At 72.9% G+C, this 55,781-nt stretch carries 52 protein-coding genes, 1 tRNA gene and 1 pseudogene (1 of these 54 only partly in view); 32 read left to right on the top strand and 22 right to left on the bottom strand.

Features of this window, described 5'->3' with window-relative positions:
• Positions 1-2,202: pseudogene (locus ACFWU6_RS07700) on the bottom strand (heterodisulfide reductase-related iron-sulfur binding cluster) (its annotated part extends 51 nt beyond the left edge of the window); the annotation flags it as partial.
• A gap of 111 nt (positions 2,203-2,313) precedes the next feature.
• Positions 2,314-2,844 (bottom strand): sugar transferase, encoded by a 531-nt coding sequence (locus ACFWU6_RS07695; protein WP_383799959.1) that lies wholly within the window; start codon positions 2,842-2,844, stop codon positions 2,314-2,316.
• Positions 2,845-3,096: 252 nt separating this feature from the next.
• On the opposite strand from ACFWU6_RS07695, the gene dnaK reads away from it, so the two are divergent.
• From dnaK to ACFWU6_RS07675, 4 genes are read left to right on the top strand one after another with little or no spacing between them, the layout of a single operon-like run.
• Entirely contained in the window at positions 3,097-4,944 is a 1,848-nt protein-coding gene (gene dnaK, locus ACFWU6_RS07690) for a molecular chaperone DnaK (protein WP_383799956.1), read from the top strand.
• Entirely contained in the window at positions 4,944-5,621 is a 678-nt protein-coding gene (gene grpE / locus ACFWU6_RS07685) for a nucleotide exchange factor GrpE (protein ID WP_383799953.1), read from the top strand. The genes dnaK and grpE overlap by 1 nt, the downstream gene beginning before the upstream one ends.
• A gap of 39 nt (positions 5,622-5,660) precedes the next feature.
• Complete coding sequence (gene dnaJ / locus ACFWU6_RS07680) at positions 5,661-6,848, top strand: molecular chaperone DnaJ (protein ID WP_383799950.1); 1,188 nt, start codon at positions 5,661-5,663, stop codon at positions 6,846-6,848.
• 1 nt (position 6,849) lies between these two features.
• Positions 6,850-7,320, top strand: coding sequence for a heat shock protein transcriptional repressor HspR (locus tag ACFWU6_RS07675; protein ID WP_383799947.1), 471 nt, complete (start codon positions 6,850-6,852; stop codon positions 7,318-7,320).
• A gap of 93 nt (positions 7,321-7,413) precedes the next feature.
• Here the strand turns inward: ACFWU6_RS07675 and ACFWU6_RS07670 are convergent, their stop codons facing one another.
• Positions 7,414-8,412, bottom strand: coding sequence for a helix-turn-helix transcriptional regulator (locus ACFWU6_RS07670; RefSeq protein ID WP_383799944.1), 999 nt, complete (start codon positions 8,410-8,412; stop codon positions 7,414-7,416).
• Between the two features lie 416 nt (positions 8,413-8,828).
• On the opposite strand from ACFWU6_RS07670, the gene ACFWU6_RS07665 reads away from it, so the two are divergent.
• The gene (locus tag ACFWU6_RS07665; RefSeq protein ID WP_351275361.1) at positions 8,829-9,143 is read left to right on the top strand and encodes a (2Fe-2S)-binding protein; all 315 of its coding nucleotides are present in this window, start codon (positions 8,829-8,831) and stop codon (positions 9,141-9,143) included.
• Between the two features lie 133 nt (positions 9,144-9,276).
• Here ACFWU6_RS07665 and ACFWU6_RS07660 read toward each other — a convergent pair whose 3' ends face one another.
• Positions 9,277-9,690 carry a pyridoxamine 5'-phosphate oxidase family protein gene (locus tag ACFWU6_RS07660; RefSeq protein WP_383979244.1) on the bottom strand — a complete coding sequence of 138 codons (414 nt, stop codon included), beginning with the start codon at positions 9,688-9,690 and terminating at the stop codon, positions 9,277-9,279.
• 192 nt (positions 9,691-9,882) lie between these two features.
• On the opposite strand from ACFWU6_RS07660, the gene clpB reads away from it, so the two are divergent.
• Positions 9,883-12,483 (top strand): ATP-dependent chaperone ClpB, encoded by a 2,601-nt coding sequence (gene clpB, locus ACFWU6_RS07655; protein WP_383979241.1) that lies wholly within the window; start codon positions 9,883-9,885, stop codon positions 12,481-12,483.
• Positions 12,484-12,605: 122 nt separating this feature from the next.
• Positions 12,606-13,148 (top strand): YbjN domain-containing protein, encoded by a 543-nt coding sequence (locus ACFWU6_RS07650; protein WP_383799935.1) that lies wholly within the window; start codon positions 12,606-12,608, stop codon positions 13,146-13,148.
• A 10-nt stretch (positions 13,149-13,158) separates the two neighbouring features.
• On the opposite strand, the gene ACFWU6_RS07645 is transcribed toward ACFWU6_RS07650, so the two are convergent.
• The 3 genes from ACFWU6_RS07645 to ACFWU6_RS07635 form a co-directional block, all read right to left on the bottom strand.
• On the bottom strand, positions 13,159-14,337 hold the full coding sequence (locus ACFWU6_RS07645) for a hypothetical protein (RefSeq protein ID WP_383979237.1): 1,179 nt from the start codon (positions 14,335-14,337) through the stop codon (positions 13,159-13,161).
• Between the two features lie 123 nt (positions 14,338-14,460).
• The gene (locus ACFWU6_RS07640) at positions 14,461-15,642 is read right to left on the bottom strand and encodes a pyridoxal phosphate-dependent aminotransferase (protein WP_383979234.1); all 1,182 of its coding nucleotides are present in this window, start codon (positions 15,640-15,642) and stop codon (positions 14,461-14,463) included.
• Between the two features lie 219 nt (positions 15,643-15,861).
• A complete protein-coding gene (locus ACFWU6_RS07635) occupies positions 15,862-16,065 on the bottom strand; it encodes a hypothetical protein (RefSeq protein WP_383799927.1) in 204 nt (67 codons plus the stop codon).
• A 303-nt stretch (positions 16,066-16,368) separates the two neighbouring features.
• Between ACFWU6_RS07635 and ACFWU6_RS07630 the strand changes: the two genes are divergently transcribed.
• The 10 genes from ACFWU6_RS07630 to ACFWU6_RS07585 all read left to right on the top strand — a co-directional run bounded on the left by ACFWU6_RS07630 (position 16,369) and on the right by ACFWU6_RS07585 (position 26,365).
• Positions 16,369-16,914, top strand: coding sequence for a DUF2617 family protein (locus ACFWU6_RS07630; protein WP_383979232.1), 546 nt, complete (start codon positions 16,369-16,371; stop codon positions 16,912-16,914).
• A gap of 113 nt (positions 16,915-17,027) precedes the next feature.
• Positions 17,028-18,671, top strand: coding sequence for a polyamine aminopropyltransferase (locus ACFWU6_RS07625; RefSeq protein ID WP_383979229.1), 1,644 nt, complete (start codon positions 17,028-17,030; stop codon positions 18,669-18,671).
• A gap of 32 nt (positions 18,672-18,703) precedes the next feature.
• Positions 18,704-19,699 (top strand): SRPBCC family protein, encoded by a 996-nt coding sequence (locus ACFWU6_RS07620; RefSeq protein ID WP_383979226.1) that lies wholly within the window; start codon positions 18,704-18,706, stop codon positions 19,697-19,699.
• Between the two features lie 30 nt (positions 19,700-19,729).
• Positions 19,730-20,515 (top strand): aldose 1-epimerase, encoded by a 786-nt coding sequence (locus tag ACFWU6_RS07615; protein WP_383979223.1) that lies wholly within the window; start codon positions 19,730-19,732, stop codon positions 20,513-20,515.
• Positions 20,516-20,536: 21 nt separating this feature from the next.
• Positions 20,537-21,076: an orotate phosphoribosyltransferase gene (gene pyrE / locus ACFWU6_RS07610; protein WP_383799913.1), complete on the top strand. Its 540-nt coding sequence runs from the start codon at positions 20,537-20,539 to the stop codon at positions 21,074-21,076.
• 334 nt (positions 21,077-21,410) lie between these two features.
• Positions 21,411-22,433 carry a class II fructose-bisphosphate aldolase gene (fbaA, locus tag ACFWU6_RS07605; protein WP_383799911.1) on the top strand — a complete coding sequence of 341 codons (1,023 nt, stop codon included), beginning with the start codon at positions 21,411-21,413 and terminating at the stop codon, positions 22,431-22,433.
• A 180-nt stretch (positions 22,434-22,613) separates the two neighbouring features.
• Entirely contained in the window at positions 22,614-23,027 is a 414-nt protein-coding gene (locus ACFWU6_RS07600) for a DUF3151 domain-containing protein (protein WP_383799908.1), read from the top strand.
• 178 nt (positions 23,028-23,205) lie between these two features.
• Positions 23,206-24,054 carry a tryptophan 2,3-dioxygenase gene (locus ACFWU6_RS07595; RefSeq protein ID WP_383799905.1) on the top strand — a complete coding sequence of 283 codons (849 nt, stop codon included), beginning with the start codon at positions 23,206-23,208 and terminating at the stop codon, positions 24,052-24,054.
• Entirely contained in the window at positions 24,047-25,315 is a 1,269-nt protein-coding gene (gene kynU, locus ACFWU6_RS07590) for a kynureninase (RefSeq protein ID WP_383979220.1), read from the top strand. Before ACFWU6_RS07595 ends, kynU begins: the two co-directional genes overlap by 8 nt.
• Positions 25,316-25,486: 171 nt before the next feature.
• Entirely contained in the window at positions 25,487-26,365 is an 879-nt protein-coding gene (locus ACFWU6_RS07585) for an alpha/beta hydrolase (protein WP_383979217.1), read from the top strand.
• An 86-nt stretch (positions 26,366-26,451) separates the two neighbouring features.
• Here the strand turns inward: ACFWU6_RS07585 and ACFWU6_RS07580 are convergent, their stop codons facing one another.
• Positions 26,452-27,648 carry a serine hydrolase domain-containing protein gene (locus tag ACFWU6_RS07580; RefSeq protein ID WP_383979214.1) on the bottom strand — a complete coding sequence of 399 codons (1,197 nt, stop codon included), beginning with the start codon at positions 27,646-27,648 and terminating at the stop codon, positions 26,452-26,454.
• A gap of 226 nt (positions 27,649-27,874) precedes the next feature.
• Entirely contained in the window at positions 27,875-29,158 is a 1,284-nt protein-coding gene (locus ACFWU6_RS07575) for an adenylosuccinate synthase (protein WP_383799894.1), read from the bottom strand.
• Positions 29,159-29,342: 184 nt separating this feature from the next.
• Between ACFWU6_RS07575 and ACFWU6_RS07570 the strand changes: the two genes are divergently transcribed.
• Positions 29,343-30,149 carry a diacylglycerol kinase gene (locus tag ACFWU6_RS07570; RefSeq protein ID WP_383799970.1) on the top strand — a complete coding sequence of 269 codons (807 nt, stop codon included), beginning with the start codon at positions 29,343-29,345 and terminating at the stop codon, positions 30,147-30,149.
• A 125-nt stretch (positions 30,150-30,274) separates the two neighbouring features.
• Here the strand turns inward: ACFWU6_RS07570 and ACFWU6_RS07565 are convergent, their stop codons facing one another.
• The 7 genes from ACFWU6_RS07565 to ACFWU6_RS07535 form a co-directional block, all read right to left on the bottom strand.
• Entirely contained in the window at positions 30,275-31,498 is a 1,224-nt protein-coding gene (locus tag ACFWU6_RS07565; RefSeq protein WP_383979211.1) for a cytochrome P450, read from the bottom strand.
• A 96-nt stretch (positions 31,499-31,594) separates the two neighbouring features.
• Positions 31,595-32,254 carry a response regulator gene (locus ACFWU6_RS07560; RefSeq protein ID WP_383979209.1) on the bottom strand — a complete coding sequence of 220 codons (660 nt, stop codon included), beginning with the start codon at positions 32,252-32,254 and terminating at the stop codon, positions 31,595-31,597.
• Positions 32,251-33,681, bottom strand: a complete 1,431-nt coding sequence (locus ACFWU6_RS07555; RefSeq protein ID WP_383979206.1) for a sensor histidine kinase — start codon at positions 33,679-33,681, stop codon at positions 32,251-32,253. The genes ACFWU6_RS07560 and ACFWU6_RS07555 overlap by 4 nt, the downstream gene beginning before the upstream one ends.
• Positions 33,682-33,772: 91 nt before the next feature.
• Positions 33,773-34,168 carry a nuclear transport factor 2 family protein gene (locus tag ACFWU6_RS07550; protein ID WP_383979203.1) on the bottom strand — a complete coding sequence of 132 codons (396 nt, stop codon included), beginning with the start codon at positions 34,166-34,168 and terminating at the stop codon, positions 33,773-33,775.
• A gap of 81 nt (positions 34,169-34,249) precedes the next feature.
• Complete coding sequence (locus ACFWU6_RS07545) at positions 34,250-35,947, bottom strand: serine/threonine-protein kinase (protein WP_383979200.1); 1,698 nt, start codon at positions 35,945-35,947, stop codon at positions 34,250-34,252.
• 489 nt (positions 35,948-36,436) lie between these two features.
• Positions 36,437-36,853 (bottom strand): MarR family winged helix-turn-helix transcriptional regulator, encoded by a 417-nt coding sequence (locus tag ACFWU6_RS07540; RefSeq protein ID WP_383979196.1) that lies wholly within the window; start codon positions 36,851-36,853, stop codon positions 36,437-36,439.
• A 133-nt stretch (positions 36,854-36,986) separates the two neighbouring features.
• On the bottom strand, positions 36,987-37,622 hold the full coding sequence (locus tag ACFWU6_RS07535) for a type 1 glutamine amidotransferase family protein (protein ID WP_383979193.1): 636 nt from the start codon (positions 37,620-37,622) through the stop codon (positions 36,987-36,989).
• A gap of 268 nt (positions 37,623-37,890) precedes the next feature.
• Here ACFWU6_RS07535 and ACFWU6_RS07530 point away from each other — a divergent pair, with 268 nt between their 5' ends.
• From ACFWU6_RS07530 to ACFWU6_RS07520, 3 genes are all read left to right on the top strand, one after another.
• Positions 37,891-39,252, top strand: coding sequence for an aspartate aminotransferase family protein (locus tag ACFWU6_RS07530; RefSeq protein ID WP_383979190.1), 1,362 nt, complete (start codon positions 37,891-37,893; stop codon positions 39,250-39,252).
• 95 nt (positions 39,253-39,347) lie between these two features.
• Entirely contained in the window at positions 39,348-40,013 is a 666-nt protein-coding gene (locus tag ACFWU6_RS07525) for a GntR family transcriptional regulator (protein WP_383799870.1), read from the top strand.
• Between the two features lie 117 nt (positions 40,014-40,130).
• Positions 40,131-40,781 (top strand): hypothetical protein, encoded by a 651-nt coding sequence (locus ACFWU6_RS07520; protein ID WP_383799867.1) that lies wholly within the window; start codon positions 40,131-40,133, stop codon positions 40,779-40,781.
• Between the two features lie 109 nt (positions 40,782-40,890).
• Here the strand turns inward: ACFWU6_RS07520 and ACFWU6_RS07515 are convergent, their stop codons facing one another.
• Positions 40,891-41,637 (bottom strand): SLATT domain-containing protein, encoded by a 747-nt coding sequence (locus ACFWU6_RS07515; protein ID WP_383799864.1) that lies wholly within the window; start codon positions 41,635-41,637, stop codon positions 40,891-40,893.
• Between the two features lie 254 nt (positions 41,638-41,891).
• On the opposite strand from ACFWU6_RS07515, the gene ACFWU6_RS07510 reads away from it, so the two are divergent.
• The 7 genes from ACFWU6_RS07510 (at position 41,892) to ACFWU6_RS07480 (ending at position 48,141) form a co-directional block, all read left to right on the top strand.
• Positions 41,892-42,236: a YbaB/EbfC family nucleoid-associated protein gene (locus ACFWU6_RS07510; protein WP_383799862.1), complete on the top strand. Its 345-nt coding sequence runs from the start codon at positions 41,892-41,894 to the stop codon at positions 42,234-42,236.
• A 143-nt stretch (positions 42,237-42,379) separates the two neighbouring features.
• Positions 42,380-42,979: a recombination mediator RecR gene (gene recR / locus ACFWU6_RS07505; RefSeq protein WP_383799859.1), complete on the top strand. Its 600-nt coding sequence runs from the start codon at positions 42,380-42,382 to the stop codon at positions 42,977-42,979.
• The gene (locus ACFWU6_RS07500) at positions 42,972-43,619 is read left to right on the top strand and encodes a DUF5063 domain-containing protein (protein ID WP_383799857.1); all 648 of its coding nucleotides are present in this window, start codon (positions 42,972-42,974) and stop codon (positions 43,617-43,619) included. Before recR ends, ACFWU6_RS07500 begins: the two co-directional genes overlap by 8 nt.
• 156 nt (positions 43,620-43,775) lie before the next feature.
• Entirely contained in the window at positions 43,776-45,050 is a 1,275-nt protein-coding gene (locus ACFWU6_RS07495) for an aspartate kinase (RefSeq protein ID WP_383799854.1), read from the top strand.
• Positions 45,047-46,132, top strand: coding sequence for an aspartate-semialdehyde dehydrogenase (locus ACFWU6_RS07490; protein ID WP_383979187.1), 1,086 nt, complete (start codon positions 45,047-45,049; stop codon positions 46,130-46,132). The genes ACFWU6_RS07495 and ACFWU6_RS07490 overlap by 4 nt, the downstream gene beginning before the upstream one ends.
• A 159-nt stretch (positions 46,133-46,291) precedes the next feature.
• A complete protein-coding gene (locus ACFWU6_RS07485) occupies positions 46,292-47,011 on the top strand; it encodes a SigE family RNA polymerase sigma factor (protein ID WP_383799848.1) in 720 nt (239 codons plus the stop codon).
• A complete protein-coding gene (locus ACFWU6_RS07480) occupies positions 47,008-48,141 on the top strand; it encodes a hypothetical protein (protein ID WP_383979184.1) in 1,134 nt (377 codons plus the stop codon). The genes ACFWU6_RS07485 and ACFWU6_RS07480 overlap by 4 nt, the downstream gene beginning before the upstream one ends.
• Before the next feature lie 23 nt (positions 48,142-48,164).
• On the opposite strand, the gene ACFWU6_RS07475 is transcribed toward ACFWU6_RS07480, so the two are convergent.
• Both ACFWU6_RS07475 and ACFWU6_RS07470 read right to left on the bottom strand, forming a co-directional pair.
• Positions 48,165-48,956: an SURF1 family protein gene (locus ACFWU6_RS07475; protein WP_383979182.1), complete on the bottom strand. Its 792-nt coding sequence runs from the start codon at positions 48,954-48,956 to the stop codon at positions 48,165-48,167.
• 143 nt (positions 48,957-49,099) lie between these two features.
• Positions 49,100-50,956 (bottom strand): S9 family peptidase, encoded by a 1,857-nt coding sequence (locus ACFWU6_RS07470; protein WP_383979178.1) that lies wholly within the window; start codon positions 50,954-50,956, stop codon positions 49,100-49,102.
• Between the two features lie 106 nt (positions 50,957-51,062).
• On the opposite strand from ACFWU6_RS07470, the gene codA reads away from it, so the two are divergent.
• From codA to ACFWU6_RS07455, 3 genes are read left to right on the top strand one after another with little or no spacing between them, the layout of a single operon-like run.
• Positions 51,063-52,385, top strand: coding sequence for a cytosine deaminase (gene codA, locus ACFWU6_RS07465; RefSeq protein WP_383979175.1), 1,323 nt, complete (start codon positions 51,063-51,065; stop codon positions 52,383-52,385).
• Between the two features lie 6 nt (positions 52,386-52,391).
• Positions 52,392-52,982 (top strand): HD domain-containing protein, encoded by a 591-nt coding sequence (locus tag ACFWU6_RS07460; protein WP_383799838.1) that lies wholly within the window; start codon positions 52,392-52,394, stop codon positions 52,980-52,982.
• A gap of 31 nt (positions 52,983-53,013) precedes the next feature.
• Positions 53,014-53,532 (top strand): DUF5956 family protein, encoded by a 519-nt coding sequence (locus ACFWU6_RS07455; RefSeq protein ID WP_383979172.1) that lies wholly within the window; start codon positions 53,014-53,016, stop codon positions 53,530-53,532.
• 79 nt (positions 53,533-53,611) lie between these two features.
• Here ACFWU6_RS07455 and ACFWU6_RS07450 read toward each other — a convergent pair.
• The 3 genes from ACFWU6_RS07450 to ACFWU6_RS07440 all read right to left on the bottom strand — a co-directional run bounded on the left by ACFWU6_RS07450 (position 53,612) and on the right by ACFWU6_RS07440 (position 55,154).
• Positions 53,612-53,685, bottom strand: a tRNA-Pro gene (locus ACFWU6_RS07450).
• A 40-nt stretch (positions 53,686-53,725) separates the two neighbouring features.
• Positions 53,726-53,977, bottom strand: a complete 252-nt coding sequence (locus ACFWU6_RS07445; protein ID WP_383979169.1) for a Pr6Pr family membrane protein — start codon at positions 53,975-53,977, stop codon at positions 53,726-53,728.
• Positions 53,978-54,215: 238 nt separating this feature from the next.
• On the bottom strand, positions 54,216-55,154 hold the full coding sequence (locus ACFWU6_RS07440) for a metallophosphoesterase (protein ID WP_383799782.1): 939 nt from the start codon (positions 55,152-55,154) through the stop codon (positions 54,216-54,218).
• A gap of 68 nt (positions 55,155-55,222) precedes the next feature.
• On the opposite strand from ACFWU6_RS07440, the gene ACFWU6_RS07435 reads away from it, so the two are divergent.
• Complete coding sequence (locus ACFWU6_RS07435) at positions 55,223-55,684, top strand: GatB/YqeY domain-containing protein (protein ID WP_383799779.1); 462 nt, start codon at positions 55,223-55,225, stop codon at positions 55,682-55,684.
• Positions 55,685-55,781: the final 97 nt, after the last annotated feature.

Here is a 55,781-nt window from a genome sequence, read left to right as displayed (position 1 = left end):
CTTCACCGACTCCAGCAGCAGCTGCGCCACGTCCACCACCTGGACGGACTCCTTGGCCTGGCCGTCGTTCTTCTTGCCGTTGACCGAGTCGGTAAGCATCACCAGGCAGAACGGGCACGCGGTCGAGACGATGTCCGGGTTCAGGGACAGGGCCTCGTCGACGCGCTCGTTGTTGATGCGCTTGCCGATCCGCTCCTCCATCCACATCCGCGCGCCGCCGGCGCCACAGCAGAAGCCCCGCTCCTTGTGGCGGTGCATCTCCTGCTGCCGCAGGCCCGGCACGGCCGACATGATCTCGCGCGGCGGCGTGTAGACCTTGTTGTGCCGGCCCAGGTAGCACGGGTCGTGGTACGTGATCAGGCCCTCGACCGGCGTCACCGGCGTCAGCCGGCCCTCGTCGATCAGGTGCTGGAGCAGCTGCGTGTGGTGGATGACCTCGTACTCGCCGCCCAGCTGCGGGTACTCGTTCGCGATGGTGTTGAAGCAGTGCGGGCAGGTCGAGACGATCCGCTTCGCCGACTTCGGCTTCTTCGTCTCCGGATCGTCGTCGTCCTCGCCGAAGGCCATGTTCAGCATGGCCACGTTCTCCTGGCCCAGCTGCTGGAACAGCGGCTCGTTGCCCAGGCGGCGCGGGGAGTCGCCGGTGCACTTCTCGTCGCCGCCCATGATCGCGAACTTGACGCCCGCGATGTTCAGCAGCTCGGCGAAGGCCTTCGTCGTCTTCTTGGCCCGGTCCTCCAGCGCGCCGGCGCAGCCCACCCAGTACAGGTAGTCGAACTCGGAGAGGTCCTCCGCGTCCTTCCCGATGATCGGGACCTCGAAGTCCACCTCCTTGGTCCACTCGACGCGCTGCTTCTTCGCCAGGCCCCAGGGGTTGCCCTTCTTCTCCAGGTTCTTGAGCATCGTGCCCGCCTCCGACGGGAACGCGCTCTCGATCATCACCTGGTAGCGCCGCATGTCGACGATGTGGTCGATGTGCTCGATGTCGACCGGGCACTGCTCCACGCACGCGCCGCACGTGGTGCACGACCACAGCACGTCCGGGTCGATGACGCCGTTCTCCTCGGCCGTCCCGATGAGCGGGCGCTCGGCCTCGGCGAGGGCGGAGGCGGGGACGTCCTTCAGCTGCTCCGCCGTGGCCTTCTCGTTGCCCTCCATGTCCTTGCCGCCGCCCGCGAGCAGGTACGGGGCCTTGGCGTGCGCGTGGTCGCGCAGGGACATGATCAGGAGCTTCGGGGACAGCGGCTTGCCGGTGTTCCAGGCGGGGCACTGCGACTGGCAGCGGCCGCACTCGGTGCAGGTGGAGAAGTCGAGGATGCCCTTCCAGGAGAACTGCTCGACCTGGGAGACGCCGAAGACGTCGTCCTCGCCCGGGTCCTCGAAGTCGATCTCCTTGCCGCCGGACGTCATCGGCTTGAGCTCGCCGAGCGCGACGGCGCCGTCCGCGTTCCGCTTGAACCAGATGTTCGGGAAGCCGAGGAAGCGGTGCCAGGCGACACCCATGTTGGTGTTGAGCGAGACCACGATCATCCAGATCAGCGAGGTGCCGATCTTGATCATCGCGGTGAAGTAGATGAGGTTCTGCAGCGTGCCGACCGAGAGGCCCTTGAAGGCCAGCACCAGCGGGTACGACAGGAAGTACGCCGGCTCGTAGTGGTCGACGTGGTGGATCGCGCCCTCGAGGCCGCGCAGCGTCAGGATCGCGAGGCCGATGGTCAGGATGATGTACTCGACGAAGTACGCCTGCCAGGCCTTTGAGCCGGTGAAGCGGGACTTGCGGCCGGCCCGGGAGGGCAGGTTCAGCAGCCGGATGGCGATCAGCACGAGGATGCCGAGGATCGTCATCACGCCGATGAACTCGATGTACAGCTCGAACGGCAGGAAGCCGCCGAGGACCGGCAGCGTCCAGTCGGCCTGGAAGAGCTGGCCGTACGCCTGCGCCAGCGTCGGCGGCAGCGTCAGGAAGCCGATCGCGACGAACCAGTGCGCGAAGCCGACGATGCCCCAGCGGTTCATCCGGCTGTGGCCGAGGAACTCCCGGGCGAGGGTGAGGGTTCGGGCCTTCGGGTCGTCCGTACGGCTGCCTGCCGGTACGGGTTGGCCGATCTTCACGAACCGGTAGATCTGCGCCACGGCTCGGGCGAGCAGCGCGACGCCGACCACGGTCAGGACCAGCGACACGATGATCGCGGCGAGTTGCATGGGGAGGGCTCCTCGGGCGGGGACTACTAAGCGGTAACTTATTGAGTCAAGGCTTGAGGTTACCCATTCCCCGCGCCGCAATGTAGGCGAGCGTGCGGTGATCTGTGTCGCTCAGGCGAGCCTCTGTCGGAAGGCCGCCCGAGGGGTCTGCGCGAGGATCGCGAGATCCATCCCCAGCCAATGGCTCTCCACATAGTGCCGGTCGAGCAGGGCCATCTCCTCCCAGGGGAGGTCGGAGCGTGCGCTCACTTGCCACAATCCGGTCATTCCCGGGCGTACCAGCAGCCGATCGGGGCGGTCGGTGCGGGCCTCCGGGCGCGGGCCGACCAGGGACATCTCCCCGCGGGCCACGTTGACCAGCTGCGGCAGCACGTCGAGGGCGCACCGCTCCACGGCCGCGCCGAGGCGGCCCGCGCCGTCCGTGCGCAGCCGCCAGGTCCGGAACGGCCGCCCCGCAAGCCCCGCGGCGGGCTCCCGTACGAGGACCCGGCGGCCGTGGGCGGGCGCGAGGGCCGCGGCGGCCAGGGCGAGCGGCACGGCGCAGACGAGCAGCAGCAGCGCCGCCCCGACCAGGTCGAGCACCCGTTTGGCCGGGGGTGCGGCCGGCCGCGGGAAGGGGAGGGCGGCGAGCGTCAGAGGCATGCCGGAACGGTCCCGCACGGGTGCGCCGCGCCCGGCGCGGCGCACCGGCGGGCGGATATCGACTGCACCCGTTCGGGTGTGGTTGCGGCCCACCGGGACCGGGTGCGGCCCGGGCGGCGGCGGGGCGGGGTCGCGCGGTTGCGCGTAAGGAGCGCCTAAAGGTTGAGCCTCCCCGACTCAGCTCTGTTGACGCAGGCGCGGGGATCGTGCATGGTTGAGTCTGTTCCACTCAAGTCAGCTGGAGGAATCGAAATGGCACGTGCGGTCGGCATCGACCTGGGCACCACTAACTCCGTCGTCAGCGTTCTGGAAGGCGGCGAGCCCACCGTCATCACCAACGCCGAGGGCGCCAGGACCACGCCGTCCGTCGTCGCCTTCGCCAAGAACGGCGAGGTGCTCGTCGGCGAGGTCGCGAAGCGCCAGGCGGTCACGAACGTGGACCGCACCATCCGCTCCGTCAAGCGCCACATGGGCACTGACTGGAAGATCAACCTGGATGGCAAGGACTTCAACCCGCAGCAGATGAGCGCCTTCATCCTGCAGAAGCTGAAGCGCGACGCCGAGGCCTACCTGGGCGAGAAGGTCACGGACGCGGTCATCACCGTCCCGGCCTACTTCAACGACTCCGAGCGCCAGGCGACGAAGGAGGCCGGTGAGATCGCGGGCCTGAACGTCCTGCGCATCGTCAACGAGCCGACGGCGGCCGCCCTGGCCTACGGCCTCGACAAGGACGACCAGACCATTCTCGTCTTCGACCTCGGTGGCGGCACCTTCGACGTCTCGCTCCTCGAGATCGGCGACGGCGTCGTCGAGGTCAAGGCCACCAACGGCGACAACCACCTCGGTGGCGACGACTGGGACCAGCGCGTCGTCGACTACCTGGTGAAGCAGTTCCAGAACGGCCACGGCGTCGACCTGTCCAAGGACAAGATGGCGCTCCAGCGCCTGCGCGAGGCCGCCGAGAAGGCGAAGATCGAGCTGTCCTCCTCCACGGAGACCTCGATCAACCTGCCCTACATCACGGCCTCCGCCGAGGGCCCGCTGCACCTGGACGAGAAGCTCACGCGCTCGCAGTTCCAGCAGCTGACCGCGGACCTGCTCGACCGCTGCAAGACCCCGTTCCACAACGTCATCAAGGACGCGGGCATCAACCTGTCCGAGATCGACCACGTGGTCCTGGTCGGCGGCTCCACCCGCATGCCGGCCGTCGCCGAGCTCGTCAAGGAGCTCACCGGCGGTCAGGACGCCAACAAGGGCGTCAACCCGGACGAGGTCGTCGCCATCGGCGCGACCCTCCAGGCGGGCGTGCTCAAGGGTGAGGTCAAGGACGTCCTGCTCCTCGACGTGACCCCGCTGTCCCTCGGCATCGAGACCAAGGGCGGCATCATGACCAAGCTCATCGAGCGCAACACCACGATCCCGACCAAGCGGTCCGAGATCTTCACGACGGCCGAGGACAACCAGCCGTCCGTGCAGATCCAGGTCTACCAGGGCGAGCGCGAGATCGCGGCGTACAACAAGAAGCTCGGCATGTTCGAGCTGACGGGCCTGCCGCCGGCCCCGCGCGGCGTCCCGCAGATCGAGGTCTCCTTCGACATCGACGCGAACGGCATCATGCACGTCACGGCCAAGGACCTCGGCACGGGCAAGGAGCAGAAGATGACCGTCACCGGCGGCTCTTCGCTCGGCAAGGACGAGGTCGACCGCATGCGCCAGGAGGCCGAGCAGTACGCGGACGAGGACCTGCGCCGCAAGGAGGCCGCCGAGTCCCGCAACCAGGGCGAGCAGCTCGTCTACCAGACGGAGAAGTTCGTCAAGGACAACGAGGACAAGGTCCCGGCCGACGTCAAGGCCGAGGTCGAGACGGCCGTCTCCGAGCTGAAGGAGAGCCTCAAGGGCGAGGACACGGCCGAGATCCGCACCGCGACGGAGAAGCTCGCCGCGGTCAGCCAGAAGCTGGGCCAGGCGATCTACGCCGACGCGCAGGCCGCCCAGGGTGCCGCCGGCGCCCCCGGTGACGCGGGCCAGGCCAAGGCCGACGACGACGTGGTCGACGCCGAGATCGTCGACGACGAGAAGCCGAAGGGTGGCGCTGCCTGATGTCGGAGGAGACCCCGGGATTCGACGAGAAGCCCGAAGTCCCCGCCGACGGCACGCCCGACGAGCCGGAGGCCGCCGACTCCGCCACGGAGGAGGAGGCGGCTCCGGCCGGGGGCGAGGCTGAGTCCGGCGGCCGGGAAACGGCGCTGCTGGCGCAGCTGGACCAGGCCCGTACGGCGCTCTCCGAGCGCACCGCGGACCTCCAGCGGCTCCAGGCCGAGTACCAGAACTACCGCCGCCGGGTGGACCGGGACCGGATCACCGTCAAGGAGGTCGCGGTCGCGTCCCTCCTGAGCGAGCTGCTCCCGACCCTGGACGACGTCGGCCGGGCGCGGGAGCACGGCGAGCTGGTCGGCGGCTTCAAGTCGGTGGCCGAATCGCTGGAGACGGTCGCCGCCAAGATGGGCCTGCAGCAGTTCGGCAAGGAGGGCGAGCCCTTCGACCCGACGATCCACGAGGCCCTGATGCACTCGTACGCGCCGGACGTCACCGAGACGACCTGCGTGGCGATCCTGCAGCCGGGGTACCGCATCGGCGAGCGTACGATCCGTCCCGCACGGGTCGCGGTGGCCGAGCCCCAGCCGGGGGCGGCCCCCAAGTCCGCGGGCTCCGACTCCGCGTCCGCGGAAGGCGAAGCACCGTCGGACAAGGACGCGGATGCCCCCGACGAGGGCTGATGCACCACACGTAGAGGCACGAGAGGAGGGACACCGGGGATGAGCACGAAGGACTTCGTCGAGAAGGACTACTACAAGGTCCTCGGTGTCCCGAAGGACGCCACCGAGGCCGAGATCAAGAAGGCGTACCGGAAGCTCGCCCGCGAGTTCCACCCGGACGCCAACAAGGGCGACGCCTCGGCGGAGGAGCGCTTCAAGGAGGTCTCCGAGGCGAACGACGTCCTCGGCGACCCCAAGAAGCGCAAGGAGTACGACGAGGCCCGCGCCCTGTTCGGCAACGGGGGCTTCCGCCCCGGTCCCGGCGGGGGCGGCGGCTTCTCCAACTTCGACCTCGGCGACCTCTTCGGCGGGCAGCAGCAGGGCGCTCCGGGCGGCTTCGGCGGCGGCCTCGGTGACGTCTTCGGCGGCTTGTTCAACCGCGGCGGCGCCGGCGCGGGCGCCGGTACGGGCACCCGTGCCCAGCCGCGCCGCGGCCAGGACATCGAGTCGGAGGTCACCCTCTCCTTCACGGAGGCGGTGGACGGGGCCACGGTCCCGCTCCGGATGTCCTCCCAGTCCCCCTGCAAGGCCTGTTCGGGCACCGGCGACAAGAACGGCACCCCCCGGGTGTGCCCGACCTGCGTCGGCACCGGCCAGGTCTCGCGGGGCAGCGGCGGCGGCTTCTCGCTGACCGACCCCTGTGCGGACTGCAAGGGCCGCGGCCTGATCGCGGAGACCCCCTGCGACATCTGCAAGGGCAGCGGGCGCGCCCGCTCCTCGCGCACCATGCAGGTCCGGATTCCGGCGGGCGTCTCCGACGGCCAGCGGATCCGGCTGCGCGGCAAGGGTGCGCCGGGCGAGCGCGGAGGTCCCGGGGGTGACCTCTACGTCGTCGTGCACGTCGACTCCCACCCGGTGTTCGGCCGCAAGGACGACAACCTGACGGTCACCGTCCCGGTGACCTTCGCCGAGGCGGCCCTGGGCGCCGAGATCAAGGTCCCGACCCTGAACGGCCCCTCGGTGACGCTGAAGCTGCCGGCGGGCACCCCCGGCGGCCGGACCATGCGGGCCCGCGGCAAGGGAGCGGTCCGCAAGGACGGCACCCGCGGCGACCTGCTGGTGACGGTGGAGATCGCCGTTCCGGCAGAGCTGTCGGACAAGGCGCGCGAGGCGCTGGAGACCTACCGCGAGGCGACGGAGTCGGAAGACCCGCGCTCCGCCCTGTTCGAGTCCGCGAAGGGAGCATGAGATGGACGGCCGCCGACGACAGTCCTCCCGTCTGGGTGGGGCGTACCAGCTCACCGACGAGACCCCGGTCTACGTGATCTCGGTGGCCGCCCAGCTCTCGGGTCTGCATCCGCAGACCCTGCGGCAGTACGACCGGCTCGGCCTCGTCTCCCCGGACCGTACGGCCGGCCGCGGCCGGCGGTACTCGGCCCGCGACATCGAGCTGCTCCGCACGGTGCAGGCGCTGTCCCAGGACGAGGGCATCAACCTCGCCGGCATCAAGCGGATCATCGAGCTGGAGAACCAGGTCGCCGCGCTCCAGCAGCGCGTGGCCGAGCTCTCCGCCGCGGTGGACGGCGCGGCGGCCACGCTCCAGGCCCGCGAGGCGCAGGTGCACGCCTCGTACCGGCGCGACCTGGTCCCGTACCAGCCGCCGCGGCCCGGCAGCGCCCTGGTCGTGTGGCGTCCCACGCCCAAGCGTCCGCTGGACTGAACGGACCGCCGGACCGAACCGTCCGCGCGCGATGTGTGCGAAGGCCCCGCCCGGTCCGCCGGCGGGGCCTTCGGCGTACGGGCGCGGGCGCCGTCAGAGCCGCGGCTCCCGGGCGGGGCCCGATACCCGGCCGAGGATGCCCGACTGGGCGATGAGGTAGCCCAGTTGGGCCCGGCTGCCGCTGCCCAGGGCGGTGGCGAGCTTGGCGATGTGCGCACGGCAGGTGCGGACGTTCATGCCCAGCCGACGGGCGATGGCCTCGTCCACGTGCCCTTCGACGAGGAGCTGGGCGATGGAGCGCTGCACGCCGGAGATGCCCGAGGGCGTGGGGTCGTAGGGGATCTGCTCGTTGAGCGGGGTCGCCCGGCGCCACAGCTGCTCGAAGACGCGCACCAGATAGCGCACGAGGGCCGGGTGGCGGAGCTCCAGGGCGATCTGCTGGTCGTCGCTGGCCGGTATGAAAGCGACCGATTCGTCACAGATGATGAGCCGCTCGACCAGCTCCTCCAACGTCCGGATCTCGACCTTCCCGCTGGCCATCCGGTCGACGTAGGCCATCGTGCCGCGGCTGTGCCGGACGGTGTGCTGGTAGAGGGTGCGCATGCTGACGCCGCGTCGGATGAGCGGCTGGTCCCGCTCGATCGCCTGGTTGAGAATGTGCTCGGAACGCCCGCCGCCCGGCTGGATGGTGAGCATTTCGCCCTGGCACTCGGCGGTCGCGACGTTCAGCGCCGCGTTGATCCTGTTGAATCCCTCCAGCACGGTGATCGCGTGCGTGGGTGCGGGGGTCAGCGCGCTGATGGCCATAAATGGCTCAAATGCTTCGGTAAGCTCGATGGAAGAGCGCCTGCGTTGCAGGATCTCCCTTTCCAGCGGGTGGAGGCGTTGAGCCAATGCCACCGAGGGTGGAACCGGGCGGAGCCAGTTGTCGTCGTCCGGATCAGGGTGCAGCAGCGCGAATTCCAGCAGGCAGGGCACCTGCTCGACCTCTTCGCGGGCGATTCGACCAGAGCTGAGCGCACTTGCGTACAGCTCGGCCCCGAGGTCGCACAGGGCCGTCACCGCATGGGGATGTGTCTGGTTTATGCGCATAGTCGGCAAATCTCCCACCCCCAGGGTCCTGCATGTACAGGAACATGATGCATCGCCACGGTGGCAATGGCGTGGCTCGATCAGTCATCGTCTGAGATGCGGGGGAGAGGAATCCATCAAGTGAGGACAACGTCGACCATGTACAAGAAATTGCTTCGCTCGGTGGCTGCCATTGCTCTCTCTTCGGCTGCTGCTGTCGGTGGAATCTCGCTCGCGGACAGCGACTGGGGCAGCGCGCCTGCCGACAGTGGCTGGGGGGCCGGTCCCACCGGCTCGAGCGACAGCGGCTGGGGGGCCGTCCAGGCCGACAGCGGGTGGGGACCGTCGTCGCCCAAGGACGACAGCGGCTGGGGGAACGCGCCGACCGGTGCGCAGACCGACAGCGGCTGGGGTGTGGGTGGGAAGTCGTCGGACGCATGACCCCCGACGACCGCGGCTTCCGCCGCGAAATGGCCTCTGCCTACCGCTCCGGCTGGCAGTTCATCGATCTCGCCACGGCGATCCCGTACTCCGGGGACTCGCTGATGGTCACCTTGTTCGGTCAGCCGATCGTCGTCGTGCGCGAGGAGGACGAGGACGTACGTGCCTATCGGTGCCTGCGCCGGCCTCGTGGCGCGCCGCAGCCCGTCCGCTGCGAGGTGCGCTACGGAATGGTCTTCGTCAACCTTGATCAGCGCGACCACCAGCTCTTCGAACCCGACATCACCACCGCCACCCCCCGCAGTGCCTGAAGCGATTCCCCCGTCGTTGCAGATCGCTCAGGCGCTTCCCCCACACAACGGCGCCATCGTGGACCTGACCACGATGGCGCCGTTGTGATGTCCGCGTCCAGTGCTCGACCGGACAAGTTGAATCCCGCGCGGCTCAGGCCCGCCCCATGGCCCTGTCCAGGGTGATCTCCACGACCACCCGGTCGGGATTGGGCGAGGGCACCCGCCCGTACCGCTGCGCGTAGCGCGCCACCGCGTCGGCGACCGACGCCTCGTCCGTACGGACCACCGCGCGCCCCTCCAGGGTGGCCCAGCGGCGCCCCTCCATCTGGCAGACCGCGACCCTCGCCCCCGCCGGCTCCGCGGCGCAGGCCACCAGGATGTTGCGGACCTTCCTGCTGTGCCTGTTGCTGATCACCCGGGCCAGCCCGACCCCGGGGTCGTACGTCACGCCCACCGGCACCACGTGGGGCGATCCGTCGGGCCGGTGCGTGGTCAGCGTGCAGACGTGCCGTTCCTGCCAGAAGGCGAGGTACTCGGGCGTCGGGTTGAGTACGTCGTGGGACATGGCCCGAAGGGTACGGGCACCGGCGGCTCCGGCCGGCCGCGGCCACCCCCGGGCAGGTCCGGCCGTATCGGGGCGCCGCCCGGCCGCATCGGGGCGCGCCGGGAGTACCGCTCTCTTGCTTGAGTGGAATAGACTCAACTTTGCATACGCTGTCTCTGTCATGGTTACCCCCTGGGGAGAGGAGAAGGCGCAGTGGACGCCGAGCTGACCAACAAGAGCCGGGACGCGCTGAACGCGGCCACCAGCCGGGCCGTCAAGGACGGCCATGCCGATCTGACCCCCGCGCACCTGCTGCTGGCGCTGCTCGCCGGCGAGGACAACGAGAACGTCATCGACCTGATCGCCGCGACCGACGCGGACCAGGCGGCCGTGCGCAACGGCGCCGAGCGGGTGCTCGCGGGCCTGCCCAGCGTCACCGGCTCCACGGTCGCGCCCCCGCAGCCCACCCGCGAGCTGCTCGCCGTACTGGCCGAGGCCGACGCCGAGGCGGGCAGGCTCGGCGACGAGTACCTCTCCACCGAACACCTCCTCATCGCCGTCGCCGCCAAGGGCGGCGCGGCCGGTGAGGCACTTTCCGGCCAGGGCGCGAGCGCGAAGAAGCTGCTGGCCGCATTCGAGGACGCACGAGGAGGACGCCGGGTGACCACCCCCGATCCCGAGGGCCAGTACAAGGCCCTGGAGAAGTTCGGCACCGACTTCACGGCCGCCGCGCGCGAGGGCAAGCTCGATCCGGTGATCGGCCGAGACCAGGAGATCCGCCGCGTCGTCCAGGTGCTCTCGCGCCGTACGAAGAACAACCCGGTGCTGATCGGCGACCCCGGCGTCGGCAAGACGGCCGTCGTCGAGGGCCTGGCCCAGCGCATCGTCAAGGGCGACGTCCCCGAGTCCCTGAAGAACAAGCGGCTCGTCTCCCTGGACCTCGGGGCGATGGTCGCCGGCGCCAAGTACCGCGGCGAGTTCGAGGAGCGGCTCAAGACCGTCCTCGGCGAGATCAAGTCGAGCGACGGCCAGATCATCACCTTCATCGACGAGCTGCACACCGTCGTCGGCGCGGGCGCCGGCGGGGACTCCGCCATGGACGCGGGCAACATGCTCAAGCCCATGCTGGCCCGCGGCGAGCTGCGCATGGTCGGCGCCACCACCCTCGACGAGTACCGCGAGCGCATCGAGAAGGACCCGGCGCTGGAGCGGCGCTTCCAGCAGGTGCTGGTCGCCGAGCCGTCCGTCGAGGACACGATCGCGATCCTGCGCGGGCTCAAGGGCCGCTACGAGGCCCACCACAAGGTGGTCATCAACGACAGCGCGCTGGTCGCCGCGGCCACCCTGTCCGACCGGTACATCACCTCCCGCTTCCTCCCCGACAAGGCCATCGACCTGGTGGACGAGGCCGCGTCCCGGCTGCGCATGGAGATCGACTCCTCCCCGCTGGAGATCGACGAGCTCCAGCGCTCCGTGGACCGCCTGCGGATGGAGGAGCTGGCGCTGAAGAACGAGTCCGACCCGGCCTCCCGCGAGCGCCTCGAGAAGATCCGCAAGGACCTCGCCGACAAGGAGGAGGACCTGCGGGGCCTCACCGCCCGCTGGGAGAAGGAGAAGCAGTCCCTCAACCGCGTCGGCGAGCTCAAGGAGCGCCTGGACGACCTGCGCGGCCAGGCCGAGCGCGCCCAGCGCGACGGCGACTTCGACTCCGCCTCGAAGCTGCTCTACGGGGAGATCCCCGGCCTGGAGCGCGAGCTGGCCGAGGCCACCGAGGAGGAGGCCGAGGCGACCAAGTCGGGCACGGCCAAGGACAGCATGGTCAAGGACGAGGTCGGTCCCGACGACATCGCCGACGTGGTCGGCGCCTGGACCGGCATCCCCGCGGGCCGCCTGCTGGAGGGCGAGACGCAGAAGCTGCTGCGCATGGAGGAGGGGCTGGGCCGCCGCCTGATCGGCCAGGGCGAGGCGGTACGCGCCGTCTCCGACGCCGTGCGCCGCACCCGGGCCGGCATCGCCGACCCGGACCGCCCGACGGGCTCGTTCCTCTTCCTGGGCCCGACCGGCGTGGGCAAGACGGAGCTGGCCAAGGCCCTCGCGGACTTCCTCTTCGACGACGAGCGGGCCATGATCCGCATCGACATGTCGGAGTACGGCGAGAAGCACAGCGTGGCCCGCCTCGTCGGCGCCCCGCCCGGCTACGTCGGCTACGAGGAGGGCGGCCAGCTCACCGAGGCCGTCCGCCGCCGCCCGTACAGCGTGGTGCTGCTGGACGAGGTCGAGAAGGCCCACCCCGAGGTCTTCGACGTCCTGCTCCAGGTCCTGGACGACGGCCGCCTCACGGACGGCCAGGGCCGCACCGTTGACTTCCGCAACACGATCCTGATCCTGACCTCCAACCTGGGCAGCCAGTTCCTGATGGACCCGGCCACCCCCGTGGAGCAGAAGAAGGAGCAGGTCCTGACCGTGGTCAGGAGCTCCTTCAAGCCGGAATTCCTCAACCGGCTGGACGACCTGGTGGTCTTCTCCGCGCTGAGCGGCGACGAGCTGGCCCACATCGCCCGGCTCCAGATCGGCCGGCTGGCCGCGCGGCTGGCCGAGCGGCGCCTCACCCTGGACGTGACGCCCGGGGCGCTGGCCTGGCTGGCGGACAAGGGCAACGACCCGGCGTACGGTGCGCGGCCGCTGCGCCGCCTGATCCAGACGGCGATCGGTGACCGCCTCGCCAAGGAGATCCTCTCGGGCGAGGTCCGGGACGGGGACACCGTGCGGGTCGACGTGGCGGGGGAGGACCTGCTGGTGGGCAAGGCCCGCTGAGGTCCGCTCCCGCCCCCGGCGCGGCCCCCGTGTCCGCCCGGAGCGGATCGGGGCGCCGGGGGTGGACACGGAGTGGGCGCGATGGTGGAGGATGAAGGTATCCGCACGAAGGGAAAATCACGGTGAGCATCGACCCGGCCTCGATTCCGAACTTCGGAGGGCAGCAGCCCGATCCGCAGGCCACAGGACCGGCGGGCCCCGTCGTCCCCGACCAGGATCTGGTCAAGCAGCTGCTGGAGCAGATGGAGCTCAAGTACGTCGTCGACGACGAGGGCGACCTCGCGGCGCCGTGGGAGGAGTTCCGCACGTACTTCATGTTCCGCGGCGAGGACGAGCAGCAGGTCTTCTCCGTGCGGACCTTCTACGACCGCCCGCACAAGATCGACGAGAAGCCGCAGCTGCTCGAGTCGATCGACGACTGGAACCGCCGCACCCTGTGGCCGAAGGTCTACAGCCACACCCACGACGACGGCTCGGTCCGTCTGATCGGTGAGGCGCAGATGCTGATCGGCACCGGCGTGAGCCTGGAGCACTTCGTGTCCTCCACGGTCAGCTGGGTCCGCGCGTCCATCGAGTTCGACAAGTGGCTCGTCGAGCAGCTCGGCCTGGAGAAGGACGTCGACTCCGCCGAGGGCGACGGGGACACGAACGGCGACGACGCGTAGGCGTCGCACGTCACAGCGGTACGCGTGCCACGAGCAGCAGGTAGAGCCCGTAGCCGCAGGAGAGCCCGGCCAGCCCCGCGGTCACCACGACCGAGGTGCGCAGCCGGGCTCTCGCCATCGCGGCGGCGACCGGCAGCAGCAGCGGGAAGGCCGGGAGCAGGAAACGGGGCTTCGACTCGAAGAAGCCGGCGCCGCCGAAGGTGATCAGCAGCAGCACCCCGGTGTAGGCGAGCAGGGCCGGCGGGGTCCGGTCCAGCACCAGCAGCACCGCCAGCAGCCCCGCCGCGGCCAGCAGCACCACGGTCACTGTGGTCGCGAGCGGTACGTGCCCGCCGGTCAGCACGCGCTCCGCGGAGCGCAGCGCCCCGACGCCGAAGTCGAAGCGGGAGCCCCAGCGCCGCTGCACGGTGAAGTAGCCGCCGAGCGGGTCGTCCACCCGCATCCCGACGGCGAGGACGTACGCGGCCCAGCCCGCCGGGGCCAGCAGCCCGGCCGTCCACACCGCGGGCGACCGGGAGCCGCGCACGACGACCGCGTGCAGCGCGACGGCGCACACGGCGGCCGCGACGGCGAGCCCGGTGGGCCGGGTCAGCCCGGCGAGGACGGCGAGGCCCGCGGCCCACAGCCACCGGCCCCGCAGCAGGGCGTACAGGGCCCAGGCGGCGAGCGCGGCGAGCAGGGACTCCGTGTAGGCCATGGTCAGCACCACGGCGTGCGGCAGGGCCGCCCACAGGGCCACGAGCAGCAGCCCGGCGCGGGCCCCGGCGAGGCGCTCCCCGACCCGGTAGACGCCGAGGGCGGCGACCGCGGCCGCCGCCCAGGCGACGAAGAGCCCGGCGGCCATGAGGCCGCCGGGCAGCACCGCCGAGACGGCCCGTATCAGCACCGGGTACAGCGGGAAGAAGGCGTAGTCGCTCTGGACGGAGCCGGTGCCGGGCCACATCAGGGTGCGCCCGTAGCCGTGGCCGGCTATCCCCAGGTACCAGCCGGAGTCCCAGGACCCGCCGAGGACCTGGATGGGGTCGCGCCCCGCCCACCAGGCCCCGAGTCCGAGCACGAGGACCCCGGCGCCCCGCACGGCGGTGAACACCCCCAGCGCGAGCACGGTCGCCGGGACGGCGGAGCGGACGGCCTTGAGGGCCCGGACCTCCAGGGGCGACGCGGACACCCAGGCTCGGCCCGTTGCCATCCATCCCGACTTTCCTGAGCTTCGTGATCACGCTCATCCGACGATGAGACCTTCGGGCACTTTCCAGGCCGCCAGCTTCACACCGGCCCCGCCCACCCCGCAACCACCCGGGTGTCCCCCGGCCTACAGCCGCCGCAACCGCGCCGCCGCCTCCCGGAGCACCTCGGTCTTCTTGCAGAACGCCCAGCGGACCTGGGTGGCTCCGGCGGACGTGTCGTCGTAGAAGACCTGGTTGGGGATGGCGACCACCCCGCAGCGCTCGGGCAGGGCGCGGCAGAAGGCGAGGCCGTCCTTCTCGCCGAGAGGGGTGATGTCGGTGGTGATGAAGTAGGTGCCCTGCGGGCGGAAGACCCGGAAGCCGGCCGCTGTCAGACCGTCGGCGAGGATGTCGCGCTTGGCCGCCAGGTCGGTGCGCAAGCCGTCGTAGTAGGAGTCCGGGAGGGCGAGGGCCTCGGCGATCGCGTACTGGAAGGGGCCGGACGCGACGTAGGTGAGGAACTGCTTGGCGGTCCGGACCGCGGACACCAGCTCCGGCGGGCCGGTGACCCAGCCGACCTTCCAGCCGGTGAACGAGAACGTCTTGCCGGCCGAGGAGATGGAGACCGTGCGCCCGCGCATGCCGGGCAGGCCGGCCAGGGGCGTGTGGGCGCCCTCGAAGACCAGGTGCTCGTACACCTCGTCCGTGACGACGAGGAGGTCGCGCTCGACCGCGAGCTCGGCGACCGCGGCCAGTTCGGCGGGCCCCAGCACCGTGCCCGTCGGATTGTGCGGGGTGTTGAGCAGGATCAGGCGCGTGCGCGCGGTGACCGCCGCGCGCAGCTCGTCCGGGTCCAGGGCGAAGGCGCCGGCGTGCGGGCGCAGGGTGACCGGGACGCGGACCGCGCCGGCCATCGCGATGCAGGCCGCGTACGAGTCGTAGAACGGCTCCAGCGCGATGACCTCGTCACCCGGTTCCAGGAGGGCGAGGAGGGCGGCCGCGATGGCCTCGGTGGCGCCCGCCGTGACCAGGACCTCGGTGTCGGGGTCGTAGGAGAGCCCGTAGAAGCGCTGCTGGTGCGCGGCGACCGCGGTGCGCAGCTCCGGGACGCCGGGGCCGGGCGGGTACTGGTTGCCGCGGCCCGCGAGGACCGCGCGGGAGGCCGCCTCGGCGATCTCGGCCGGCCCGTCGGTGTCGGGGAAGCCCTGGCCGAGGTTGATCGACCCGGTGCGGGTGGCGAGCGCCGACATCTCCGCGAAGATCGTGGTGCCGAAGGGTGCCAGCCGGCGGTTCAGGAACGGGCGGTTGCTGCTCACGGATGCGGTCATGGGCGCCATCCTGCGGGGAACCTCTGGACTTGCTCAAGTGTGCTTTGGCCCGCTCGGCCGGGGGGCATTCCCCTGTCACACGGGACGCGGGGATCCCGTCCCCCCGGGAGACCGGGGCGTGAGAGAGGGGGCGGGCTTCATGTTCGTCTTCGTTGTGATCGTTCTGGTGCTGGTCATCGCCTTCGTCGTGACCGTGGCGGTCCGCTCCTTCAGGAGCGGCTACTCGTCCGCGGGCGACCACGGCGGCGGCGGGGGCCGCCGCAGCACCAGCTGGTGGGCGGGCGGGACCGCTTCCTCCGGTTCGAGCACGAGCGCGTGTTCGAGCGGATCGTCCTCCTGTGGATCCTCCTCGTCCTGCGGCGGATCGTCGTCGTCCTGCGGCGGCGGGGGGTGCGGTTCCAGCTGACACGGGGCAGCCGGCATCGCACGGGCGGGGCGTCCGACGGTCTGGAATCCGTCGGGCGCCCTCCTGTCCGCGCATGCACGGCGACGCGCGGGACGCAACCCGTTGAACACGTGAACTGCGAGGCCCCCGGGGGGATGTAACCCCCTCCAAGTTGGGTAAAAGCGCTGTGAGTGCCGTGCCTTTCATGATTCCCTCGGTTGAGTAGACCAGTCCTCGGACCTCCCTGGACTTCCTGTGGACCCGTGCCGGTGTCCCCCCACCCGTTGACTACCGCTGGCGGGCCCCGGCCCCTCTCCCTCGCGCGTTTGCGGAGCCGACTCATGCTCACGACCCTCCAGACCTCCTATACCGACACGCGTGCCGCCGATCTCGCCTGGGCCCTGGGTCGGGACCGGCTGCCCGCCCTGGCCGTACTGAATCTCGAACTGGATGGCGCAAAGGTGGAGTTGCGCCTGCTGGGAGCCTCCCATCAGGTACTTCTCGAGGAGGGCGAGGTGCTCTGCTCGGAGACCGTCGCCTGCATGCCGGGCAGCAGCACGCCGCTGCCGCTCGGCGTGGCCAAGCGGGTGGGCGACTGGGAGTACGAGTTCGCCGCGCGGGTCGAGACCCTGTCCCGCGGCTCCTTCGCGGGCCGTGCCCAGGAACTGCTGGAGCTGGTCTCCGACCACCCGAACGGACTAGCGGGCACCTTCCCGGGCAGTCCGCACGCCTTCACCGCCCTGCTCGCGCAGCGCCACGAGGGCCAGGTGCGCTGGCGCACCTGGCACGCCTACCCGCAGGAGGGCCAGCTGGTCGCCACCCGGACCCGGGTGGGCGTGCGGACGGGCGCCGCGGCGGCCGTCCTGGCGGACTCGGTGCTGCTCTAGGCCGTCCGGGCGCGGACGGGGTGGACCGGTTGCGCCAACTGGCCCAACCGGCACGCCACTTACACCCATGTGGGTGACAGGGTGCGCGTGGGCCGTAACGTACGGTTCGCTTCATGATCGACCGTTCCGTCCCCCGCCGGGTGCTCCCGGCTCCGGAGCCGCGGGGCGCGGAGTCCGTCCCGGCCGCCCTGCCCGTACGGCCCCGGACCGGCCGACTCCTCGTCCTGGCCACCGTGTTCGTCTGCGCCGCCTGCGGGCTCGTGTACGAACTGGAGCTGCTCGCCCTCGGGTCCTACCTGATCGGCGATTCCGTCACCCAGGCGTCGGTCGTGCTGTCCGTCATGGTCTTCGCCATGGGCGTCGGCTCCCTGCTCGCCAAGCGGCTCCGGCACCGCCCCGCCTTCGGCTTCGGGGCGATCGAGGCCGGGCTCGCCCTGCTCGGCGGGCTCTCCGCCATGGCGCTGTACGCGAGCTTCGCCTGGCTGGGCCAGTCGCAGACCGCGCTCGTCGCCTTCGCCTTCGCCATCGGGGTGCTGATCGGTGCGGAGATCCCCCTGCTCATGGTGCTCATCCAGCGCATCCGCAGACAGGACGCGGGCGGGGCCGTCGCCGACCTCTTCGCCGCCGACTACGTGGGCGCCCTGGTCGGCGGCCTCGCCTTCCCGTTCCTGCTGCTCCCGCTCGTCGGCCAGCTCACCGGAGCCCTGGTCACGGGCACCGTCAACGTCATCGCCGGCGGCGGGATCGTGCTGTGGCTGTTCCGGCACGACCTGAGCCGGCGCTGCCGCTGGCTGCTGATCGCCGTCAACGTGGGCGTCCTGGCCGTGCTCGGCTGCGCGACCGTCCTCGCCGACGACTTCGAGCGGGTGGCCCGGCGCGCCGTCTACGGCGGCGAAGTGCGCGTCGCCGTCCAGACCGAGGTGCAGGAACTGGTGCTCACCGGACCCCGGACCGGCTCCCCCCGCTCCCTCGACCTGTACCTCGACGGGCGGTTGCGGGTCAGCGGCTACGACGAGTACCGCTACCACGAGGCCCTCGTGCACCCGGCCATGACCGGCCCCCACGGCCGCGTACTGGTCCTCGGCGGCGGTGACGGGCTGGCCGCGCGCGAGGTGCTGCGCTACCCCGACGTCGCCACCGTCACCGTCGTCGAGCTCGATCCCGGCGTGGTCCGCCTGGCCCGCACCGATCCGATGCTCTCCGCGCTCAACGCCGGGGCGTACGAGGACCCGCGGCTGGGCGTGGTCCACCAGGACGCCTTCCGCTGGCTGCGCGGTCCGGCCGCCCGGGACCGGTACGACGTCATCGTCTCCGACCTCCCCGACCCGGGCATCACCCCCAGTACGAAGCTGTACTCGCAGGAGTTCTACGGGCTGGCCGCGCGCGCCCTGCGCCCCGGGGGCCGGCTCGCCGTGCACGCCGGTTCGCTGGCCGGCCGGCCGCGGTCGTTCTGGACCGTGGAGTCCACCCTGCGCGCGGCCGGCCTGCGGACCGCCCCCTACAGCGCGGGCGGGCGCCTGTCGGGCTTCCCCGCGGGGCCCGACCGGAGCCCGCGGGGCGCCGCCGAGGCGCCGCCGCAGGACTGGGGCTTCCTCCTGGCCGCCCGCGACCAGGTGCCCCCGCTGCGGGTGGACCGCGACACGCCGGGCCTGCGCGCGCTGTCGACGGGTTCCCTCCAGGACGCCGCACGCGACGCGGAACGGACCCGGATGGCGGGACTCCCGCCGTCGACCCTGCCGCACCCGCGGTATTCGTGACCCGGTGCGGTCTCGTCGGTAGGCTCGACCGCATGGAGCATCAGGTGTTCGTTCCGGTCCCGGCAGAAGACCTCCGCGCCGTACTGCGCGACCCCGGCCGGGTCGCCCGGTGCGTCCCGGGACTCCAACAGGACGCCGATTCCCGGTCCGGGCCGCTCTCGGGCCGGCTGAAGGTCCGGGTGGGCGGGCACACCGTGACCTACCGGGGAGCCCTGACCGTCGTGGAACGGGACCCGGACCACTACCGCGTCGCCGGTGAGGGCGTGGAGGTGCGGGGGCAGGGGACCGTGACGTTCTCCCTCGCGCTCCGGCTGTCCCCGGTGGACGGCGGTACCCGGCTGGACCTCGGCGCGGAGGGCGCCGCCGACGGGCGGGCCGCGGCCTTCGCCCCGGAGGCCGCCGCCACCGCCGTGCGGCGGCTGCTGGACCGGGCCGCCGAGCAGCTGGGCTCCGCGGCGGCGGGCGCGCGGGGCGCCGAGGGCGTGCCGGGTGCGCCGGGTGTCGGGAACGTGCCGGGTGTCGGGGGCGGTGCCGCCGCTGCGGCGGGGCCCGGGTCCGGGGGAGCCGACCGGCCGGCGGCCGGAGCGGCCGGTGCCGGTGCGGACCCCGACCCCGATCCCGACGCCGGCACCGCCGACGAATCGGACGACTCTGACCCCGTCGCCGAGGGGGAGCGCGTCGAGGGCGCCGAAGGCGTCGGAGACGGCGCGGAGGACGTCACCGAGGTCACCGCGTCCGTGTTCGAGACCGAGGTCCCGGCGCCGTCCCTCGACCCGTTCCTGGCGGGCCGGCCGGAGGACCCGGAGGGGAGCCCCCGGCCCCCGGCCGAGGCCGCCCACGCCCGCCGCACGATGATCGGCCGCAGCGCCGAGGAGGTGGACCACGCGCCACCGCGCGGCCGGTACGCCCCCGTCCCCGCACCCGCCGCCACCACGGCCGGCGACAACCTGCGCTGGCTGGCCCCGGCCGCCGCCCTCGCCGTGGCCTCGGCGGTGGTGCTCGGCCGGGCCCTGCGCCGCCGCCGCTGACCACCCTCCGTCCGCATTAGGGTCGGCAGCATGAGTACGCAACTGAGCGCCGGCGGCGCCGAGGTGACCGTCGACCAGGAGAACGGCTGCCGGATCAGCAGCCTGCGCATCGACGGGACGGAACTGCTGCGCCAGGGCCCGCACTACGGGGCCTTCCCCATGGTGCCGTGGTGCGGGCGGACCGCGAACGGCCGGTTCGTGGACGGTGCGGCCGTGCACCAGCTGCCGGTCAACCACCCCCCGCACGCCATCCACGGCTTCGGCCGCGACGCCGCCTGGCGCCCGGCCCGTACCGGTCCCGCGGACGCCGTCTTCACGTACGACCTCGCCGACCCGTGGCCGTACCCCGGCCGGGTCACCCAGATCGTCGAGCTGTCCGAGGCCGCGCTGACGCTGACCATGGGCGTCGAGACGTACGGGGACTCCTTCCCGGCCCAGGCGGGCTGGCACCCGTGGTTCCACCGCAACCTGGGGACCGGGCAGGACGTGCACGTCGACTTCACGGCCGGGTGGCAGGAGGAGCGCGGCGCCGACCACCTCCCCACCGGCAAGCGGATCGACCCGCGGCCCGGCCCCTGGGACGACTGCTTCGGCATGCCCGACGGGGTGGACGTCACCCTCACCTGGCCGGGCGCGCTGGAGCTGAGGATCACCAGCCGGGCCGAATGGGTGGTCGTCTACGACGAGGAGGCCGAGGCCGTCTGCGTGGAGCCGCAGTCCGGCCCGCCGAACGGGCTCAACACGCTGCCCCGCCTGGTCACGCCCGTGGACCCGCTGGAGATCTCCACCACGTGGACCTGGCGGTGGCTGCCGTAGAGCCGAATTAAGCTCAGGGTCATGACTGACGTACACGATGCGCTTCTGCAGCAGATCAAGGACAAGGCCGTCGTGCACGGCAAGGTGACGCTCTCCTCGGGCCGTGAGGCCGACTACTACATCGACCTGCGACGGATCACCCTCGACGGCGAGGCCGCCCCGATGGTCGGTCAGGTCATGCTCGACCTGACCGCGGAGCTCGCCTTCGACTGCGTCGGCGGCCTGACGCTGGGCGCCGACCCGGTCGCGACCTCGATGCTGCACGCCTCCGCCGCGCGCGGTCAGCGCCTGGACGCCTTCGTCGTCCGCAAGGCGCAGAAGGCGCACGGCATGCAGCGCCGCATCGAGGGCGCCGACGTGCAGGGCAGGCGCTGCCTGGTGGTCGAGGACACCTCGACCACCGGCGGGTCCCCGCTGACGGCCGTCGAGGCGGTCCGCGAGGCGGGCGGCGAGGTCGTCGCCGTCGCCACGATCGTCGACCGCGGTGCCGCGGACGCCATCGCGGCCGCTGGTCTGCCCTACCTCACCGGCTACCGCCTGGAGGACCTCGGCCTGTCCTAGGCCCTGTCGTCAAAGTCCCGCCTGGCCCGCGCCAAACGCCGTTGCAGTACCAGGCCACCCGGTCGCGCGGGCGGACCGGCGGCGAAGTCGCGCCGGACTTGCGGCGCCGCAACCGGGGGCCAAGGTCCCGGGGCGCCCTGGGAACGCCTCTGACCTGCCTTTTCGTCCGGGCCGGGATGTTTCACGTGAAACATCCCGGCCCGTTCGGCGCTTCGGGTGCGACCGCCGGGGTGGAGTGTCGCGCGGAGTCTGGAAAGATAGGCGCGACGATGACGTCGCCCCCAGGTCAGGGCCCGCAATAAGCACACTCCCCGCACATCCAAGGAGCGGACAGATGCCCATCGCAACCCCCGAGGTCTACAACGAGATGCTCGACCGGGCGAAGGCAGGCAAGTTCGCCTACCCGGCCATCAACGTGACCTCCACGCAGACCCTGCACGCCGCCCTGCGCGGCTTCGCGGAGGCCGAGAGCGACGGCATCATCCAGATCTCCACCGGTGGTGCGGAGTTCCTGGGTGGCCAGTACAACAAGGACATGGTCACGGGCGCCGTCGCCCTGGCGGAGTTCGCGCACGTCGTGGCCGCGAAGTACGGCATCACGGTCGCGCTGCACACGGACCACTGCCCCAAGGACAAGCTGGACGGCTACGTGCGTCCGCTCCTGGAGGTCTCCGCCGAGCGCGTGGCCCGCGGTCTGAACCCGCTCTTCCAGTCGCACATGTGGGACGGCTCCGCCGAGACCCTGGCCGACAACCTGGCCATCGGCCAGGAGCTGCTCGCCAAGGCCGCCGCCGCGAAGATCATCCTCGAGGTCGAGATCACCCCGACCGGCGGTGAGGAGGACGGCGTCAGCCACGAGATCAACGACGAGCTGTACACCACCGTCGACGACGCGCTGCGCACCGCCGAGGCCCTGGGCCTGGGCGAGAAGGGCCGCTACCTGCTGGCCGCCTCCTTCGGCAACGTCCACGGCGTCTACAAGCCGGGCAACGTCGTCCTGCGCCCCGAGCTCCTCAAGGACCTCCAGGCCGGTGTCGGCGAGAAGTACGGCACGTCCTCGCCGTTCGACTTCGTCTTCCACGGCGGCTCGGGCTCCACGGCCGAGGAGATCGCCACCGCGCTGGAGAACGGCGTCGTGAAGATGAACCTCGACACCGACACCCAGTACGCCTTCACCCGCCCGGTCGCGGACCACATGTTCCGCAACTACGACGCGGTCCTGAAGGTCGACGGCGAGGTCGGCACGAAGTCCAAGTACGACCCCCGCACCTGGGGCAAGGCCGCCGAGGCCGGCATGGCCGTCCGCGTCACCGAGGCGTGCGCGAACCTGCGCTCCACGGGTACCCGGCTGAAGTAGCGGACACCGCTCCACGGCAGGACACCTCCGGGGGTCTGCCGGTCCTCCCGGACCGGCAGGCCCCCGCGGCCGTTTCGGCCCCATCCCTGCCCCAGTCCGTCCTCCTCCGGCCCTGCTCCGGTCCGACCCCGGCGCGGCCCGGCGGCTCCGCGCCGCCCGCCGGTCCGACAGACTGTGCGCATGTCCATTCACCAGAACCTGCTCGGGGGCCCCGCCCCCACCCACCTCCCCGACGAGCCGGGCCGCGAGGCCATCGCCGCCGGTACCCCCGCCGTCGAGGTGGCGGCCGCGCACCCGACCTCCTCCCTCGCCTGGGCGGTCCTCGCCGACGACGCCTTCGCCGCCGGCAGCACGGTCGAGTCGTACGCCTACGCGCGCACCGGCTACCACCGCGGCCTCGACGCCCTGCGCCGCGCCGGCTGGAAGGGCCACGGCCCGGTGCCGTGGGAGCACGAGCCGAACCGCGGCTTCCTGCGCGCGCTCAACGCCCTGGCCCGTGCGGCCGAGGCCATCGGCGAGAAGGAGGAGTACGAGCGCTGCTCGACCTTCCTGCGCGACTCCTCCGCGACGGCGGCGGACGCACTCGGCGCCTGACGGCCCGACCGGCCCCACCCGGCGGTGGGTGGCGCAGGGCGCGAAGCCGTGAACTGCGTCACTCCCCGCTGGAGCGCCGGCGCGGGCTGGTCCTATGATGCGGGCAGGGGACCGGAGCTCCACTCACCTCACGGAAGGAGCGGACCGCTACCCGGAAGCACGTGTCGAGGAGACAGAAATGTCGAACACCCTTGATGCCTCCGGAGTCGGCGGGTCGGAAACCCCGAACCTCGACTTCGACGGCACCACCCCGTACGAGGACTACGTCCAGGCGGACGTCCTCACCCACCTCCAGCACCTGCGCTCCGACGATCCGGGCGAGATGGTCTTCCTGGTGACGACCCAGGTCATGGAGCTGTGGTTCACGGTCATCGTCCACGAGTGGGAGACCGCCGCGAAGGCGGTCCGCGAGGACGACCTTCCGGTCGCGATGGACGCGCTGAAACGATCCCTCCGCGAGTTGGAGGCCCTCAACGCCTCCTGGCGCCCGCTCGCCCAGCTCACCCCCGGGCAGTTCAACTCCTACCGCTCCGCCCTCGGCGAGGGGTCCGGATTCCAGTCCGCGATGTACCGCCGGATGGAGTTCCTGCTCGGCGACAAGTCCGCCTCCATGCTGGTCCCGCACCGGGGCGCCCCGCGCGTCCACGCGGAGCTGGAGAAGGCCCTGCACGAACCGGGCCTGTACGACGAGGTGCTGCGGCTGCTGGCCCGCCGCGGCCTCTCCGTCCCGGCCGCCGTCCTGGACCGCGACCTCTCGCAGCGCTACGAGCCCTCGCCCGAGGTCGAGGCCGCGTGGACCGCGCTGTACGCCGACCCGGACTCCCACCCGGACCTCCACCGCCTCGGCGAGGTGCTGACGGACGTCGCGGAGCTGGTCTGGCGCTGGCGCAACGACCACTTGGTGGCCACCCGCCGCGCGATGGGCGCGAAGACCGGAACCGGCGGCTCCGCGGGCGTGACGTGGCTGGAGAAGCGCGCCGCGAAGAACGTCTTCCCGGAGCTCTGGACGGCGCGCAGCCATGTCTGAGCCGATATCCACGCAGGGCCCGACCGCCACGCCGGGCCCGACCACCGCATCCGGCCCGGCGGGGCCCGCCGATCTGCGGGCGCGCGCCGCGCAGCTGGACGCAGCGGACGCCCTCGCCGGACTGCGCGACCGCTTCAGCCTCCCCGAGGGCGTCGTCTACCTGGACGGGAACTCCCTCGGCGCCCTCCCGGCCGCGGTGGCGGACCGCACGGCGGACGTGGTCACCCGGGAATGGGGCGAGCTGCTCATCCGCTCCTGGGACGAGTCCGCCTGGTGGACCGCCCCCGAGCGGATCGGCGACAAGCTCGCCCCGCTCGTCGGCGCGGCCCCCGGCCAGGTCGTGGTCGGCGACTCCACCAGCGTCAACCTCTTCAAGGCGCTGGTGGGCGCCGCCCGGCTGGCGCAGGCGGCCCGTCCGGGGCGCACCCGGATGCTCGTCGACGCGGCGACCTTCCCGACCGACGGCTACATCGCCGCCTCGGCGGCCCGGATGACCGGCCTCACCGTCACCCCGGTCGACCCCTCGCACGCCGGGGACGCGATGGACGCGGACACCGCCGTGGTCCTGCTCAACCACGTCGACTACCGCACCGGCCGGCTCCACGACCTGGCCGGACTCACCGCGGCGGCCCGCGCCGCCGGGGCGGTCGTCGTCTGGGACCTGTGCCACTCGGCCGGAGCCCTGCCCGTCGGCCTCGACGAGCACGGCGTGGACCTCGCGGTCGGCTGCACGTACAAGTACCTCAACGGCGGCCCCGGCGCCCCCGCGTACCTCTACATCGCCGACCGGCACCAGGCGGCCTTCGACTCGCCGCTCCCCGGCTGGAACGGCCACGCCGAACCCTTCGCCATGAATCCGGGCTACGTCCCGGCGGACGGGGCCCGGCGCGGCCGGGTCGGCACCCCGGACATCCTGTCCATGCTGGCCCTGGAGTCGGCGCTCGACGCCTGGGACGGGGTCTGCGTCGAGGCCGTACGCGCCAAGTCGCTCGCGCTGACCGACTTCTTCCTCGCATGCGTGGCGGAGTACGTCCCGCCGGGCCGGGTCGAGTCGGTCACCCCGGTCCGGCATGCCCACCGCGGCAGCCAGGTCTCGCTGCGCACGGAGAACGCCCGCGAGGTCATGGCGGAGCTCATCGCCCGGGGTGTCGTCGGGGACTTCCGGGCCCCCGACGTCCTGCGCTTCGGCTTCACCCCGCTCTACGTCGGATTCGCCGACGCGGAGCGTGCCGCACGGACACTGGGTCACATCTTCGGGTGACCCGGTAGCGAAACGTCACCTCACGCGGCGGGCGGGGCTACGGCTCCGCCCGCCGCCGTACTGCGCGGCCCCCGCACGGAGCGGGGCCTTCCGGACTGATACGGTCCCGCTCTGCCGGAAGGCCGGAACATCTGTCCCCGCTGTCCCACGCGTTACCGAGAGGTTGAGCCGATGACGGACCCCGACGCAGTGGAACGGGATGCCGCCGAGGCCGCCTCGGCGTTCTCCCATCCGCCCGTCGCGCCGGACGTGACCGCCGCCTACGGGGACCACCCCGACCAGGTCGTCGACTTCTACGCCCCCCGCGGGCGGTCCGCGGGCGCCGCCCCCCTGGTGGCGGTGCTCCACGGCGGCGCCTGGCGGGCGCCGTACGACCGGCAGCACGTCACCCCCTTCGCGGACTTCCTGGCCCGACGGGGTTTCGCCGTCGCCAACATCGAGTACCGGCGCGGCAGTTCCGTGCCGCACCAGAACGCCGACGCTCCGGTGGCCGGGCGCTGGCCCGAGACCTTCGACGACGTCGCCGCCGCACTGGACGCCCTTGCGGACCTCGCCGCGTCCGCGCTCCCGCAGGCCGATGCCCGTCGTACCGTCGTCACGGGCCACTCGGCCGGCGGCCACCTCGCGCTGTGGGCCGCGGCCCGGCACGTCCTGCCCGCGGGCTCCCCGTGGAAGCTGCCCGCCGCGCCGATGCTGCGCGGCGTGGTGGCGCTGGCCCCCGTCGCGGACTTCACCGTGGCGCAGGAGCTGGGAGTGTGCGGCGGCGCCGCCGGCCAACTCCTCGGCGGCGCCGACCGCTTCGCGGAGCGTCTGCCGTACGCGGACCCGGCGGCCCTGCTGCCGACCGGGATCGCCACGGCGGTGGTCCAGGGCCGCGGGGACGTCGTGGTCCCGGAGCGGGTGGCGGAGTCGTACGTGGCCGCGGCCGCCCGGGCGGGCGAGCTGGTCGGGCTGACGCTGCTGGACGGCGTCGGCCACTTCCCGCTGATCGATCCGGCGGCGGACGCGTGCGCGGTGGTCGCGGAGGAGGTCGCGCAGCTCGCCTGGTAGCCGGCCGGGCGGCGCGGTCGCGCACCCCCGGCGGTCGGCGGGCGGCGGTCGGGACGTCGGCCGGTCAGGACGCCGGCGGTCGGCGTTCAGGAGGTCGGCTTGTGGCCCGGGTACACGTGGTCCGGGGCCACGATGGCGGTGACCGCCTCGCCGAAGAGGGTGCTCGGTTCCTGGCCGTCGACCGCGACGTCGGTGTTCAGCTCGATGACCATCGTGGCGTCGGCCTCCGGGAGGTACACGGTGAGGGTCTGGTACCCGGGGATCGAGCCGTTGTGCCCGATCCAGCCCTGGACGTCGAAGATGCCCAGGCCGTAGCCCGCCCCCGGGATGTTCCCGACCGGCCGGGTCCTGAGGCGTTCCGCCTGGGTCGCGGGCTTCAGCAGGGTGCCCGTGGCGACGGTCTTCGCCCAACTGCGCAGGTCCTGGAGGTTCGAGATCATCGCTCCGGCGGCCCAGGCCCAGGACGGGTCCCAGTCGGTGGAGTTGACGATCCTCCCGGAGGCGCTCTGGTTGGTGTAGCCCTGCGGGTGCGGGTCGGGATACCGGTTGCCGACCGGGAAGAGGGTGGCGCCCAGGCCGGCCGGCACGAGGACGTCCTCGTTGACGACCTCGTGCAGCGGGCGCCCGGTGATCTTCTCCACCACCAGGCCGAGCAGGATGAGGTTGGTGTTGGAGTACTCGAACTCGGCGTCGGGGGCGAACTGCACCGGGTGCTTGAAGGAGTAGGCGAGCAACTCCTGCGGGGTGAAGGGCCGGTCGGGGTTCGTCTCCAGCGCCTTGTCGAAGTCAGGGTCCTCGCTGTAGTTGAAGAGCCCGCTGCGCATGCCCGCCAGCTCCCGCAGCGTGATCTCGTCGCCGTTGGGGACGCCGGGGACGTACTTCCCGATGGGGTCGTCCAGGCCGGCCTTCCCCTGGTCGACGAGCTGGAGCAGCGCGGTGACCGTGAACGTCTTGGTCTCGCTGCCGATGCGGAAGTTCAGGTCGGTCTCCATCGGGGCGCCGGTCGCCTTGTCCGCCACGCCGAAGGTCTTCACGTAGCTGCCCTTGCCGGGGGCCCACAGGCCCACGATCACACCGGGGACCTTGGTCTCCGCAAGGGTCTTGGCGATGGCCGCGTCCAGCTTCGCCCTGACGGCCGGGGTCAGCTCGACGAAGGCGGTGTCATCGGCCGGTGAGGGAGTGGCCGCCGCGTGGGAGGGGGCCGCGCCCAGCGGGGCGATGAGGGCGGAAGCCGCCGCGACGGCCACGCAGGCCCGGCGCAGGCGTATGAAGGTCGGGTTCACCGCACAGCCTCCTGTCGTCCGGGGGAGCCGGAACGGCATTCCCAGGCTAGGGCCGGACGGGTGAGCGCGCGCGGCGGGCGGCAGGCCGCGGGCGGCGCGCGGCGGGCTCCGGATCGCGGCACCGGCGGATGCGGGGGCGCGCGGAGGTGACCGCCGGCCGGAGCCCCCGGCCCGGGGCGTGCGGAAGGGGCGGGACGCGGTGCGTCCCGCCCCTTCCGCGTGCTGCCTACAGGAACGAGTTGATCTCGATCGTCTCGGTCCGGCCGGGGCCGACGCCGATCGCGGAGATCGGGGCGCCCGACATCTCCTCGAGGGCCTTGACGTACGCCCGGGCGTTCGCCGGGAGGTCCTCGAAGGTCTTCGCCTTGGTGATGTCCTCGGACCAGCCGGGGAGGTATTCGTAGATCGGCTTCGCGTGGTGGAAGTCGGTCTGCGAGTAGGGGAGCTCCTCGACGCGCTTGCCGTCGATCTCGTACGCGACGCAGACCGGGATCTGCTCCCAGCCGGTCAGCACGTCCAGCTTGGTGAGGAAGAAGTCGGTCAGGCCGTTCACGCGGGTCGCGTAGCGGGCGATCGGCGCGTCGAACCAGCCGCAGCGGCGGTCACGGCCGGTGGTCACGCCGCGCTCGCCGCCGATGCGGCGCAGGTCCTCGCCGTCCTTGTCGAACAGCTCGGTCGGGAACGGGCCGGCGCCGACGCGGGTCGTGTACGCCTTCAGGATGCCGATGACGCGGCTGATCTTCGTCGGGCCCACACCGGTACCGGTGCAGGCGCCGCCCGCGGTCGGGTTCGAGGAGGTGACGAAGGGGTACGTGCCGTGGTCGACGTCGAGCAGGGTGCCCTGGCCGCCCTCGAAGAGCACGACCTTGTCCTCGTCCAGCGCGTTGTTGAGGATCAGCGTGGTGTCGGCGACGTAGCCCTTGATCTGCTCCGCGTACTGGAGCATCTCCTCGACGATGGCGCCCGCGTCGATCGCGCGGCGGTTGTACAGCTTCGCGAGGAGCTGGTTCTTGCCCTCCAGCGCCGCTTCGACCTTCTGGGTGAGGATCGACTCGTCGTACAGGTCCTGGACGCGGATGCCGATGCGGTTGATCTTGTCCGCGTACGTCGGTCCGATGCCGCGGCCGGTCGTGCCGATCTTGCGCTTGCCGAGGAAGCGCTCGCCGACCTTGTCCAGGGTGACGTTGTACGGCGTGATCAGATGCGCGTTGCCGCTGATCAGCAACTTGGAGGTGTCGATGCCACGCTCGTTGAGGCCGCGCAGCTCGGAGAGCAGGACGGCCGGGTCGACGACGACTCCGTTGCCGATGACGGGGGTGCATCCGGGCGAGAGGATGCCGGAGGGGAGAAGGTGCAGCGCGTACTTCTGGTCGCCGACGACGACCGTGTGGCCGGCGTTGTTGCCACCCTGGTAGCGCACCACATAGTCAACGGATCCACCGAGCAGGTCGGTGGCCTTTCCCTTGCCCTCGTCACCCCACTGAGCTCCGAGCAGCACAAGAGCGGGCACAGGCGTACACCTCTTCCGGATGGGGCATGTCCAAGGTCAGGGGGCGTACGACGATGTACACCGCAGGCTGAGCCGTCGGACCGGTACCCCGGAATAGACGAAGGCCCTGGCGCAATAGCGCAAGGGCCTCTTGCACAAAGATGCTACCCGAGGAAGGACCGAGGTGTCGGCTCCAGAGCCCACCATGAGCCATGCGGGCGCGCCGGTAGGCGGCCTGCTGGTGCTCGTCGACCCGGTCGCCCGCCGTCTTGACGGCGAGTCCGTGCGGATCGCGAAAGATGTGTTGTCAGCGGGAGCGGCGGCGAAAATCTGCCTTCCGGATTCGCAGGAGGAATTCGCGCGGGCCCTCGCCCGCCGGGGTCATCGGCAGCCGGTGGTCGTGGGCGACGACCGGGCCCTGGTGCGGGCCGTCGGGCTGCTGCACCGGGAGCGCGCCCTGGCCGGAGGCGCGGTTTCGCTGATCCCGGTGGGCCCGGCGGGCTCCTTGGGGCTGGCCCGGTCGCTCGGCGTGCCGCTGTCGGCGGTGGCGGCCGCGCGGGCGGTGCTCGACGGGGCCGTGCGCAGCTGCGACCTGCTGGTCGACGACAGTGACGGGGTGGTGCTGGGCACGATGCGGATTCCGCCGCTGCGGGCCGCCGGCACGCCGTCCGTATGGAGCGCCTACCGCTCGCTGGTGCGGACGCTGGTCCGCCCGGCGGGGGACGGGGGGCTGCGCCGGCTCCGCGTGGAGGCGGACGGGGTGGTGCTGGCGGACGTGGACCGGCCGGTGGAGGACGTCTCGGTGTCCACGCGGGACGACGGCGGCCTGGCGGAGGTCGTCGTCCGGACGGGCGGCGCCGGGACGGGAGCCGCGGTGCGGGTCCGGGCCAAGACGGTCACGGTGTCGGGCGCGGACTTCCGCTACCGCGCCGACGCGGTGGTGGCGGGCCCGGTACGCCGCCGTACGTGGACGCTGCACCCGTCGGCGTGGACGCTCACCCGGCCCCGGTGAGGGGCGGCCCCGCGGACGGGACGGCGGGCCCGCCGCCTGCTTCGGGGGCGGGCCCGGTGCCGAGTCCGCCTCCCGGTCGGGGGCCGCGTGCCGACCCCGGGCCTCCTGGGCCGGCGGGGAGGGTGTCAGAAGGCGACGATCAGCTCTTCCAGCCCGCGGATGACGTAGCCGCCCTGCCACCGCGGCTCCTTCACCAGCCGCAGCGGCGGGACGCCGTCCGCCAGCAGTGCCCCGAAGGACGCCTCCAGCTCGCGGCGTGCCAGCGGGGCGCCCAGGCAGTAGTGGATGCCGGCTCCGAAGGTCAGGTGCGGATTGTCCGCCCGGGAGAGGTCCAGGGCGTCAGGGTCGGCGAAGCGTGCGGGATCACGGTTCGCGGAGCCGAAGAGCAGCGCGACCTCGGCCCCGCGCGGGATGACGGTGTCCCCGACCGTGATGTCGTCGAGCACCCAGCGTTCGAACATTTGTAGGGGTGTGTCGAAACGCAGAAGTTCATCCACAGCTGTGGACAACTTTTCGGACGTCGCGTTTTCGGGGTGCGGGTGCGCACGGAGCTCCGCGAGCTCCTCCGGGTGCCGCAGCAGCGTCCACCAGCCGTTGGCCGTGGTGTTGACGGTCGCCTCGTGGCCGGCGTTCAGCAGGAGCACGCAGGTGGAGATCATCTCCTGCTCGCTGAGCCGGCCCTGCGCGTCGTGGGCGGCGATCAGTCCGGAGATCAGATCCTCCCCGGGGCGGCTGCGCCGCTCGGTGATCAGCTCCCGCAGGTAGTCGCTGAACTCCACGCTCGCCCGCACCGCGCGCCGCGCCGTCTCCTCGTCCGGCCGCAGTTCGAACATCCCGCAGATGTCCGCCGACCACGGCCGCAGCAGCCCCCGGTCGGCCTCCGGAATCCCGAGCAGCTCGGCGATCACCGCCACCGGCAGCGGTTCGGCGAGGGCCGTGAGCAGATCCCCGCCCCCGTCCTCGAGCAGCCGTGCGACGAGTTCCCGCGCGAGCCGCCGCACGGCGGGCACCAGCCGCTCCACCGTCCGCGGGGTGAAGGCCTTCGCCACCAGCCCGCGCACCCGGGCGTGCGCGGGGTCCTCCAGGTCCAACAGGCCGTGGCCGTTCAGCACATGGAACGGCTCGTGCTCCGCCGGCGGGGCCTCGCGGCCGAACTCCTCGTGCGAGAAGCGGTGCAGGTAGGTCCGTCCCAGCCGCCGGTCCCGCAGCAGCGCGCTCACGTCGGCGTGGTGCGGCACCAGCCACTGCCCGGTCGCCCCGCACCACACGGCCCGCCCCTGCTCCCGCAACTCCCGGTAGGCCGGGTACGGGTCGGCGACGAAGGCGGGGTCCCACGGATCAAAGCCCATCCCCGCACCCTAAGGGCTGTCCCGCCGTCCCCGGCGGGTCTGCCGGGCCGGACTCCGCCCTCCGGCGCGCGGCCCGTGCGTTCCCGCGGTCGGCGGCTAGGCCGGCCGCACCAGCCGGGTCTCGTAGGCGAACACCGCGGCCTGCGTCCGGTCCCGCAGCCCCAGCTTCACCAGGATTCGGCTCACGTGGGTCTTGACCGTGGACTCGGCGACGATCAACCGGTCCGCTATCTCGACATTGGACAGCCCCTGCGCGATCAGCACGAGCACCTCCGTCTCCCGCTCCGTCAGTTCGCCCACGGCCCCGGGGTCCGCGAGCCGCGGGGACTCGGCGAGCTTGGAGAACTCGGCGATCAGCCGTTTGGTCACCGAAGGCGCCAGCAGCGCCTCACCGGCCGCCACCACCCGGACCCCGTCCGCCAGCTGACGGGCCGAGGCGTCCTTGAGCAGGAACCCCGAGGCCCCCGCCCGCAGGGCCTGGTACACGTACTCGTCGAGGTCGAAGGTCGTCAGGACCAGCACCTTGGCGTCGGTGTCGGCGGCCACGATCTCCCGCGTCGCCTCCAGACCGTTCATCAGCGGCATCCGGATGTCCATCAGCACCACGTCCGGGCGCAACGCCGCCACCTGCGCGATCGCCTGGCGGCCGTCGACCGCCTCCCCGACCACCTCGATGCCGTCCATGGCGTTCAGCAGGACGGAGAACCCCTCCCGAACCATCATCTGATCGTCGACGATCAGCACCCTGATGGTCACGGCGTCGCCGAGCCCGTGCCGGCGCCCGTGGTGGGGCTCGTCGCCGAGCCGGAGCCCGTCGCCGGGCCCGTCGTCGAGCCGGATCGGGAGCCCGCCGCCCCGGGCGCGGGCTCCGACGCCTGCTCGGGGCGGCCGCGCACCGGGATGAACACCGCCACCTCGTACCCGCCGGCGGCCGTCGCGCCCGCCGTCATCTCCCCCTCCAGCATGGCCACCCGCTCGCGCATCCCGGTGATCCCGTGCCCGGCGCCGGGCGAGGGCCGCACGTCCCCGGTCGCGGCCCCGTTGACGACGCGTATCCCCAGGCCGCCCAGTACGTAGGACACCTCCACCCCGGCCTGCGCACCCGGCGCGTGCCGCAGCGTGTTGCTCAGCGCCTCCTGGATGATCCGGTACGCCGACAGCTCCACCCCCTGCGGCAGCTCCCGGACCGGGCCCGTGACCGTCTTCTCCACCCGCAGACCCGCCTCCCGCACGTTGGCCAGCAGCCCGTCCAGCGAGGCCAGCGTCGGCTGCGGGGCGTCCGGCGCCTCGTAGTCGGCGGAACGCACCACGCCCAGCACCCGCCGCAGCTCGGTCAGGGCCGCCACCGCGTTCTCCCGGATGGTGACGAACGCCGCCTCCAGCTCCGGCGGCGGATTCTTCACCCGGTACGGCGCGGCCTCCGCCTGGATGGCCACCACCGACATGTGGTGCGCCACCACGTCGTGCAGCTCCCGGGCGATCGTGGTCCGCTCCTCCAGCAGCGTGCGCTTGTCCCGCTCGACGGCCGTGACCTCCTGCTGCGCCGTCACCTCCGCCGTGGCGTGCCGGCGTATCTGGATGCTGCTCGCGACCGCCAGGGCTATCGCGGAGGCCACGGCCATCCCCGGCGCGTTCGTCCCCGGCCGACCGCCGAACAGCAGCGAGATCACGAAACCGAGGGCCAGCGTCAGCAGCCACATCCACGCCGCCACCCGCGGCCCGGTCCGCAGGGTCACCAGGACCAGTACGGCGAGGTAGGAGAAGAAACCGCCGGGGGTCCAGGGCCATTCCCAGGATCCGCCGAGCACGGCCAGGACCAGTGTCATCGCGACCGCCGCCCACCACGCCCCCACCGGCCGCACCAGGGTCATGAGGATCGGGACCGCCGCGACCACGCCCGCGACGAGCCGGCCCAGCTCGCCGAGGAAGGTCTGCTGGGAGCCGGCCGTGAGCGCCATGGCGAAGAGGGCCAGCGCCGTCACCGCGGCGTACCGGCTCCACGGGGAGTGCCTGCGCACCGCCGCGGGCAGCCGTCGCACGAAGCGCCCCGGGGTGGCCGCCAGGGGCAGCGGCCGGTAGGCGAAGGCATCGGTGATCATGTCCCGGCGCAGGGTCGCCAGCACCCCCGCGGCCATACGGAACTCGGGCGTCCGGGCTGTTCCCCCGGCGGTCGTCTCGGTCATGCGGACCACCGTAGGCCGCCGCCCCCGTCGTCCGCGTCGCCGCTGATGGGGATATCCCGGGGTCCCCCTCAAGGACTACGCGGGGCTGCGCTCAGTCGGCCTCGGCCACCAGGGGCTCCACGTACCCGGCCCGCCAGCGGGGCGCCGGGTCCTGGCCGGGGCTGGTCCAGTACTCCCTCGCCCCGACGATCTCCCCGTCCCGCACCGTCCACAGCGAGACGGCCCGGTAGACGACGTGGTCCTGCGGGATCTCCACCTCCGTGACGACGAGGTCCCCGTCCGCCAGGATGCGCAGCAGCTCCACCGGTCTCTCGTCGGCGTAGCCGTCGTCGCTGTTCACCGCCACGAAGTTGGTCCGCCCGACGATGCGCTCGCCGCTCACGGGCCATTCGATGACCGCGTCCTCGGCGATGAGCTCGGCCACCCCGTCCCAGTCGCGTGCCTCGATTCGCTCCCACAGTTGTGCCACTACCTTCAACGGCTCCATGTGCGGCAGTGTCCGACGGCGCCGTCGTGCGCAACAAGCTTTGCTTGCAGGCTTATTGACTTCGACACAATCGGGTGGCCGTCACTCCTTGCGGTACGTCAGCGGCGGGCCCGCGCTGCCGGACAGCTCCCGTTGGAGGGTGCCGTCGGGCAGGAGGCGGAGCCGGCTCCACGCCCCCGCGGTGCAGGTCACGGGGTCTCCGGAGGTGACGGTGGAGGCGTCCAGCTCCACCGTGCCGGCCGTCCCGCGCAGGGGGGCCGTCCAGGTGCAGGAGAAGGCCGGGTCCCGGACGCCGAGGGACATCACCGTGTCGCCGACCGAGCCGGGGGAGAGGGTGAGCCGCCAGCTCTGGGTGCCGCTGGTGGCGCGCCAGGTGCCGAGGTACGCATCGGGGAGGCGGCCCGCGGCCGCGCCCGTTCCGGCGGTGGAGGGGGGCGGTGTGGCCGGGCCCGGGCCGGCGGCGGCCGGGGCCGAAGCGGCGGCGGTCGTGCCGGGCGCACCGGCGCCGCCGCCCGGCCGGGCCGCGTCCTGCCTCCCGCCCATGACGGCGTACACGGCGCCCCCGGCGGCGACCGCGACGACCACGGCCACCGCGAGGAGGAAGAAGGGGGAGGCGGTCCGCGGGCGCGCGGGCCCTGCCGGCTGCGGCGGCCCGTACGCGGGGTGGCCGGCGGTCGGTGTCGGCGTCGGCGCGGGCGGCCAGGGCGCCGCCGGGCGCGGCGCGGGGGCGGTCTGCGCGTGCGGAGCCCCGGGCAGCGGCGCGAGCGGGAGGGAACGCGCCGGTGCGGGGGTGGCCGCGGGCGGCGTGGCCGTGGACGGGGGCGCCGGTGCGGGGTCCGGGCGGTCCGGGCCGCTGTCCTCGCGGTCCAGGAGCTGTACGGCGTGCCGCCCGAGCTGCGCCACCAGCAGGGCCGGGAGCCACGGTTCCAGGGCCCTCCCGTCGGCCACGGTGTCCCCCGCGCCGACCCTGGCCAGGACCTCGGCCGGTCCGGGCCGCTCGGCCGGGTTCCGGCGCAGGCAGTCCCGTACGAGATCGTGCAGGTCGGCCGGTACGCCGGTCAGGTCGGGCTCGGCCTCGGTGATCCGGAGCAGGAGCGCGGCCATGCCGCCGGGCCGGTCGCTGTCGCCGAAGGGGAGACGGCCGGTGGCCGCGTACGCCAAGACCGCGCCGAGGCAGAAGAGGTCGCACGCGGCGGTCACCGGTTCGCCGCGGATCTGCTCGGGGGCCATGAAGCCGGGCGAGCCGATGAGCTCGCCGGCCCGGGTCAGACCGGCGTCGGGCCCGGCCGGCGCGCTCGCGCGGGCGATCCCGAAGTCGATCACGCGGGGGCCGTCGAGGGTGACCAGGACGTTCGAGGGCTTCAGGTCGCGGTGGACGAGCCCGGCGCGGTGGATGTCCTGGAGGGCGTACGCGAGGCCGGCGGCCAGAATCCTGACGGAACGCCCGGGCAGCGGGCCGAAATCGTCCGCGACGACCTGGCGGAGGCTGGGACCGGCGACGTAGCCGGTGGCGAACCACGGGGTCGGGGCCTCGGTGTCGGCGTCGAGCACCGGGGCCGTCCACTGCCCGCCGACGCGGCGCGCGGCGGCGACCTCTTGGCGGAACCGGGTGCGGAACTCCTCGTGGGCGGCGAGTCGGGGGTGCACCAGCTTCACGGCGACGGTGCGGCCGCGGTCGGAACGGGCCAGGTAGACCTGGCCCATGCCGCCGGCGCCGAGCCGTGACAGCAGGCGGTACGGGCCGATGCGGTGCGGGTCGTGCGGGTGCAGTTGCTCCATGGCCGGGTGGTCCCTCCCCCGTAGGACTGGCCTGGGGCCCGAGCGTAGTCCGGCGGGCCCGGCCGGGGGGACGAATTCCGCAGCTCGCCCCCGAACCCCCGAACGCCGCTCCCCGCGTCTCGCCCGGCGGGGGTGGGGGTTCGCGCGCCGGCCCCGGTCCGTGCGCGGGACCGGCCGCGCGGGCCGCGGGCCCCGGGCTCCGCCCCCCGACCCGTGTCCTACGCGCCGGCGGGGTGGGGGGCTCGGCGGTGGTTCCGTGGGTGGGTTGCCCTGACCCGCCTCTCATGCGCCGGGCCCGGGGGGCGGGCGGCAGCCCGGTCCGTGCGCGGGACCGGCCGCGGGCCCCGGGCTCCGCCCCCGACCCGTGTCCTACGCGCCGGGCCGGGGGCGGGCGCCAGCCCTGGTCGTGCGTGGGGCCGGCCCGGGGCTACGGGCCCCGCCCCCGGCCCGCGCCTTGAGCCCCCGCGGGGCTGGCTGGACCTCGGCTCGTCAGGGGGCGGGGGGTGGGGCCTCCGGTGGGGTGGGGAGGGTGTCCAGGGCGGCGGACAGGCGGCCCAGGACCCGGGCCGCTTCCGCGAGGCCCTCGTCGCCCAGGACGTCCGCCAGCCGGGTCGCCAGGGCCGCGTGCCCCGGGCCGATGCGGGCGATCGCCGCCCGCCCCGCCTCCGTGGGGCGCAGCAGCTTCGCCCGCCGGTGGGCCGGGTTCGGGACGTACTCCGCCAGCCCCTTGGCCGCCAGCAGGTCCGCGATGCGCTGGACGCTCTGCCGGGTGATGCCCATGGAGCGGGCGATCCCGGAGACGGGCAGCGGCTCCCGCAGCACCGCCCCCAGCACCTGCCACCACGCCGCCGTCAGCCCGGCCGGCCGGGCCAGCTCCTCCGAGACGGAGAGGAACTGGCCGTTCAACCGGAACACCCCGAGCGCGGTACGGCTCAGCAGCTCCTGCCGGGCACGCGCGGAGCCGCCCCCGCCCCCGGCCCCCGCAGCCCCGGCACCGGAACCGCCCCCGGCCCCCGCACCGGCCTCCGGCAGCCCCCGCTCAGGCACCGTCCGCCCCCGCTTCCGCGTCCGCCATCAGGACCGGGTACGCGCTCGCGTCCGAGTCGTGGAACAGGCGGTACCACGCGTCCAGCACATCCGGCTCGTACACGCCGAGCCGGGCGAAGACCTCGCGGGCGAACGCCACCGGTTCCGTCGGCCCCGCCGTGATCAGGTCGCCGTCCGTGACCGCGTCGGCTTCGACGTAGTGCTCCGCGCCGCCGTACCCCGGCTGCTCCGCCAGGTAGAAGGAGACGGCGCTCGTGTGGGCCCGGTCGTCCAGCAGGCCCGCACGGGCCAGGCCGGCCGTGGCCCCGCAGATCGCCGCGACCGGCACGCCCGCGGCGAGGAACTCCCGGGCCTTCGCCGCGAACGGAGCCAGCTCCTCGCCCGAGTCCCACAAGTCGGCCCCGGTGAGGATCAGCAGGGAGGAGTCCTCAGGGCGCAGCCCGGACAGTGCCATGTCGGGCTGGACGCGCAGGCCGCCCATGGTGGTCACCGGCGTCCCGGCGTCGGGTCCGACCGTGCGGACCCGGTGACCGCGCCGGGTCAGGTGGGCGGTGGTGTGCCCGGTCTCCCAGTCCGCGTACGTGTCGTAGACCGCGAGGTGGACGGGCTTGCGGGGGGTCTCGCTCATGGTGCTCGCCTCCGGTGTCGTCGTGTCGGTTCCTGCACTGCTCCGCGGCAATCTGCTCCGCTGCGTTCCGCTCGGCCGCTCCACACGCTCCGCGACCCTGTCATGACAAGAGACTGTCATGTCGGTAGTATGCTGTCAAGCACCGCCCATCCCCCGCCCCCTCCCGCCTCCGCAGGCCCCGCCGCGCAGACAGACTGCCGAGACCTGCGCCCCACCCCCATACAGTCCGCCCATGTCCTCCCCACCTGCGCACTTCTAGCGTGGCGCCATGACCCCTCATGGCACCCCGCACACCCTTGCCGCAGTGAAGGACGCCGACCGGAAGCACGTCTTCCACTCCTGGTCCGCCCAGGCCCTGATCGACCCCCTCGCCGTCGCCGGGGCCGAGGGCTCGTACTTCTGGGACTACGACGGCAACCGCTTCCTCGACTTCTCCTCCCAGCTGGTGAACACCAACATCGGCCACCAGCACCCCAAGGTCGTCGCCGCGATCCGGGAACAGGCGGGCCGCCTCTGCACCCTGGCGCCCGGCTTCGCCGTCGACGTCCGCTCCGAGGCCGCACGCCTCATCGCCGAGCGGACCCCCGGCGACCTGGACAAGATCTTCTTCACCAACGGCGGCGCCGAGGCCGTCGAGAACGCCGTCCGCATGGCCCGGCTGCACACCGGCCGGCAGAAGGTCATGTCCACCTACCGCTCCTACCACGGAGCCACCGCGGCCGCGATCAACCTGACCGGCGACCCCCGCCGCTGGCCCTCCGACACAGCCGCCGCCGGTGTCGTGCACTTCTGGGGCCCGTACCTCTACCGGTCCGCCTTCCACGCGGCCACCGAGGCCGAGGAGTGCGCGCGCGCCCTGGCCCACCTCGCCGACACCATCGCCTTCGAGGGCCCCCAGACCATCGCGGCGGTCATCCTGGAGAGCGTCCCCGGCACCGCCGGGATCATGACCCCGCCCCCCGGATACCTCGCGGGCGTGCGCGAGCTCTGCGACCGCCACGGCATCGTCTTCATCCTCGACGAGGTCATGTCGGGCTTCGGCCGGACCGGCAGGTGGTTCGCCGCCGACCACTGGGACGTCACCCCCGACCTGATCACCTTCGCCAAGGGCGTCAACAGCGGATACGTCCCGCTCGGCGGCGTCGCCATCTCCGCGGCCATCGCCGAGACCTTCGCCACGCGCCCCTACCCGGGCGGACTCACGTACTCCGGCCACCCCCTGGCCTGCGCGGCGGCCGTCGCGACGATCGGCGCGATGGAGGAGGAGGGCGTCGTCGAGCACGCCGCCCACCTCGGGGAGCACGTGATCGGCCCGGCGCTCTCCGAGATCGCCGAGCGGCACCCCTCGGTGGGCGAGGTCCGGGGACTGGGCGCCTTCTGGGCGCTGGAACTCGTACGGGACAAGGAGACGCGCGAGCCGCTCGTCCCCTACAACGCCGCCGGAGCGGACAACGCGCCCATGGCCGAATTCGCCGCCGCCTGCAAGGCGTCCGGCCTGTGGCCCTTCGTCAACATGAACCGCACGCACGTCGTCCCGCCGTGCACCATCTCCGAGGCGGAGGCCAAGGAGGGGCTGGCGCTGCTGGACGCGGCGCTGACAGTGGCCGACCGCCACACCACGTCCGGATAACGGGCGCTAAATCCGCATGACGGTCTCCGACCGATCGGTTTCGGCCTCGCTGCCTGGCCTAAGGTGTCCGAAGTTCTACAGAGGGACGGACCCCCATGCCAGGCAGCGGAGCTGTCACCCGCAACACCCTTCGCCAGCAGATCGCGGACGCGCTGCGGGACGAGGTGCTCGCGGGACGCCTGCCGCCGGGTACGGAGTTCACCGTCAAGCAGATCGCCGAGCAGTACGAGGTCTCCGCGACCCCGGTCCGCGAGGCCCTCGTGGACCTCTCCGCGCAGGGGCTGCTCGAACTGGTCCAGCACCGCGGCTTCCGCGTCCGGATCTACACCGTGGACGACTTCCGCGGGATGATCGAGGCCCGCACGCTGATCGTGGACGGGATATTCCGCCGGCTCGCCGACCGCGGCACGGCCCCCGGCTCCGGCGAGATGCTGGTGTCCGTACGCCGCCGGGCCGAGGCGGCGCGCACAGCGGCGCAGAGCGGCTCGCTCGAAGTGCTGATCGGCTACGACCTGCGCTTCTGGCGGGAGCTGAGCGGGCTGGTCGGCAACACCTACATCTCCGATTTCCTGCACCGCATCCGGGTGCAGTGCTGGGTCTTCGCCGTACCGCACCTCCAGCGCGACCCCCGGCTGCGGGCGGCCCTGTGGGACCGGCACGGCGAGCTGGTCGACGCGGTGACGCTGGCGGACGCCGACGCCGTGCGCCGCCTCGTGCACGACTACAACCAGCACGGCCTGGACTGGGCCGCCGGCCTCTAGTGCTGTGGCCGGAAGGCTCCCCGGCGGGTTGTGGACCGGGTTTTGCGCACCCCTTCGCGGAGCGTGTCCGGCGCACTACGCTTGCCCGATCGGCGGCAACGACTGATCGGAGCCCGAGTGGCCTGTGACCTGTGGCTGGTCCCCCTTGTCGACGTGCTGTGCCACAGCCCCGACAACCCCTTCGCGGAAGAGATCGCCTCGTACGACAAGGCACTGGGCCAGGCCGGGCTGCCGTCCGTGCCGGTCTTCGCCTACATGCCGGGCCTGAGCGGGGACGTCGCCCCGGTCGCCGGCTTCGACTACGACGCCCTGCACTTCCTCAGGCGCGCGTACCTGCTCCAGATCTGCGGCCTGCCCGTGACCCCGGTGGACGAGCTGGGCGGCGACTACGAGCAGCTGCTGGAGATGTTCGAGCCCACGGCCCAGCAGTCGCACCTGGTCTGGCACTACGACCACGCCGGGGCGTACGTCCCGGTGGACTTCCCGTCCCCGCTGGCGAACGAGGAGCTGCTGGCCGGAGGCGGCCCGCTGGGGTCCGCGCAGGGGCTGCTCCGGGAGCTGGCCTTCGTGGCTCCGGCGATCGGGATAGACCCGGGCAACCCGCCCGCGGCGCCCGCGCCGCCGGGCCGTCCGACCTCGCTGGAGGAGCCCGCGGGGCCCATCCCGTACGACGACAGCCCCTTCGCCCGGGAGCGGCACGTCTGGCTCGGGCTGCACGCGGCCGCGACCCGCAGTCTCGGCCAGGGCTCGATGATCATCTTCAGCTGACCGGGCGCCGGGCGGAACGGCCGGCCCGGCCCGCTTCCGTCCGCTGCCCCCACCCGCTGTCCCTGTTCGCTGTTTCTGTCCGCTGCCATCGCCCACCCCGCCGGAACGGCTACCTCGGCTGCTCCGGCGGGCGCTGGCGCGGCATGTTCGGGCGGGTGCCGGGCGGCAGCGGGAACCGGGCCGGCGGAATGCCGGCCTCCACGCGGCCGGCGGAAGCGCCCAGCGACTGCATGACCAGCGGTGCGGGACCGGCCCGGAACTCCACCATCCAGTCCGCCGTCTCCGAGCGCACCAGGTCGCTGATGTCTTCGGAGAAGCGCCGCAGCACGGTCAGGCAGCGCTCCGCGGCCTCGCTCGCCGTGCCCTCGGTGGGCCCGAGCACCTCCCGCACGTTCTCCGAGGCCCAGTCGAACTGCAGCGTCAGGAGCCGGCGCTGCACGGCCTGCGCCGTCGCCACGTCCCGCATCCACCCGGAGGTCAGCCCGAAGAACCGGTCGCAGGCCAGGGCGGCCGCGGCCAGCAGGAGCGCCAGGTACCCGTACGGCGCGGCGTTCGGCGCCGCGCCCGTCAGCTCCAGCAGCGGCATCGCGGCGCCCGCGACGGCGCCCACGGCCGCGCCCGCGCGCAGCACGCGGGCCCCCAGGCGCTTCCACGCCCGGTCGGAGAGGTACCACTCGGCGGTGCGCAGCGCATCGGCCTCGACCCTCCGGTAGAGCTCGTCGAGCCGCTCGGCGGGCTCGCCCCAGTCCCCGAGGGGGAAGGGCCGACCGGTCAGATCGCCTGCCGCCGTCGGGCCGCCGCTCTCCTCCCCGGGATCCCGGGGTGGCCCATCGGGCTGCATCTCCGGCTGGCTCACCCGGCACTCCCTCTGCCTGCGCTGACGTGTGGTGGTGCGCGTGTGCGCAATGGTGCGCATGCCCTTCCTACCTTCGAATGACGGGCGGCGGACGACGATTCCGCGGATTTCCGCCCGCAAGGAGGTCTCCAGCAGGTACGCGCACGCCTCGTCCCTCACTCGAAAGAGTTGGTCCTCACGGCGTAGGGCGCGGCGCCCGGGGAGCACGTAGGCTCGGATTGACCAAGCGTCCCGACGGTATGGAGTGAGTACCTGTGATTCCCGGTGGTGGCCAGCCCGACATGCAGCAGCTGCTCCAGCAGGCCCAGAAGATGCAGCAGGACCTCGCGGTGGCCCAGGAGGAGCTGGCGCAGGCCGAAGTGGAGGGGCAGGCCGGAGGCGGTCTCGTCAAGGCGACCGTCACCGGCTCCGGTGAGCTGCGAGCGCTGGTGATCGACCCCAAGGCCGTGGACCCGGCGGACACCGAGACCCTGGCCGACCTGGTCGTCGCGGCGGTCCAGGCCGCCAACGACAACGCCCAGGCGCTCCAGCAGCAGAAGCTGGGCCCCCTGGCCCAGGGCCTGGGCGGCGGCAGCGGCATCCCCGGCCTTCCCTTCTAGTCCCGGCGCCTCCCGCGCCGGCGGAGCACCGACCGGCCGGCGCGCCGGCCGAAGTACCGGCCGAAGTACCGACCGAAGTACCGACCGAAGTACCGACCGAAGTACCGACCGACACGCGAACCGAAGCGAAAGAAGGCAGTCCGTTGTACGAAGGCGTGGTCCAGGACCTGATCGACGAACTGGGCAGGCTGCCCGGCGTCGGGCCCAAGAGCGCGCAGCGGATCGCCTTCCACATCCTTCAGGCCGAGCCCACCGACGTCCGCCGCCTCGCGCACGCGCTGCTCGAGGTCAAGGACAAGGTCCGGTTCTGCGGGGTGTGCGGGAACGTGGCGCAGGAGGAGCGGTGCGGCATCTGCCGGGACCCGCGCCGCGACGCCACGGTCATCTGTGTCGTGGAGGAGCCGAAGGACGTCGTCGCGGTCGAGCGGACCCGCGAGTTCCGGGGCAGGTACCACGTCCTGGGCGGCGCGATCAGCCCGATCGAGGGCGTCGGTCCGGACGACCTGCGCATCCGCGAGCTGCTGGCGCGCCTCGCGGACGGGGTGGTGACCGAGCTGATCCTCGCCACCGACCCGAATCTGGAGGGCGAGGCGACCGCGACCTACCTCGCCCGCATGATCAAGCCCATGGGCCTGAAGGTCACCCGCCTGGCCAGCGGGCTCCCCGTCGGGGGAGATCTGGAGTACGCGGACGAGGTCACGCTCGGGCGGGCCTTTGAAGGAAGGCGACTTCTCGATGTCTGACGCAACGCTGCACGCAGCGCCCCAGGATCCGGGCGATTTCGCCGTCCAGATCGCGGATCAGATCGGTTCCTTCATCGTGGCGGTCACCGAGGTGGCCAAGGGGGAGGATCCGGACCGCGCGGTGCCGTTCCTGCTGCTGGAGATCTCCCAGCTGCTGCTGGCGGGCGGCCGGCTGGGCGCGTACCAGGACGTGCTGCCCGACGAGCGCTACGAGCCCGACCTGGGCCCGGAGCCGGACGTGGACGTCCTGCGCGAGCGCTTCGCCGTGATGCTGGAGCCGGTCGATGTCTACTCCGAGGTCTTCGACCCCTACGAGCCGCGCAAGCCCCCGGTCCCGCACCGGATCTCCGATGACGTCGCCGACGTGGTGGCCGACCTGCGGCACGGCCTGATCCACTACCAGGCGGGCCGGATCACCGAGGCGCTGTGGTGGTGGCAGTTCTCGTACTTCACCAACTGGGGTCCGACGGCCTCGGCGACCCTGCGCGCGCTCCAGTCCCTGGTGGCGCACGTCCGGCTGGACCAGCCGCTGGCGGCGCTGGACGGCCTGGACACCGACGAGGACCTGACCGAGGACGACCTCGCCGAGCAGGCCGGGCAGGTCATGGCGGAGGAGCTGGGCGGTCTCGGCCGCAGGTGAGGACCGGTGCGGGCGCCCCGGCGCCCGCACTGGAAGGTGCTCCGGCGCGGGAACCCGTCCTATGATCTTTTCGTCTCATGATGTGGTACGAGGCGGTCGGATCGCGGCCGCTCGTTAGACTGCACCAGCAAATGACGGACTGATCGAGGAGCGCACGTGGGCCTTGTCGTGCAGAAGTACGGAGGCTCCTCCGTAGCCGATGCCGAGGGCATCAAGCGGGTCGCCAAGCGGATCGTGGATGCCAAGAAGAACGGCCACCAAGTGGTCGTCGTGGTCTCCGCGATGGGCGACACGACGGACGAGCTGATCGATCTCGCCGAGCAGGTGTCGCCGATGCCTGCCGGGCGGGAATTCGACATGCTGCTGACCGCCGGAGAGCGAATCTCCATGGCGCTGCTGGCCATGGCGATCAAAAACCTGGGCCACGAGGCCCAGTCGTTCACGGGTAGCCAGGCAGGTGTGATCACCGACTCGGTCCACAACAAAGCGCGCATCATCGATGTCACGCCGGGCCGTATCCGCACCGCGCTGGACGAGGGCAACATCGCCATCGTCGCCGGCTTCCAGGGCGTGTCCGCGGATTCCAAGGACATCACCACCCTCGGCCGCGGCGGCTCGGACACCACGGCCGTGGCGCTCGCCGCCGCGCTGGACGCCGAGGTCTGCGAGATCTACACGGACGTCGACGGCGTCTTCACCGCGGACCCCCGCGTCGTGAAGAAGGCCCGGAAGATCGACTGGATCTCCTCCGAGGACATGCTGGAGCTGGCGGCGTCCGGTTCCAAGGTGCTGCTGCACCGCTGCGTCGAGTACGCACGCCGATACAACATCCCGATCCACGTCCGCTCGTCCTTCTCCGGACTGCCGGGCACCTGGGTCAGCAACGAGAATCCGCAAGGGGACGCGCAGGTGGAGCACGCCATCATCTCCGGAGTCGCTCACGACGTCTCCGAGGCCAAGATCACCGTCGTCGGCGTCCCGGACAAGCCGGGCGAGGCCGCGGCGATCTTCCGCGCCATCGCGGACGCCGAGATCAACATCGACATGATCGTGCAGAACGTCTCGGCGGCCTCGACCGGCCTCACCGACATCTCCTTCACGCTCCCCAAGACCGAGGGCCACAAGGCCATCGACGCCCTGGAGAAGGCGAAGGGCGCGATCGGCTTCGAGTCCCTGCGCTACGACGACCAGATCGGCAAGATCTCGCTGGTCGGCGCGGGCATGAAGACGAACCCGGGGGTCACCGCCTCCTTCTTCCAGGCGCTGTCCGACGCGGGGGTCAACATCGAGCTGATCTCCACCTCGGAGATCCGCATCTCGGTCGTGACCCGCCAGGACGACGTCAGCGAGGCCGTCCGCGCCGTGCACACGGCCTTCGGCCTCGACTCCGACAGCGCCGAGGCGGTCGTCTACGGGGGCACCGGACGATGACCGCCACCCGGTCCTCCGGCCCGGCGCTCGCCGTGGTCGGGGCGACCGGAGCGGTCGGCGCCGTCCTACTCCAGATCCTGTCCCAGCGGGCGGACGTCTGGGGCGACATACGCCTCATCGCCTCCGCGCGCTCGGCCGGCCGCAGGCTGGTCGTCCGCGCACGGGAGAGCGAGGTGCTCGCCCTCTCCGACGCCGCCTTCGACGGCCTCGGGAAGGGCGACATCGCGCTCTTCCTGACCCCGGCCGAGGTCTCGGCCCGGTGGGCTCCGGCCGTCACCGCGCGCGGAGCCGTCGTGGTGGACCAGTCCGCCGCCTTCCGCGAGGACCGCGAGGTCCCGCTGGTGGTGCCCGAGGTCAACGGGCACGCCGTGCGCAACCGGCCGCGCGGGATCGTCGCGGGCCCGGACTGCGTGACCGCCGTGATGATCGCGGCCCTCGGCGCCCTGCACGCCGAGTACTGCCTGGCCGACCTGGTCGTCTCCTCGTACCAGGCCGCGGGTGCGGCGGGCCGGGCCGGCTCGCAGACGCTGCGGCGCCAGCTCTCCCTGGTGGCCGGCACCACCCTGGGGGAGCAGCCCGGTGACGTGCGCCGGGCCGTGGGCGAGGACACCGGCCCCTTCGCGGCCCCGCTCGCCCTCAACGTCGTGCCCTGGTCGGGCCGGCTGTGCGAGGGCGGCTGGTCCTCGCACGAGCTGGCCGTACGGGCGCAGACCCGCCGGCTCCTGGACCTGGAGCGGCTCCCGGTGTCGGTGACCTGCGTACAGGTGCCGGTGCTGACCGGGCATTCGCTGACCGTACGGGCCCGGTTCGAGAACGTGGTGGACGCCGGACACGCCCGGGAGATCCTGGACGCGGCGCCCGGCGTGATCCTCGTGGACGACCCGGCGGCGGGCGAGTTCCCGACCCCGGCGGACGCGGCCGGGACCGATCCGGCCTGGGTGGGGCGGGTGCGGGCCTCGCTCGACGATCCGCGGTCGCTGGAGTTCTTCGTGTGCGCCGACAACCTGCGCAAGGGCGCCGCTCTGAACGCCGCGCACATCGCGGAACTGATCGCTGGTGAATTTGCGGAAATCGCTTTGTAGGATCGGTGCCGATCCCTAGATCAAGGTGATGGCCCGACTGCCGTCTCGACAAGACGGGGCACATCGGGAAGAGCGGGTGCGTATGCGGGCAATGGGGTTTTTGCTGGCTCGGTGGGCTCGCGCGTACAACCCTGCCGGGGGGACGCGTGTCCTACAGGCGTGGCAGAGGCACTTCTGGACTTGGCCGTCCTACCGGCACGCACCGGGATCATTCCATCGCGCCGGAGCCCCCGTGCGTCCGGCGGCGGTCTCCCCGTGATCGTGCCCGTCCCGCCGACGGAGCCCGCCGAGGCGACCGTACGGGCCCCCGTACCCGCCCGCGTGCCCACCCCGCGCGGCGCCGCCGGCGGCAGCGGTACGGCCGAAGCGGCCCCGGTGGTCGCCGGTACCACCGTCGACCACCTCACCGAGACCTACCAGGCCCACTACCGGTCGCTCCTGGGGCTGGCCGCGCTGCTCCTCGACGACACCGCCTCCTGCGAGGACGTGGTCCAAGAGGCGTTCATCCGGGTCCACTCGGCCCGCAACCGGGTGCGCGACCGCGACAAGACCCTGGCGTACCTGCGCCAGACCGTCGTCAACCTCTCCCGGTCCGCCCTGCGCCGGCGCATCCTCGGCCTGAAGCTGCTGTCCAAGCCGATGCCGGACATGGCGAGCGCAGAAGAGGGCGCGTACGACCAGTTGGAGCGGGACGACCTGATCAAGTCGATGCGCGGACTCCAGCGCCGCCAGCGCGAGGTGCTCGTGCTGCGCTACTTCGCGGACATGACGGAGGCCCAGGTCGCCGAGACGCTCGGCATATCGATCGGTTCGGTCAAGGCGTACGGATCGCGGGGCATTGCCGCGCTGCGGGTGGCGATGGAGGCTGCGCAGTCATGAGGGACGACCACACCCCGTACGGCGGGGCGAGCGAGGAACAGGCCCTGCGAGGCCTGCTGCACGGGGCCGTCGAGGGCCTGGAGCCCTCCGAGGGCGCGCTGGAGCGACTGCGGTACGCCGTCCCCGCCCGCCGGGCCCGAAGGCGCCGGGCCGTCGTCGGCGCCGCCGCGGCCGTCCTGCTCGCCGGGACCGCGATCCCGGCCGCGCTGCACCTGGCGGCCGACCGGGACCCCGCCACCGACCGCCCCGCCATGGCCGGGCACGGCCGCAAGCCCGGAGCCACGGCGGGCAGCGGCCCCTCGGACCCGCACCAGAACGGCGCCGGGGCCCACCCCCGGGCCACCCGCTCCGGGGGCGGCGCCCCCGAAGCGGGCGGCACCACCGGACAGCCGGACCCGACGACCGGCGGCGTCCCGGCCGACGGGGCGACCGCCGGAACCGCAGGGCCCTCCGGCACCGGCACCCCGGACGGCTCCGCCCCGGGGCAGTTCCGTCCCGCGCCGGGCGGCATCGCCCGGCCCCCGGTGGCCCAGGGGGCGCCCGGATGCGGCGCCGACCAGCTGGGAGTCGTGGGCTCGGCCCGCCCGCCGGAGGCCGACGGCAAGGTGTACGGCAGCTTCAAGGTCACCAACGTCTCGGCCCGCGGCTGCGTCGTGACCGGCCCGGACACCGTGACGGCGGCCCCCGCACCGGTCGGCGGGAGCGGCGCGGGCGCCGGGGTCGCGGTCGTCGGCCACACCGCCGGGGACCCGGCGAGCGGGCTGCTGCCCGATCCGGCGTCGGAGCCGCCGCTGCTGCTGCTCCAGCCCGACACGGCGTACGAGGTGCGCTTCGCCTGGGTGCCCTCGGCCGGGCCCTGCCCGGCGCAGACCCCGGGCGCGGGCCCGAAGCCGACGCAGGGCGACACCGGGGACGGCGCGGCGCACCCGGGCGACGGCGCGGCGGCGGTGGAGGCGGGGACCGGCGGCACGGACGCGCAGACCCCGGCGCCCCCTGACCCCGGGGCCGGGGTCGCGGTCTCGCACACCCCCGCGGCGGGATCGCCGGTCACGCGGACGACGATCCCCGAGGCCTGCGGCGGGACGCTCTACCGCACGGGTGCGATCCCGCTGGACGCACCGGCGCCGTAGCCGGGCCTGCGGGGGCGGGGCCGTCAGGCGCGCTGCGACGCCGGTTCCGGGCCGGTCTCTTCCGGGGCGAGGAGGCCCGCCTCGGCGTCGCGGATGGTCTCGACCTCGCGGCGGTAGAGCCGGAACCACATGAACAGCACGAAGGCGACGAAGACGAACCACTCGCCGGTGTAGCCGAGGTTCTGGAAGGCCTTCAGGTCGAGCCCGGTGTCGTTCGGCGCCTTCGGGGGCACCGCGGCCATCCCGTCCGCCGGGGTCTGCACCGTCAGCCAGGCGTCGTACAGGTCGTACGGGACGATGTTGACCAGCGACGCGGCGCCGATCACCCCGAGCTGCCCGGCCGGCAGGCCGCCGTCGGAGTGGACCCCCTTGGTCCGGGAGTTCTCCGAAGGCTGCAGCGCCCCGGTGACCTCCACCCGGCCGGTCGGGGCGGCGGGAGCCGCCGCCCCGTCGGCCTTCCCCGGCAGCCAGCCCCGGACCACCGGGACGGCCTTGCCGGAGTCGGTCTTCAGCAGCGTCAGGACGTAGAAGCCGGACTTTCCGTCGAGCGTCCGCTCGGGGACCAGCAGCTGCTCCCCGTACTCCCCGGAGGCGGAAGCCAGCCGTCCGGAGGTCTTCTTGTCCACCGGGAGCAGGGAGTCCAGCGGCGCGGCCACCCGGTCGGCGGGCCGCCCGGCGGTCGCCTCCCGGTGGCTGTCGACGCGGTCCTCGAAACGGCCGAGCTGCCAGGACCCCATGAACAGGCAGAAGGGGACGGCAAGCACGACGAAGACGTTGATCCCCCACCACCGCGGGGTCAGCAGAAACCGGTGCACCCCCCTACGGTACGGGGGGTGCACCGGTCACCGGCTGCCGGGTCGGGCCGGGAGGCGCAGGAGCGCGGACCCGGGTCGGGCCGTCAGGCGCGGGAGCGCGGACCGCCGCTCAGGCCGTCAGGCGCGGGAGCGCGGGCTCCCGCTCAGGCCGGGAGGTGCTTGAGCGCGAACTCCAGCTCCATCCGGACCTGCTTGATCCGCTCCTCCACGACCAGCGAGCCGTGCCCGGCGTCGTAGCGGTACACCTCGTGCACCGCCCCGCGCGCCGCGAGCCGGTCCACGTAGTTGTCGATCTGCCGGATCGGGCAGCGCGGGTCGTTGACGCCCGCCGCGATGTGCACGGGGGCCGTCACCGCGTCCACGTACGTCAGCGGGGACGAGGCCTCGAAGCGGTCCGGGACTTCCTCCGGCGTACCGCCGAAGAGGGTGCGGTCCAGGGACTTCAGCGCCTCCATCTCGTCGTGGTAGGCCGTCACGTAGTCCGCGACGGGCACGGCGGCCAGCCCCACGGCCCAGGACCCGGGCTGCGTGCCCAGCCCCAGCAGCGTCAGGTACCCGCCCCACGAGCCGCCCGACAGCACCAGCCGCTCCGGGTCGGCGAGGCCGGACTCCACGGCCCACTCCCGGACCGCCGCGATGTCCTCCAGCTCGATCAGCCCCACCCGGTGCTTGAGGGCGTCGGTCCACTGGCGCCCGTAGCCCGTCGAGCCGCGGTAGTTGACCCGGACCACCGCGAAGCCGTGGTCCAGCCAGGCCGCCGGGGTCGCCAGGAAGGAGTCGCTGTCGTGCCAGGTCGGCCCGCCGTGGATCTCGAAGATCGTCGGGAAGGGGCCCGCACCGCGCCCGGCCGGCCGCTGCGCGAGCGCGTGGATCCGCCCGCCGGGGCCCTCGACCCACACGTCCTCGACGGGCACCGAGCCCGGCGGCCGGAAGCCGGGCGGGTCCAGTACGACGACGCCCGCCGTGGAGCGCACGGCGGCCGGCTCGGCGGCCGAGGACCACTGGTACTCCACCGTCCCGTCCGGGCGGGCCGTCGCACCGGACACCGTGCCCGGGGGCGTCTCCACCGCGACGAGGGACCGCTCGGCCAGGTCGTAGCGCCACAGCTCGCTGCGCGCCTCGAAGCTGTGCACGATCAGCAGCGCCGACCCGTCCGGGTACCACTCGGCGCTGACGTCGCCCGGCAGCTCGATGCCGAGCTCCGTCTGCGTGCCCGCGGCCACGTCCCACAGCATCGGCTCCCACCGGCCCCGCCGCTGGTGGCCGACGAGCAGCCGCGTGTCGCCGTCGACCGGCGCGAAGCCGAGCACGGCGAGGCCGAGCTCCTCGGTCCCGCCCCGGGAGTCGTCGAGCTCCGCGACCGGGGCGCCCTCCAGGGTGAGCACGCGCAGCGCCGAGTGCATGGCGTCGCCGTGCTCGGTGTGCTCGATGACGACCAGGGAGCCGTCCCGGGACAGGTCGCCCACCCCGGCGGACTCGCGGTGCCGGTAGATGACGGCGGGCGTGCTCCCGTCGGGCCGCACCACGTGGACGGTGGTCCCGTCCTCGTCGGTGGACCGGCCCACGACGGCCGTCCCGTCCCGCCCGATGGCCAGGCCGGCGGGGTACGAGGGCTCCAGTCCGGGCGTGGCCGGCTCGTCGGGGCCGCCCGCGAAGGGCTGGCGCACCCAGGTGCCGAACTCGTCGCCGTCGGTGTCGGAGAACCACCAGATCCACTCGCCGTCGGGGGAGAGCGCGCCGTCGGTGGTGCCGTTGGGACGGTCGGTGGCCTGCCGCTGGGTGCCGGTGGCGCGGTCCCAGGCGTAGAGCTCGTAGGTCCCGGTCGCGTTGGAGACGAAGAGCGAGCGGTCCGGCGCGTCCTCGGCCCAGTCGGGCAGGCTGACACGCGGCGCCCGGAACCGCTTCTCCCACTCGGGGGTCGCCTCGTCGCCGGTCACGTCGCCGCCGGTCACGTCGCCGCCGGTCACGTCGCTGCCGGTCACATCACTGTCGCTGGTCATGTCCCCATTCTTGCCGCATGCGGGCCCCGGACGACGAGTGCCGTCAGGGGCGCCGGGCAGCGGGCCGAGCACGGCGGGCCGGGGCCCGCGTGCGTACGCTGGTGGGATGCGGATGATCGTCCGGGGCGCCCGGCTGCTGCACACCGGGGGCCGTACCGAGGGCCACGACGGCCTCTGCGACGTCGAGGTGGGCGAGGACGGCCGGATCGCGCGCGTCGTGCCGTACGACGACCAGAAGGAGCCCCCGGCCACCGGCATCCTGATCGAGGCCCGCGGCTCGCTCCTCACCGCCCCCTTCGTCGAACCGCACATCCACCTCGACACCGCCCTGACCGCGGGCGAACCGCGCCCCAACGCCTCCGGCACCCTCTGGGAGGGCATCGCCTGCTGGAGCGAGCGCAAGCGCACCCTGACCCGCGAGGACGTCGTGGGGCGGGCCACCGAGGTACTGCGGTGGCAGGCGGCGCAGGGCGTGCTGCACGTGCGCACCCACTGCGACACCACCGACCCGGCCCTGACCGCCCTGGACGCGCTGCTCGAAGTGCGCGACCGGGTCCGGGACTTCATGACCCTGCAGATCGTGGCCTTCCCGCAGGAGGGCATCGTCTCCTTCCCGGACGGCGAGGCGCTGCTGCGCGCGGCCGTGGAGCGCGGCGCGGACGTCGTCGGCGCGATCCCGCACTTCGAGGACACCCGCGAGGACGGGATCGCCTCGCTCGGCATCGCCTTCGCGCTCGCCGAGGAGCACGGCCTGCGGGTGGACGCGCACTGCGACGAGATCGACGACGAGCAGTCCCGCTTCGTGGAGGTGCTGGCCGCCCTCGCCCTGCGCTCGGGGCTGCGCGGCCGGGCCACCGCCTCCCACACGACGGCGATGGGCTCCTACGGCGGCGCGTACAGCTTCAAACTCCAGCGGCTGCTCTCCCGTTCGGGCATCAACCTCGTCTCCAACCCCTTCGCCAACCTCAACCTCCAGGGCCGCTTCGACGCCTACCCCCGGCGCCGCGGCCTCACCCAGGTGAAGGAGATGCTGGCGGCGGGGGTCAACGTGGCCTTCGGCCACGACGACGTGATGGACCCGTGGAACGCCCTGGGCACGGGGAACCCGCTCCAGACCGCCCTCGTCGGGATCTACGCCGCCCAGCTCACCGGCGCGGGCGAGATCCCGGAGGCCTTCTCGATGGTGACGGACCGTGCGGCACGCGTCCTGGGCCTGCCGGACACGGAGTACGGCATCACCGAGGGCGCCCCCGCCTCGTTCGTCCTCCTCCCGGCCGCCACCCCGCAGGAGGCGATCCGCCGCCAGGTCGCCCCCCTGTACGTGGTCGCGCGCGGGCGGGTCCTGGCGCGGACCCCGGCGGCCCCGACCCGGCTGTCCTGGCCCGGGGAGGCCCCGTGCGACGTCGACTTCACCCGCCCCCTACGCTGACGCCCCATGACATGGACAGTCGACACCCCGGCCGCCGGGGCCGCCCTGCTGATCGCCTCCGAGTACGCGGACGCCGACCTGCTGGGCCACTCGGTCCGCTCCTACGCCTTCGGCGCCCGGTACGCGGCCGACCACGGCCTGGAGTACGACGCCGAGCTCTTCTACGTGGCGGCCCTCGTCCACGACCTGGGCCTGACCGCACCGTTCGACAGCCACACCCTCCCCTTCGAGGAGGCGGGCGGCCACGTCGCGCGCGTCCTGACGGCGGGCCTGGGCTGGCCGGCGGACCGGCGCGCCCGCGCCGCGGAGGTGATCGTGCGGCACATGCGGGAGGACGTCACCGCCGCGCAGGACGTCGAGAGCCACCTCCTCCAAGTGGGCACGAGCGCCGATGTGTCGGGCCTGCGCGTCGAGGAGTTCGAGCCCTCCTTCACTTCCGCGCTGTTGGCCGCGCATCCCCGCGGCGGCTTCGGCGCGGCCTTCCTCGCGCTGGCGCAGGACCAGGCCGCCCGCAAGCCCGACTGCGCGGCGGCCGCCTACGTCGCCGGCGGAGCGGCCGCCCGCATCGCGGCGAACCCCTTGGAGCGCCTGCGGTAGTCCGGCCCGGGCCCGGCGGTAGCCTGCCCGCATGTCGTGGGACGAGGACGGAACACCGCACCCGCTGGCGCAGCGCCGCTCGGGCCGCAGCGATCTCGAACCGGACCGGCTGCCCGAGGTCCGCGAGCTGGAGGCGCTGGGCTGGGAGCCCGCCCCGGAGGCCCTGCGCTGGGCGTTCCTCCCGTACGTATGGCCGCCGCGGGCCCGCACCTGGGTCCCGGACCGCTCCACGCGCTGGGCGGTGGAGACCCGGCTGGACGGCCACGGCCACATCACCGCCGTGGAGTGCGCCCCGCTTCCGGAGGCCGACCTCGCCGGCCTGGACGCCGAGACCGCCGACGCGCTGACCGCCCTCGGCCTCCCGCCCCGCCCCCGGGACCGCCTCTGGCTGCTCCGCCCGATCGGCCCGTTCCCCCACCTCGACGCCGTCCTCACCCACCTCGAAACGAGGGCGGAGGCGCAGTCGATCCCCCCGGAGCCGTCCCCGGAGTTCCTGACCCTGACCCGCACGGAACTGGCCACTCTGGACACCGCCCCACCGCGCCCCTGACTCGGCGACCGAAGAACCCCGGAAACCACTGAGGGGCCGATCCGCAATGCGGACCGGCCCCCTCAGTGGTACTACAGCGTCGGGGTGGCGGGATTTGAACCCACGACCTCTTCGTCCCGAACGAAGCGCGCTGCCAAGCTGCGCTACACCCCGAGCGTCGCTTCGGCAGCGTGTGCTGTCCTGGCGACATCGATTACTTTAGCGGACCTGCGGCCGGAGACGAAATCCGGTTTTCGCGGGGCGGCGCCGGGGCCAGTGGGGGCCTCGGGCGGTGGCGGTCCGCCGTGACCAGGGCGAGGCCCAGGGCGTAGAAGGCGAGGCCCAGGACGGCCGCGTTCAGCGCGACGCGGCCGTAGCCGTACTGGGCCGCGTCGAGGAAGGGGTACGTGTACCGGCTCGGCGTGCCGGGGGCGAGCAGGGCGCCGCGGACCAGGGCGAAGGCCACGTACGCGAGGGGGTAGGCCAGCCACAGGACGGCGTGGCGGGGGGCGCAGGGTGCGCGGGGCCGTCAGCAGGAGGAAGTCGAGGACGGCGCCGATTGGGGTGACCGTGTGCAGCAGCTGGTTGGCGACGGCCTTGGCGCCGCTCAGCCGGTCGGGCTCCGCGGCGGCGTTGAAGGGGGCCCCGTCCCGGAACGGTTCCGCGCGGAGCCCCGCGAGGAATCCGGGGTGGACCGCGGGCCCCTAGGGCCTCGGCGTCAGCGTCAGGAGGGTTGCCTCCGGCGGGCAGGCGAAGCGGACCGGGGTGTAGCGGTTGGTGCCGCAGCCCGCAGAGACGTGCAGGTAGGCGCGGTGGCCCTCCGCCTCGTGCGTGGACAGGCCCTTGACCCGCTTCGTGTCGAGGTCGCAGTTGGTGACGAGCGCCCCGTAGAAGGGGATGCACAGCTGCCCGCCGTGCGTGTGCCCGGCGAGGATCAGCGGGTACCGGTCGGCGGTGAAGGACTCCAGGACGCGCAGGTACGGGGCGTGGACGACCGCCATCGAGAAGTCCGCGTCCGCCTCCGGACCGCCCGCGACCCGCTCGTAGCGGTCGCGCTTGATGTGCGGGTCGTCCAGGCCGGTGAAGGCGAGCTCCAGGCCGTCCAGCTTCATCCGGGCCCGTGTGTTGGTGAGGTTCAGCCAGCCCGCCGCGTCGAAGGCGTCCCGCAGTTCCTCCCACGGGTTGTGGACGGCGCCGACGACCGGCTTGTTGCCGTTCAGCCCGTGCCGTCCCTGGGTCTTCTCGATCAGGTAGCGCCCCGGGTTGCGCAGCCGCGGCCCGTAGTAGTCGTTCGACCCGAAGACGTACACCCCGGGGAAGTCCATCAGGGGCCCGAGGGCGTCGAGCACCTCCGGCACGCCCTCGGTGTCCGAGAGGTTGTCGCCGGTGTTCACGACGAAGTCGGGGCGCAGGCCCGCGAGGGACTGGAGCCAGGCGCGCTTCTTGCGCTGCCCGCCGACCATGTGGATGTCCGAGACCTGGAGTACGCGCAGCGGGCGCACTCCGGGGGGCAGGACCGGCACCGTGACCCGGCGCAGGCGGAAGGACCGCGCCTCGAAACCGGCGGCGTAGGCCACACCGGCGGCTCCCACCGCCGCGATTCCGGCAGCCGCTTTCAGGGGTACTCCGTAACGCGCACGCATGGGCCCATCGTCGCAGACCCGCAAAACACGTGGGCGCCACCGTCCCCGTACCTGGCAGACTCATGGGCATGACCACGCTCAAGGCCAAGCTCCAGGAAGACCTCACGACCGCCATCAGGGCACGCGACGAGCTGCACTCGTCCACGCTGCGCCTGACCCTCTCCGCCATCACCAAGGAGGAGGTCGCCGGCAAGGAAGCGCGCGTGCTCTCCGACGACGAGGTCCTCAAGGTGATCGCGAAGGAGGCGAAGAAGCGCCGTGAGGCCGCGGATGCCTTCGCCCAGGGCGGCCGTCCCGAGCAGGCTGCCCGGGAGACCGCGGAGGGCGAGTTCCTCGACACCTACCTGCCCAAGCAGCTCAGCGACGACGAGCTCGTCGCGATCGTGGCGCAGGCTGTGGCCGAGGCCAGGGCGGCCGGCGCCGAGGGGCCGCGGGCCATGGGCGCCGTCATGAAGATCGTGAACCCGAAGGTCGCCGGTCTGGCGGAGGGCGGGCGCGTCGCCGCCGTCGTCAGGCAGCAGCTCTCCTGACCGCCCCACACGCACGGGGGCCCCGACCGGATCCGATCCGGTCGGGGCCCCCCAGCCGGGGCGGGGCGCACCAAAAGGCCGGACCGGCGCCGGCCAC

It is taken from the genome of Streptomyces sp. NPDC058674 (genome assembly GCF_042716505.1).
Taxonomy (GTDB): domain Bacteria; phylum Actinomycetota; class Actinomycetes; order Streptomycetales; family Streptomycetaceae; genus Streptomyces.
This window is presented reverse-complemented; position numbering and strand designations above follow the sequence as displayed.

What these genes read in the sequence shown, in the direction of transcription:
- dnaK (WP_383799956.1), top strand. Translation starts at nt 3,097, where the DNA reads ATGGCACGTGCGGTCGGCATCGACCTGGGCACCACTAACTCCGTCGTC.
- ACFWU6_RS07600 (WP_383799908.1), top strand. Translation starts at nt 22,614, where the DNA reads ATGTCCATTCACCAGAACCTGCTCGGGGGCCCCGCCCCCACCCACCTC.
- ACFWU6_RS07525 (WP_383799870.1), top strand. Translation starts at nt 39,348, where the DNA reads ATGCCAGGCAGCGGAGCTGTCACCCGCAACACCCTTCGCCAGCAGATC.
- ACFWU6_RS07490 (WP_383979187.1), top strand. Translation starts at nt 45,047, where the DNA reads ATGACCGCCACCCGGTCCTCCGGCCCGGCGCTCGCCGTGGTCGGGGCG.
- kynU (WP_383979220.1), top strand. Translation starts at nt 24,047, where the DNA reads ATGTCTGAGCCGATATCCACGCAGGGCCCGACCGCCACGCCGGGCCCG.
- ACFWU6_RS07645 (WP_383979237.1), bottom strand. Translation starts at nt 14,337, where the DNA reads ATGGCAACGGGCCGAGCCTGGGTGTCCGCGTCGCCCCTGGAGGTCCGG.
- ACFWU6_RS07635 (WP_383799927.1), bottom strand. Translation starts at nt 16,065, where the DNA reads ATGCCGGCTGCCCCGTGTCAGCTGGAACCGCACCCCCCGCCGCCGCAG.
- pyrE (WP_383799913.1), top strand. Translation starts at nt 20,537, where the DNA reads ATGACTGACGTACACGATGCGCTTCTGCAGCAGATCAAGGACAAGGCC.
- ACFWU6_RS07435 (WP_383799779.1), top strand. Translation starts at nt 55,223, where the DNA reads ATGACCACGCTCAAGGCCAAGCTCCAGGAAGACCTCACGACCGCCATC.
- ACFWU6_RS07570 (WP_383799970.1), top strand. Translation starts at nt 29,343, where the DNA reads ATGAGCCATGCGGGCGCGCCGGTAGGCGGCCTGCTGGTGCTCGTCGAC.
- ACFWU6_RS07500 (WP_383799857.1), top strand. Translation starts at nt 42,972, where the DNA reads ATGTCTGACGCAACGCTGCACGCAGCGCCCCAGGATCCGGGCGATTTC.
- ACFWU6_RS07625 (WP_383979229.1), top strand. Translation starts at nt 17,028, where the DNA reads ATGATCGACCGTTCCGTCCCCCGCCGGGTGCTCCCGGCTCCGGAGCCG.
- ACFWU6_RS07615 (WP_383979223.1), top strand. Translation starts at nt 19,730, where the DNA reads ATGAGTACGCAACTGAGCGCCGGCGGCGCCGAGGTGACCGTCGACCAG.
- ACFWU6_RS07595 (WP_383799905.1), top strand. Translation starts at nt 23,206, where the DNA reads ATGTCGAACACCCTTGATGCCTCCGGAGTCGGCGGGTCGGAAACCCCG.
- grpE (WP_383799953.1), top strand. Translation starts at nt 4,944, where the DNA reads ATGTCGGAGGAGACCCCGGGATTCGACGAGAAGCCCGAAGTCCCCGCC.
- fbaA (WP_383799911.1), top strand. Translation starts at nt 21,411, where the DNA reads ATGCCCATCGCAACCCCCGAGGTCTACAACGAGATGCTCGACCGGGCG.
- ACFWU6_RS07460 (WP_383799838.1), top strand. Translation starts at nt 52,392, where the DNA reads ATGACATGGACAGTCGACACCCCGGCCGCCGGGGCCGCCCTGCTGATC.
- ACFWU6_RS07670 (WP_383799944.1), bottom strand. Translation starts at nt 8,412, where the DNA reads ATGCGCATAAACCAGACACATCCCCATGCGGTGACGGCCCTGTGCGAC.
- ACFWU6_RS07565 (WP_383979211.1), bottom strand. Translation starts at nt 31,498, where the DNA reads ATGGGCTTTGATCCGTGGGACCCCGCCTTCGTCGCCGACCCGTACCCG.
- ACFWU6_RS07480 (WP_383979184.1), top strand. Translation starts at nt 47,008, where the DNA reads ATGAGGGACGACCACACCCCGTACGGCGGGGCGAGCGAGGAACAGGCC.
- ACFWU6_RS07440 (WP_383799782.1), bottom strand. Translation starts at nt 55,154, where the DNA reads ATGCGTGCGCGTTACGGAGTACCCCTGAAAGCGGCTGCCGGAATCGCG.
- ACFWU6_RS07620 (WP_383979226.1), top strand. Translation starts at nt 18,704, where the DNA reads ATGGAGCATCAGGTGTTCGTTCCGGTCCCGGCAGAAGACCTCCGCGCC.
- ACFWU6_RS07555 (WP_383979206.1), bottom strand. Translation starts at nt 33,681, where the DNA reads ATGACCGAGACGACCGCCGGGGGAACAGCCCGGACGCCCGAGTTCCGT.
- ACFWU6_RS07675 (WP_383799947.1), top strand. Translation starts at nt 6,850, where the DNA reads ATGGACGGCCGCCGACGACAGTCCTCCCGTCTGGGTGGGGCGTACCAG.
- ACFWU6_RS07545 (WP_383979200.1), bottom strand. Translation starts at nt 35,947, where the DNA reads ATGGAGCAACTGCACCCGCACGACCCGCACCGCATCGGCCCGTACCGC.
- ACFWU6_RS07630 (WP_383979232.1), top strand. Translation starts at nt 16,369, where the DNA reads ATGCTCACGACCCTCCAGACCTCCTATACCGACACGCGTGCCGCCGAT.
- ACFWU6_RS07535 (WP_383979193.1), bottom strand. Translation starts at nt 37,622, where the DNA reads ATGAGCGAGACCCCCCGCAAGCCCGTCCACCTCGCGGTCTACGACACG.
- ACFWU6_RS07585 (WP_383979217.1), top strand. Translation starts at nt 25,487, where the DNA reads ATGACGGACCCCGACGCAGTGGAACGGGATGCCGCCGAGGCCGCCTCG.
- ACFWU6_RS07640 (WP_383979234.1), bottom strand. Translation starts at nt 15,642, where the DNA reads ATGACCGCATCCGTGAGCAGCAACCGCCCGTTCCTGAACCGCCGGCTG.
- ACFWU6_RS07660 (WP_383979244.1), bottom strand. Translation starts at nt 9,690, where the DNA reads ATGTCCCACGACGTACTCAACCCGACGCCCGAGTACCTCGCCTTCTGG.
- ACFWU6_RS07530 (WP_383979190.1), top strand. Translation starts at nt 37,891, where the DNA reads ATGACCCCTCATGGCACCCCGCACACCCTTGCCGCAGTGAAGGACGCC.
- ACFWU6_RS07455 (WP_383979172.1), top strand. Translation starts at nt 53,014, where the DNA reads ATGTCGTGGGACGAGGACGGAACACCGCACCCGCTGGCGCAGCGCCGC.
- codA (WP_383979175.1), top strand. Translation starts at nt 51,063, where the DNA reads ATGCGGATGATCGTCCGGGGCGCCCGGCTGCTGCACACCGGGGGCCGT.
- dnaJ (WP_383799950.1), top strand. Translation starts at nt 5,661, where the DNA reads ATGAGCACGAAGGACTTCGTCGAGAAGGACTACTACAAGGTCCTCGGT.
- ACFWU6_RS07470 (WP_383979178.1), bottom strand. Translation starts at nt 50,956, where the DNA reads ATGACCAGCGACAGTGATGTGACCGGCAGCGACGTGACCGGCGGCGAC.
- ACFWU6_RS07695 (WP_383799959.1), bottom strand. Translation starts at nt 2,844, where the DNA reads ATGCCTCTGACGCTCGCCGCCCTCCCCTTCCCGCGGCCGGCCGCACCC.
- ACFWU6_RS07665 (WP_351275361.1), top strand. Translation starts at nt 8,829, where the DNA reads ATGACCCCCGACGACCGCGGCTTCCGCCGCGAAATGGCCTCTGCCTAC.
- ACFWU6_RS07550 (WP_383979203.1), bottom strand. Translation starts at nt 34,168, where the DNA reads ATGGAGCCGTTGAAGGTAGTGGCACAACTGTGGGAGCGAATCGAGGCA.